Here is a 55,736-nt window from a genome sequence, read left to right as displayed (position 1 = left end):
AGCGGCCAGTCGTCGGGGATGTCCTTCCAGGCGTGCCAGCGGCGCGAGTCGCGGGCGAACAGCTCGTTGTTGGAGGTGACTTGGTGCACCTCGCGGTAGCCCAGGACGAACCAGGCCGGGATGTCGCCGTCCAGCAGGACCGGTGCGACCGGCCCGTGGGTGCGCCGCATCTCCCGGTAGAGCCGCGCCGGGTCGCCGCTGAGCCCGGCGCCGTACAGCGGTACGGCGCCGGAAGCGGCGTGGGCGGGGCAGCCGACGGGCGGCGGGTACTGCTCGGTCACGGTGCGGTCTCCTGGACGGACAGGGCGTAGAGGTGGTCGACGAGGGTGATCAGCACGGTCTTGGCCGACTCGCGGTCGCGTGCGTCGCAGTCGATCAGCGGGATGTCGGGCGACAGGTCCAGCGCCTCGCGGACCTGTTCCGGGCTGTGCTGCGGGCCGCCGAAGTCGTTGCGCGCGACGATGAAGGGCATGCCGTGCGCCTCAAGGCGGTCGATGGCGTACCAGGAGTCGTCGAGCCGACGGGTGTCCACCAGGACCACGGCGCCCAGCGTCCCGGAGAACAGCCGGTCCCACAGGAACCAGAACCGCTCCTGGCCTGGCGCGCCGAACAGGTAGAGCACGGCACTGTCGTTGACGCTGATCCGGCCGAAGTCGAAGGCGACGGTCGTGGTCGACTTCGCCTCCACGCCGGTGGGGTCGTCGACGCCCACCCCGGCGCGGGTCATCGTCTCCTCGGTGCTCAGCGGCCGGATCTCGCTGACCGATCTGACCATCGTGGTCTTGCCGACGCCGAAGCCGCCGACGATCACGATCTTCAGGCCGTTGTCCGCGGTGGCGCGCAGCGGCGTGCGGGACGCGGCGGCGTCCTGCGCGGGCGCGCCTGCGGCGGCCCCGGCTCGCTCGGTCTCAGAGGCGGTGGAGTGCATCGAGCACCTCCTTCAGCAGGTCGGTGTCGGGAAGGTGGGCCTGCGTCACGGGCCGCGGGTGGCGGGCGGTGACCTTGCCGGTGTCCAGCAGGTCGGACAGCAGGATCCGGACGACGCTCACCGGCATCCGCAGCTCCGCCGAGACCTCCACGACGGCCACCGGGCGGCGGCACATGGCGAGGATCCGGACGTGCTCGGACTGCATGCCGGGCGCCGGTTCGCACTCGCTGACGATCAGGGTGACCAGGTCGAGCGTGCGGTCGTCGGCGGCCCGGCTGCGGCCGCCGGTGACGGTGTAGAGCCGGTCCGGATCGTCGTCGGGACCGAGCCTTCTCATGCCGGCTGCTCCGGGCTGAGCGTGCGGCCCTCGTCGCGCGGCGCGGCCTGGAGGTAGTCGCCGATCTGCTCGACGAGTTCGTTCATGTTGAACCCGATCAGGCCGACGTCGGCGTCCTCGACGGCCAGCAGGGCCAGATGGGCACCGTGCCCGGCCTCCACGATGAACAGGATCCCGCCGTGGAACTCGGTCATGGCCTGCCGGACGCCGCCGGTGCCGTCGCCGAACTCGACCGACGCGCCGTGCGACAGGCTCTGGATGCCCGAGGCTATGGCGGCGAGCTGGTCGGCCTGGTCGACGGTCAGGCCCGGCGAGTGGCAGAGCTTGAGGCCGTCGCGGGAGAGCACCAGCGCGTGCCGGGCACCGGGCGTCTTCTGGAGGAGGTTCTCCAGCATCCAGTCGAGGCTGCGGTCGGTCGTGTTCGTCATCGGATGTCGTCCTCCGGACGTGCGGGAGCGGGAGCGGGGGATGGTGCGGGCGGGTCGCCGGGGGTGCCCTGGACGGCCCGGCGGAAGGTGCGGAAGCGTTCCGCGGCCTCTTCGCGGGAGCGGGCCGGGCGGGGCGGGGCGGGGCGGGCCGCCGGTGCCCGGTCCGTGCCGGAGGGCGCGGTGGTGGCCAGGGTCTGGCCGCGGCGCCGCTTGGGCAGGCCGCTCTCGCCGTACTCGGGCGCGGCGGCGGCGCGCGCGGCCTGGGGCGGCACGGTGGGCGGCGCCGGCGCGGGCGGCGCCACGGGGACGGGCGGGGTAGCCGGTACGGCCGGTTCGGACGGGGCGACGGGGGCGACGGGCTCGGAGGGGGCCCGCACCGCCTGCGGCCCGGGTGCCGGGACCGGCTCGTGCACGGTGTCCTGCGCCGCGTCCCGGGCCGCAGGACGTCCGGCCGGCCGCGCCTCGGTGATCAGCTGCTGCGGGATCAGCACCACGACGCCGGTGCCGCCGCGCGCCGAAGGCCGGAACGAGACGTTCAGCCCGTGCTTGCGGGCCAGGCAGCCGACGACGGCGAGGCCGAGGCGGGTGCCGGACAGCGACATCAGGTCGAGGGTGTCGGCGGAGACCGCGCTCTCGGCACGGCGCAGCGCCGTCTCACTCATCACCAGGCCGCTGTCCTCGACGGAGACCACCACACCGGCCTGCGCCTCCTCGACGTACACATGGACCGGCGAGGTGGGCGGCGAGAAGGAGGCGGCGTTGTCCATCACCTCGGCGAGCGCGTGCATGATGCCTTCGGCGGCGTGGCCCGCGACCGCTGCGGTGCTGCTGTTGTGCAGCTGGACCCGGCGGTAGGCGCTGATCAGGCCCATCGCGCCGCGCAGGATGCTCTCCATCGCGATCGGCTTGTTCCAGCGGCGTCCCGAGCGGGCGCCGGTCAGTACGGCGATGGAGTCCGCGAGCCGGCCGGCCTGTGCGGTGGAGTGGTCAAGACGCAGCAGGTCGCCCAGGACTTCCTCGCCGTGCCGGTGCTCCATCTCGCGCAGGTCGGCCAGCATGCCGGTGGCCAGCGCCTGGACCCGGCCCGCGGCGTTGGCGCAGGCGGACATCGCGGCCGCCCGCATCCGCTCACCGCGTCCGACCTCCACCGCCAGCGTCTGCATGATCCGCCGGTGCGCGGCGGTGGCGGGCTGCGCGGTGCGGCCCAGTGCGGTGTCGGCCGATGCGCCGCCGCGGAGCTGGGCGACCAGCGCGGGCAGCGTCTCGTCGGCGAGCAGTTCGGCCTCGGCGCGTACGGCATCGGCCTCGGCCCGTACCGCGTCGGCATCGGCGAGGTGGCGCCGGGACAGCCGCAGTCCGTAGACCGAGGTGCTGACGGCGGCGCTCAGCAGAACGGCCGCCGCACCGCCGCACCAGGCCAGCGCGGTGCTGACGGTGTCGGGCGCGGTGAGCGAGGCCCACAGGCACAGCCCGCCGGAGACCAGGAGCGCGGCCGGCAGGGTGAGCAGCGCGTCGCCGAGCGGCGAGCGCGCTGCCTGAGGGCGGGAAGGTGGTGGCATCGGACAGGTCCTCGGAGCGATGGCGGCGGCGGTACGGAAGATGGCAAGCTGCGGCGGTGCGGGCAGGATGTGGCGGGCCGTCCGACGGGCTGTGGCCGGCCGGGTCGCGGCACGCGCTCACGGCGTAAGCGGAAGATCGACTGCACCTTATCCGCTCGGCGGCGTCCGGCAACCCTGTGCTCAACAGGCAGATTCCGTACCGGAATCGGGCCGTGCGGGGGTGGTGCACGGGGCAGTCCGGGAGCTGTCCGCATATACGCGCTGATGGCGCATCAGCTCAAGCGTCGCATACCGGGTGATGCCGTATCAGGCGTTTCCCGGATCCGCTCTCGGTCCGGCCGCCGTTACGCGGTCCGACCAGCCGTCACGTGATCCGCCCGGCCCTCACGCGATCCGCCCGGCCCTCACGCGATCCGCGCCCCGGCTCCCGCGACCGGATGCAGCGAGGCGTACTCCAGCGGCGCCGACGGGTCGATCGAGACGTCCAGCGGCGCCGGTGCGGTGCCCGCCCGCACCAGGAGGTCGCCGACCGCGGCGATCATCGCGCCGTTGTCCGTGCACAGCCGCAGCGGCGGCACCCGCAGCGTGAGCCCGGCCGCCGCGCAGCGCTCCTCGGCCAGCGACCGCACCCGGGAGTTGGCGGCCACCCCGCCCACCACGACCAGCGTCCGCACGCCGTGCTCGGCGCAGGCCGCCACCGCCTTGCGGGTCAGCACGTCGGCGACCGCCTCCTGGAGCGAGGCCGCGCCGTCCGCGAGCGGCAGCGGGACGCCCGCCGCGCGATGGCTCTCCGCCCAGCGGGCCGCCGCCGTCTTCAGCCCGGAGAAGGAGAAGGCGAAGCGGGTGTCGTGGGCCCCGGAAGCCAGGGGCCGGGGAAAGGTGACAGCGCGCGGATCCCCCGCGCGCGCTGCCCGGTCGATGGCGGGCCCGCCCGGATAGGGCAGCCCGAAGACCCGCGCGACCTTGTCGAAGCACTCGCCCGCCGCGTCGTCGATGGTGTCGCCGAGGTGCACGATCGGGTCGCGGGCCAGGTCGCGGACGAGCAGCAGCGAGGTGTGGCCGCCGGAGACGATCAGCACCATGCAGGGGTCGGGCAGCGGGCCGTGTTCGAGGGTGTCGGCCGCGACGTGCCCGGCGAGGTGGTGCACGCCGTACAGCGGGACGCCGAGCGCGTAGGCGAGTCCCTTGGCGCCGGCCAGGCCCACCTGGAGCGCGCCGGAGAGTCCGGGGCCCGTGGTGACGGCGACCGCGCCGATGTCGGCGGCGCGCAGCCCGGCATCGTCCAGGGCGCGGCGGACGACGGGGTTCAGGGCGTGCACATGGGCGCGGGCGGCGATCTCCGGGACCACGCCGCCGAACCGCGCGTGCTCGTCCATGCTCGACGCCAGGGCGTGCCCGAGCAGCCGGCCGTCACGGACCAGGCCCGCGCCCGTCTCGTCGCAGGACGATTCGATCCCCAGCACCACAGGCGAGCCCATCGGCGGGCCTCCTTCCACGTCTCCACGGGTCTTCTTGCGCATGTTCCGCTCTTGCGAACTATAGGCAATAAGCCCTGCCCCGACTCCCCGGCGACGGACCGGAGCACACCGCTGCGTAAAGTGCGGCAGCGTCCCCCAGCCGCCCATTCCGCCCATTCCATCCCGCCCCTCAGCCCGGCGGATCCCGAGGTACGAGGTACTCGGCAGTGACCCCCCAGGTTCCTTCCCCACCCCCCGCGATCACCGTCGTCGGCATCGGCGCCGACGGCTGGGACGGGCTGCCCGCCGCCTCCCGTGACGCCCTGCGCGACGCGGAAACCCTGATCGGCGGAACGCGCCAGCTCGCCCTGCTCCCCGCCGCCTGCGCAGGCACCCGCGTCCCCTGGCCCACGCCGCTGCGCCCCGCGGTCCGCGGCCTGCTCGCCGCCCACGCGGGCCGCCGCATCTGCGTGCTGGCCAGCGGCGACCCGATGTTCTACGGCATCGGCAGGACGCTGACCGAGGTACTGGCAGACGACCCCGGGCGCCCCCGGCTGCGCGTGCTCCCGCACCCCTCGTCCGTCTCGTACGCCGCCGCCCGGCTCGGCTGGCCGGTGGAGGAGACCGAGGTGGTCACGCTGGTCGGGCGCCCGGTGGCGCGGCTGGCCGCTGCGCTGCACGACGGGCGCCGGATCCTGGTCCTGTCCGCGGGCGCAGGTACGCCCGCCGAGGTCGCCGCGCTGCTGCGGGCGCGCGGCTTCGGACCGACCCGGATGCGGGTCCTGGAACAGCTCGGCGGCGCGGGCGAGGCCCTGGCCGAAGGAACCGCCGCCACCTGGTCGCGCCCGCCGGGCGACCCGCTCAACGTCGTCGCCCTGGACTGCCTGCGCGCCCCGGACGCGCCGCGCCTGCCGGCCGTCCCCGGGCTGCCGGACACGGCGTACGAGCACGACGGCCAGCTCACCAAACGGCACGTCCGCGCCGCCACCCTCGCCGCACTGGCCCCGGCCCCCGGCGAACTCCTCTGGGACATCGGCGGCGGCTCAGGATCCATCGCCATCGAGTGGCTGCGCACCCACCCCGCCTGCCGGGCCGTCAGTGTGGAACGCGACGCCGTACGCGCCGAGCGGATCGGCCGCAACGCCGACACGCTGGGCGTTCCCGCGCTGCGCGTCGTCCAGGGCGCCGCCCCCGCCGCACTGGCACAACTGCCCACCCCCGACGCGGTGTTCATCGGCGGCGGCCTCACCGCCCCCGGCCTGCTCGACGCCTGCTGGGCCGCGCTGCCGCCCGGCGGCCGGCTCGTCGCCAACACCGTGACGCTGGAGTCGGAGGCACTGCTCGCCGACCACTACCGGCGCCACGGCGGGGAACTGGTCCGCCTCGCGGTCGCGCACGCGGTGCCGGTCGGCGGCTTCACCGGCTGGCGGCAGGCGATGCCGGTCACCCAGTGGGCGGCGGTCAAACCGGCGCCCGGCCGCCCGGCGGACGTCGCGCCGCCCGCATCCCCCGCACATCCCGCCCGTCCCCAGGAGACCGAAGAACCATGACCGTCCACTTCATCGGCGCAGGCCCGGGCGCCGCCGACCTGATCACCGTGCGCGGCGCCCGGACCCTGGCCGCGTGCGGCGTCTGCCTCTACGCGGGCAGCCTGGTGCCGCGCGAACTCCTCGACTCCTGCCCGCCAGGCGCCCGGCTGATCGACACCGCGCAGCTCGACCTGGACGCGATCACGGCGGAACTGGTGCGCGCCCACGAGGAGGGCCACGACGTCGCCCGGCTGCACTCCGGCGACCCGTCCGTCTTCAGCGCCGTCGCCGAACAGATGCGCCGCCTGGACGCGGCCGGGGTGCCCTACGACGTGGTGCCCGGCGTGCCCGCCTTCGCCGCCGCGGCCGCCGCGCTGGGCCGCGAACTGACCGTCCCCACCGTCGGCCAGACCGTCATCCTCACCCGCGTCGCCCAGCGCGCCACCGCCATGCCCGAGGGCGAGGACCTGGCCACCCTCGGCGCGAGCGGCGCCCTGCTGGTGCTGCACCTCGCCGCGATGTACGTCGACCGGGTCGTCGAAGAACTGCTGCCGCACTACGGCGCCGACTGCCCCGCCGCCGTCGTCGCGATGGCCTCACGCCCCGACGAACTCGTCCTGCGCGGCACCCTGTCCGACATCGCGGACCAGGTGAAGTCCGCCGGAGTGGTCCGCACCGCCGTCATCATGGTCGGCCGCACCCTGGGCGCGCAGCAGTTCCCCGACAGCCACCTGTACTCGACGGAACGGGAGCGGCCGCACGGGGCTTGCGGGGCGCAGGGGACGGCCTAGGCCGGAAGGGAGAAGCCCTCGGGCGGCGACCCCTCGACGAACATCATGCTCACCCGCACCTTCCCCTCCCGTATCTCCCGGGCCCGCCGGTACTCGGGGGAGTCGTACCACTCCCGGATCCGGTCCAGGTCGGGAAACTCGATGACCACGAACCGGGCGGAGTCCCAGGTGCCCTCGACGGGCTCGGGCGTGGCGCCCGCGACCAGGTATCGGCCGCCGTGGCCGAGGATGGACTTCTGGGCCACGGCTGCGTAGGCAAGCCCGGCCTCCTCGTCGAGCACATCGACGTTGACGATCGCGTAAGCGGGCATGGGATTCCCCGTTTCTTCGGATACGGCGTGTTCTGTTGTCACGGTGGGGACTACGGGGACACCTGGCGCGGACGGCTGACGGCCGCGGGGCCGTCGGCGCGCCCCCACACAGGCCCTGGACGCCGTCCGTTCAGCCGTCCGTTCCACCGTCCGCGCTGGTGAGCGGTCCGTCAGCCGAGCAGGGCCCGGGACAGGCGAGCCTGGGCGCGGAGGATGTGGGGGCCGAAGCCGAAGGCGAGGATGATCTCGGCGACGCCCAGGCCGGCCGCGAGCTGGGCCGAGGTGTAGCTGGTCAGGTGGACGAAGAGGAACCAGTTTCCGTCGCCCCAGGTGGAGACCAGCGGCTCCCAGAGGAACGGGAGCGCGATCCCGAAGACGCCGTGCGCGATCAGCGCGAAGGGGAGCAGGGCGAGCAGGCCGACGGGAAGCGTGAGGGCGAGCTGGGCCCAGCCGAGCCGGCGCCAGGTGGAGGAGTGGGAGAGGACGGCCGCCGCGGGCTTCAGGAACGCCGGGGTGCCGGGCGCGGTAACGGGTGCGCCGGGCGCGGATATCGCGGCGGGGTCCTGCGGGACGGTGGTGGGCGCGACGCCGGACCAGCGTTGCCCCAGGGTCAGTTGGCGGTGGGCGAGGGAGCGCAGGGCGCGTGCGGCCGGAGGGACGAGGATGAAGCCCACCCAGACGATCAGCAGCAGCATCGCGAGGATCAGCAGCCACGCCGTCACCGCCGCGAGCAGTCCGAGGCCGAACAGCGCCAGCCCGCGCCACGGCGCCAGCAGCCGGCCGCCCAGCGCCGGACCCCGCCCCACGGCCGCCCCGGTCTCCGCCTGTACTCCGCCCGCCATGTCCCCGTCTCCTGCCAGCCTCGATCTCGGCGGATCCGGTCAGTGATCCGCTCGGCCACCATCCTCGCCCACCGGCCACACAAGATCACTGGGGTTACCCCCCCCGCCGGCCCGTCCCGTCCGCAGTGACCAACGGCGGCCCGAACCCCTCCGGCACCCCGCCCCGCCGGGGACACGCCGCACCCGCAGCTCCCGCCATCCGCAGGAACCGCACCGGCTGGGCCGACCACTCCACCCGCGCCGTCCCGCACCGGAGGGCGAGCCCGCAGGGCAGGCCCAGATGCAGCGCGATGACGGCATCGACCCGCTCCCGCACCGTCACCTTGCCGAGCAGCCGCCGCCGGTCGAGTCCGGGGAGCCCGGCGGCCATCTCGTGCGCGTCGGCCGCTGTGCAGGAGAGCGCGAACACGGGGTCGCTCGCGGCGGCCGCGGTCCACGAGGCGAGTCGCTCGGCCTCCACCGACCGGTACACCTACCGCTCACACCGGAACCCGCTGGTGACGAGCCCGCCCGGTACCGTCACGCCGCGCTCCACGCCACCGCCGCCTCCCTGGTGGACCGGCTCCGGAGCCGGTACCTCCGCACGGCGGTGGCCGCCTCGGGCCGCGCGATGACCGTGTACGTGCACCCGTCCCCGTCCACCGCCCGCACCGCGAACGGAATCCCGGCCGCCGGCGCCTGACGCGCCCACCGTTGCGCGGCCGGACTCTCCAGTCACGCCCGCACCGCCCGGTCGTACGGCGCACCTGGTGGTGCTTTGTCAGGTGGTGTCGTAGGGCTGCCGTGGGGTGGGTTGATGGCAGGTGGGGCAGATGCCGGTCCAGGTGGCGAGGGGGTGTTGGAGGAGGTCCAGGGCCTGGTGGAGGGTCAGGTCCCGGCAGGGGCTTTGGGGCTCTTCCGCTGTTCGGTCAGGAAGAGGTGGGCGGCGGTGACGAGGGTGACGTGGCGGTGCCGGCCGGTGAATGAGCGGCCTTCGAAGCGGTCGAGTCCGAGGGCGGTCTTCAGCTCGCGGTGGTCGTGCTCTGTGCGCCACCGCAGTTTCGCGAGGCGGACCAGATCGCGGGCGGGAAGGCCGGTGGGCAGGTGGGAGATCCAGTACTTGACCGGCTCGTCCCCGCCTTCCGGTCATGGGGCACGGCAGTGCAGGGCCGTCGCCGCCCGCTATGACAAGCGCGGACACGTCTGTCCGGGGACCGTCACCGCTGCCGCCCTGCTCAGCGGCTCAGAACGTGACCGTGGACGGCAGCTTTCGGCCGTTCGCCGTGCCGACTTACTTGTACTCGGCGATCTGGATGAGGTTGCCGCAGGTGTCGTCAAGGACCGCGGTGGTGACCGGGCCCATCTCCAGGGGTTCCTGGGTGAAGTACACCCCGAGTCCGCGCAGCCGGTCGAACTCGGCGTGCACGTCGTCCACAGCGAAGGAGGTGACCGGAATTCCGTCGTTGACCAGTGCCTCCGTGTACGGCTTGACCGCGGGGTGGCCGTTGGGTTCGAGGACCAGTTCGGTGCCGTTGGGCTCCTCGGGCGAGACCACGGTCAGCCACCGGTACTCTCCGAGCGGAACCTCGGTCTTCTTCACGAACCCCAGCACCTCGGTGTAGAAGCGCAGGGCCTTGTCCTGGTCGTCGACAAAGACGCTGGCGAGATTGATCTTCATTGGGCGCTCTCCGGCACGTCGGGCCTGAGCCACCGGTTCAGGATGCGCTCAAGCGGTTCGGTGTTCAGGTCGTGGAATTTGTAGCGGCCCTGGCGACGTGTGCGGACCAGGCCGGCGGCTTCCAGTACGGCGAGGTGCTGGCTGATCCCCTGGCGGGACAGACCCAGGCCGTGCTTGGTCGTCAGCCGTGCGCAGATCTCGAACAGGGACTGACTGTCCCGATCCGCCAGCTCATCGAGGATGCGCCGACGCGTGGGGTCGGCCAGCGCCTTGAAGACATCGTCCACCATGACCTCATCATAGGCAAGTCAGCGCTTTCCTATCGAGTCGTGCACCCTTGCGCCACCTGATCGAAGGGACACGCCTGACTGCTGCGCCATCTGTTCCGCCCGCGTCCGCGCCCAGGCCGGCATCCCGCCCGGCGCGTGCGGCACCCGGCCACCGCAGTCCACGCCCGCCCCACGGCCACCTGCTGCCGCGCATCCAGGAAGCCATCGGCCGCCGTGTCACCGCAGGGCGCGACGACCTCCATGGGCGCGATGCGGACGCACGCGAAGCGAACTTCCTGGGCGTCCGGGTCGGCAGCCCGATCCTGGCCGGTGCCCATCGCCTCTGGGACGACCAGGGCGTCGTCGAGTACGGGAATGGTGCCTGCCCACCGCCTCGTCGTCGGATACGAGTACCGCTTCGACGCGGCCCCCGGCGAACAGGAGTGATCCGGCGGTCAGCCCGGCGGACGGAATCCGGCCGCCCGGCCCGCTACACCCCCGGCCCCAGCGCCTCCGACCGTCCCACCACCAGTCCCGCCCGGTCGATGCAGACGACGTCGACGGTGACCGGGGCGCCGCGCAGTACGGACAGGGCCTCGTCGCGGGCGGTGACGGCCACCAGGTCGCCCAGGGGGATTCCGGCGGCGGCGCACAACTGGAGGGCGGCGAGGCCGGTGTTGGCTTCGGTGACGGCGGATGACAGTGCCTCCTCGGCGCCGCCGTGGCGGGCCAGTTCGGCGAGGAAAGCCTTGTCCACCTGGGAGCGGGCGGAGTGCAGGTCCAGGTGGCCGGCCGCCAGTTTGGACAGCTTGGCGAAGCCGCCGCAGATGGTGAGGCGGTCGACGGGGTGGCGCCGTACGTACTTGAGCACCGCGCCCGCGAAGTCGCCCATGTCCAGCAGGGCGTCATCGGGCAGGTGGTGCAGCGCGACGGCGACCTTCTCGGACGTGGATCCCGTACAGCCCGCCACGTGGCGCCGGCCCGCCGCGCGCGCCACGTCCACGCCGCGCCGGATGGAGTCGATCCACGCCGAGCAGGAGTACGGCACGACGATGCCGGTCGTGCCGAGGATGGACAGTCCGCCGAGGATGCCGAGCCGCGGATTCCAGGTGCTGCGGGCGATCTCCTCGCCGTGGTCGACGGAGATCTCCACCTCGACGTCGCCGCGCCCGCCGTGCCGGGCGGCCACCTCGGCCAGATGACCGGTGATCAGCTGCCGCGGCACCGGGTTGATCGCCGGCTCGCCGACGTCCAGGGGCAGCCCGGGGCGGGTGACGGTCCCGACGCCGGGACCGGCCCGGAAGACCACTCCCGAACCGGCCGGCAGTTCGCGCACGGTGGCCCGGATCAGCGCGCCGTGTGTGACGTCCGGGTCGTCGCCCGCGTCCTTCACCACCGCCGCCATCGCCCGTCGGCCGCCGTCGGCCAGCTCTTCCTTGGCCAGCGCGAAGGCGGGGGTCTGGCCCTTGGGCAGGGTGATGGTCACCGGGTCGGGGAAGTCGCCGGTCAGCAGCGCGGTGTAGGCGGCGGTGCCGGCCGCCGTCGCGCACGCGCCGGTCGTCCAGCCGTGCCGCAGCCCGGTGTGCGCGAGCTGGGCGCTGCGGCCTCCCGTACCCTGCGGTTGCGCTTCAGCCATGGAGGAACCCGGAAGTGATGAACGACGTGTCCGATGAGCGAGCGGTGCCCGCCGCCGGGCGGCCCGGCCGCCATGTACTGGTGCTCGGCGGCACCACGGAGGCGCGTGAGCTGGCCGCTGAGCTGGCCGCGGGCGGCCCGGAGGTGCGGGTCACGTCCTCGCTCGCCGGGCGGGTCGGCACTCCGCGGCTGCCCGTGGGGGAGGTCCGCATCGGAGGGTTCGGCGGCTCCGACGGCCTTGCCCGCTGGCTGCGCGAGCACGCGGTGGACGCGCTCATCGACGCCACCCATCCTTTCGCCAACACGATCAGTCTGCACGCGGCGCAGGCCGCCGCCACCGCCCATGTTCCCCTGCTGGTCCTGCGGCGGCCCGGCTGGGTGCCGGGGCCCGGCGACAGCTGGCATCCGGTGGACTCCCTTGACGAGGCCGCGGCCGTGCTGCCCGCCCTCGGCAGCCGCATCTTCCTCACCACAGGACGCATGGGACTCGCGCACTTCGCGCACCTCACCGACCTCTGGTTCCTCGTACGCTCCGTCGACGCGCCCGAGGCCCCGCACCCGCCGCGGATGCGCACCCTGCTCGACCGCGGACCCTTCACCCTCGACGGCGAACGCGCGCTCCTCGCCGGCCACCGCATCGACGTCCTCGTCACCAAGGACAGCGGCGCCGCGGCCACCGCACCCAAGCTCACCGCGGCCCGCGAGGCCGGGCTGCCGGTCGTCCTCGTCACCCGGCCACCGGCGCCGGACGGCGTGCCGACGGTGGCCGGGCCGGCCGAAGCGGCGGAGTGGGCGCGGCGGCTGCTGTCCTGACCGCCGCGCCCTGGGTGGCTCAGCGCTTACGGGGCGGGCGGCGGCGGCGCGGGCCGCGGCAGGCGCAGCCCAGGCCCTCGTCACGGACCTGACGGTAGGTGGGGGTGACCTCGCGGCCGCAGTGCGTACAGCGGCACGGCCACGGCTCGTACGCGCCGGGACAGGCGACGAGCGGCACCAGACCGGCCGCGTGCATGGTCCGCTCGGCGACCGTGGCGGGCTGCCCGGCCGGCGGCTGCGGGGCGGGCTGCGGCGCGGGGCCGGGCTGCGGCTGGGCGGCCGGTTGCTGCCGGGGCAACGGCCCGGCGTCCGGCGCGGGCGGGGGCAGCGGAACGGGCCCGGACGGCGGGACAGGGGCGGACAGCGGAGCGGGCGCCAGCGGAGGCATCGGGGCCGATGTGCTCCGGGCGGGAGGCGGCAGGGGGACGGCCGGCTCCGGGGGACGTGCCGCCGGAGGGCCGGCCACCGGGAGGTCCGGAGCCGGGGGACCGGCCATCGGGATCGGGAGACCCGGATCCGGGGGACTCGGCTCCGGTGCGTACGCATCCGAAGGGCCAGGCCCTGGAACGTATGGCTCCGGAAGTCGCCGTCCCAGCACGGGAGTTCCTGCCTCCGGCACCGCCTCGGGTACCGGAGCCGGAACCACCGCTTCCTGGCCCGGCCCCGGCAACACCGGCTCCCCGACCGGTCCTTGAGGCGGTGGCAGGAGCCGTTGGGACGGCACCGGTGGCCGGGGGTCGCCGGCGTGCCACTGGTGCAGGCAGTCGGCGCACCACCACAGCAGTTCGCCGCCGCCGTAGACGCCCTCGTCCTCCCACAGGAGGTCGGTGCCGCCACAGGACGGGCAGGGTGCGGCCGGGGTGCGGCGTCGCCTTGCGCGAAGGCTCATGAGTGAGACCTGGTCATGGTTCTCCGACTTCATCTGTTCTCTGCCGTGATGGCAAGGGCACACCCCGCCGATGCACGTGGTGTGAGCCTGCACAGCAACAATGTGCCACCCGTCCGTGCACAACAGCCGACAGTTCGGTCAATTTGGAGAACCGGCGCCCGGCCACCGGCGCACCGTGCTCAGCCCTCCGGGTACCGCCGCGGCGTCCACACGATCTCGGTGCCGTCGCCGCGCCGTACCGCGCGGGTCTGGGACGAGCCGATCAGCAGGATCGTGCGCATGTCGACCTGGCCGGGATCCAGATCGGCGAGCCGCACGATCCGTACGGACTCCTCGGGGCCCCCGACGTCCCGGCCGAGTACGACCGGGGTGTCCGGGGCGCGGTGCTCCAGCAGGAGTTCGCGGGTCTTGCCGACCTGCCAGGTGCGGCTGCGCGAACCGGGGTTGTAGAGGGCCAGCACCAGGTCGGCCGCGGCCGCCGCCCGGAGGCGTCCGGCGATGACCTCCCACGGCTTGAGGCGGTCGGAGAGCGAGACGACCGCGTAGTCGTGGCCGAGCGGGGCGCCGGCCTTGGCGGCCGCGGCGTTGGCGGCGGTGACGCCGGGCAGCACGCGGACCGGGACCGAGCGGTAGGGCTCCTGCGAGGCGACTTCGAGCACCGCCGTGGCCATCGCGAAGACGCCGGGGTCACCGCCCGATACGACCGCCACCCGGCGGCCGCGGCGGGCCAGATCCATGGCGAGTTCGGCGCGTTCGGACTCGACCTTGTTGTCCGACCCGTGCCGCAGCTGGCCGGGACGGGCCGGCACCCGGTCCAGGTAGGTGGTGTAGCCGACCAGGTCGTCGGCCCCGGCCAGCGCGCCCCGCGACTCGGGCGTCAGCCACAGCGGCCCGGCGGGCCCGGTGCCGACGACCACGACCTCACCCGTGCCCGTATCCGCAGCTGTATCCGTATCGGCTGCGGTGTCCGCGCCGGGTGCCGCCTCCGGTACGGCCCGGGCGGCGACCCGGCTCGGGACCACCGCCACCGCGAAGTACGGAACGGAGTCCGCCGCGACGTCCGCCAGCAGGCCGGTGCGTTCGCCCGCCATGGTGGCGCGCTCGACGTACCGGGCCTCCGGCATCCGCCCGGAGCGTTCCATCGCCCGCTGCACGGCGGGGAAGGTGCGGCCCAGCTTCATGACCACGGCCGCGTCGGTGGCGGCGAGCCGGGCCGTCAGCTCCTCCTCCGGGAGGGTGCCCGGCAGGATCGTCAGGACCTCGTCGGCCTCGGCGAGCGGCGTTCCGAGCCGGGCCGCCGCCGCGCTGACGGACGTCACGCCGGGGATGACCTCGGTCGGGTAGCGGTGGGCGAGCCGCTTGTGCATGTGCTGGTACGAGCCGTAGAAGAGCGGGTCGCCCTCGGAGATGACGGCGACCGTGCGGCCCGCGTCGAGGTGCACGGCGAGCCGGGCCGCGGCCTCCTCGTAGAACGCGTCCAGCGCGCCCCGGTAGCCGCCGGGATGATCGGTCGACCCCGTGGTGACCGGGTAGACCAGCGCCTCTTCGATGTGGTCGGCACGCAGGTGCCCGGCCGCTATGGACCGCGCGATGGACCGGCCGTGCCGGGCGCTGTGGTACGCCACCACGTCCGCTTCGGCGATGACCTGCACGGCCCGCACGGTCATCAGGGACGGGTCGCCGGGGCCGAGCCCCACGCCGTACAGGCGGCCCGCAGGCCGCTCCTCGTGCACGCCGTCGGACTGCCCGTCGGGCTGCTGCTCGCTCACTTATTCTTCCTCGCTCGCCATGGCGTTGACCGCGGCCGCGGTCATGGCGCTGCCGCCGCGCCGCCCGCGCACCACGATGTGGTCCAGCTTCGACGGATGGGCGGCAAGCGCGTCCTTGGACTCGGCCGCGCCGATGAAGCCGACGGGAATGCCGACGACCGCTGCCGGGCGCGGTGCGCCCTCCTCGATCATTTCCAGCAGGCGGAACAGCGCGGTGGGCGCGTTCCCGATGGCGACCACCGCGCCGTCCAGCTTCTCCCGCCACAGCTCCATCGCCGCGGCGCTGCGGGTGGTGCCCAGCTCGGCGGCGAGCGCGGGCACCGCCGGGTCGGCGAGGGTGCACAGCACCTCGTTGTCCGCCGGGAGGCGCTTGCGGGTGATGCCGCTGGCGACCATGTTGGCGTCGCACAGGATCGGCGCACCGGCGCGCAGCGCCGCGCGCGCGCTCGCCACCACGCCTGGCGTGTAGGCGAGGTCGGGTACGAGGTCGACCATGCCGCAGGCGTGGATCATCCGGACCGCGACCCGGCTGACGTCGGCGGGCAGGCCCGCGAGGTCCGCCTCGGCGCGGATGGTGGCAAAGGACTGGCGGTAGATCGCCGCCCCGTCCTTCTCGTAGTCGAACACGGTGCCCTCGGTGTGGTGGGTCGGTGGTGGGTTGGTGGCAAACGGTGGGTGGGCCAGGTCAGGTGCCGGACGGCGCCTGGGGTGCGGCGGCCCTGGCGGCGGCGACGGCGTCGGCCGCCTGCCGCGCGGTGGCGCCGGACGCGACCGGCTCCGGTGGTGCCCCGGGCCGTACGACGGAGACCTGGTAGCCGTCGTCGGTGGCCAGGACGTCGATCCAGGAGCCGTGCGGGTGGCCGCAACGGCGCGCGCAGCCGGACCACTGCACGGGCAGCCGCCCGGCGGATCCGGCGGTATCGGCCGCGACGGCTCCGGCCGCGTCCGCCCGTACGTCCGTCAGGGACTTGGCGCAGCCGGGGCGGCCGGTGCAGGCGCCGGTCCGGTGCCAGGGGGACGCGGGGTCGGTGACCAGTCCGGCGGCGGCCAGCCCTGGCAGCCGACGCGCGGCGGTGGCGGGCGCCGCCCCGGGCACGACCACGCCGCGCCACGGGGTCAGGCGCAGCGTGCCGTCGCCGTCCGCGGCCGCCGCCTCGGTCAGCAGCCGCCACTGGGCGCAGGTCAGCCGGCCCAGCGGCGCCAGCACGCTGAGCGCCGCGCCGCCGGAGCCCTCGACGATGCCGGGCGCGGTGGCCTCCCCGTACGACGGTGCCTCCCGGTACGCGGGCACGTCACCGGGCGGCACGTACGCGGCGGCGATGCCGGCCGCCCGCAGCCGCTCGCCGGTGTCGCGGACCCCGGGCATCCGGTCCGCCGGAAGGTCGCGGACCCGCCAGGCGCCGGTGCCGTCCGCCGCCGCCAGGAAGTGCCCGGCCGCGGCGAGCGCGGCCCGCGGCACGTCGGGGCCCGCGATCCGCAGCGCAGCCGGACCGCCGTCCGCGGCGTCCCGGAAGCCGTCAGGTGCGCCCAGGAAGAGCAGCGCGCCACCGCCGGTCGCCCCGGTAGGTTCCGCGGCTTCTGCGACCAAGGTCACATCGCCGCCGAGCGCCGCCACATCGCCCCTGCCGTCGTCCAGAACGAAGAGGAAACGGCCTGACAGCTGTGGCGCGACGTCGCTCGCGCACAGCAGCTCGTCCAGCTCCCCGGCCCAGCGCCGCACGTCAGCGGGGGTGCGGCGGTCGAGGCCCGCGAGCGGTGAGGCGAGGATGTTGCGGACGCGTTCGTGCCGGGCGGAGGGCAGCAGTCCGGCGCCGGACAGCAGCGCGGCCAGCTCCTGGCCGCAGCCGTCGGACAGGCCGCGCAGTTCGACGTTGCCGCGCGAGGTGAGGGAGATCCGGCCGTCCCCGAGCCGCTCGGCCGCGTCCGCGAGAGCCACCGCCTGACGCACCGTCAAGTCCCCGGCCGGTACCCGGACTCGGGCCAGCGCCCCGTCCGCCGCCGGATGCAGCCGCAGCGCTCCCGGGCAGGCGTCACCGCGCTCGCGCAGCGGCGTCTTGGCCCCGGGAGGCCGGGCGGAGGGGGAGGGCGGCATGGCGGCGAGCATACCGACGTCGGGTGAGCGCCAGGTCGTGAGCCGGGCCGCCAGGGGAGGGGGCGGACGGCCGGTTCGGATGCGGCCTCCCGCGTCCGGGACGGAGCCCTTACTATGCAGGTCGGTGAGTCAGCCGACCCACCGAACGCCGGCGACGGCGCCAGGGAGGAAGCCCGGTGAGAATCCGGCGCGGTCCCGCCACTGTGAACCCGGACATCCTCCGGGCGAGCCAGGAACTCCTGCCGTCTCTACGACCCACCCGGGGCGCGGACACCCCGAGGAAGGCCCTGCGCTCGCATGCTTCTGCTGCTGTCGACATCCGACACCGACCTGCTCAGCGCCCGCGCTGCCACCGGTCCCGTGCCGTTCCGGCTCGCCAACCCCGCCCGTCTCGACGTCGGTGAGCTGCCCGCGCTCCTGGAAGGCGTCGACCTCGTCGTCGTGCGTCTCCTCGGTGGCATCCGCGCCTGGGAAGAGGGCCTGGAGGTGCTGCTCGCCGCAGGCCAGCACCGCCCGGTCGTCGTCCTCACCGGCGAACAGGCCCCCGACGCGCAGCTCATGGAGGCGTCCACGGTCCCGGTCGGCATCGCGGCCGAGGCGCACGCCTACCTCGCGCACGGCGGCCCCGCCAACCTCGGCCGCCTCGCCCGCTTCCTCTCCGACACGGTCCTGCTGACCGGCCACGGCTTCGAGCCTCCGGAGCCCGCCCCGTCCTGGGGAGCGCTGGAGCGGCCCGCCGCCCGTACGGACATCGAGGGCCCGCTGGTCGCGGTGCTCTACTACCGCGCCCACCACATGAGCGGCAACACCGGCTTCGTCGACGCCCTGTGCGCGCAGATCGAGCAGGCCGGCGGCCGCCCGCTGCCGCTCTTCGTCGCCTCGCTGCGGGCGCCCGAGCCCGAGCTGATCGACGCGCTGCGCCCGGCCGACGCCATCGTCACCACCGTCCTGGCCGCCGGCGGCACCAAGCCCGCCGAGGCATCCGCGGGCGGCGACGACGAGTCCTGGGACGCGGGCGCGCTGGCCGGTCTGGACGTTCCGATCCTCCAGGCCCTGTGCCTGACCGGCACCCGCGCCGCCTGGGAGGAGAACGACGAGGGCCTGTCCCCGCTCGACGCCGCCACCCAGATCGCGGTCCCCGAGTTCGACGGCCGCCTGATCACCGTCCCGTTCTCCTTCAAGGAGATCGACGAGGACGGCCTGCCGACCTACGCGGCCGACCCCGAGCGTGCCGCCCGGGTCGCCGGCATCGCGGTCCGCCACGCCCGCCTGCGCCACATCCCGGCCGCCGACAAGCGCCTCGCGCTGGTCCTGTCCGCGTACCCCACCAAGCACTCCCGCATCGGCAACGCCGTCGGTCTGGACACCCCGGCATCCGCCGTCGCCCTGCTGCGCCGGCTGCGCGACGAGGGCTACGACTTCGGCACCGAAGAGGTCCCCGGCCTGGCATCGGGCGACGGCGACGAGCTGATCTACGCCCTGATCGAGGCCGGCGGCCACGACCAGGAATGGCTCACCGAAGAGCAGCTGGCCCGCAACCCCGTCCGCATCCCGGCCGCCGACTACAAGCGCTGGTACGCCACGCTCCCGCAGGAACTGCGCGAGTCCGTCGAGCAGCACTGGGGCCCGCCGCCCGGCGAGATGTTCCTGGACCGCAGCCATGCCGCCGAGCCGGGCCGCGACCCCGAGGGCGACATCGTCCTGGCCGCCCTGCGCCGCGGCAATCTCCTCGTCCTCATCCAGCCGCCGCGCGGCTTCGGCGAGAACCCGATCGCGATCTACCACGACCCCGATCTGCCGCCCTCGCACCACTACTTGGCGGCCTACCGCTGGATCGCCGCGTCCGCCGACGACGGCGGCTTCGGCGCCGACGCGATGGTCCACCTGGGCAAGCACGGCAACCTGGAGTGGCTGCCCGGCAAGAACGCCGGCCTGTCCGCCGCCTGCGGCCCCGACGCCGCACTCGGCGACCTCCCCCTCATCTACCCCTTCCTGGTCAACGACCCGGGCGAGGGCACCCAGGCCAAGCGCCGCGTCCACGCCACCCTCGTCGACCACCTCGTCCCGCCCATGGCGCGCGCGGAGTCGTACGGCGACATCGCCCGCCTGGAACAACTCCTCGACGAGTACGCCGCGATCTCCGCCATGGACCCGGCCAAGCTGCCCGCCATCCGCGCGCAGATCTGGACCCTCATCCAGGCCGCCAAGCTCGACCACGACCTCGGCCTCGAAGCCCGCCCGGACGACGACGGCTTCGACGACTTCCTGCTGCACGTCGACGGCTGGCTGTGCGAGGTCAAGGACGCCCAGATCCGCGACGGCCTGCACGTCCTGGGCGGCGCCCCCACCGGCCCGGCCCGCGTCAACCTCGTCCTCGCCATCCTCCGCGCCCGCCAGATCTGGGGCGGCACCTCGGCCCTGCCAGGACTGCGTGAGGCCCTCGGCCTCGACGAGTCCGCGGCCACCCGCACCGCCGCCGACGACACCGAGGAGCGCGCCCGCGCCCTCGTCCAGGCGATGGAGGACGCCGCCTGGGATCCGGCCGCGGCCGCGCGCGTCACCGCCGAACTGCCGCCCGCGCAGCGGGAAGCGGTCACCGCCATCCTCACCTTCGCGGCCCACGAGGTCGTCCCCCGCCTGGCGGGCACCACCGACGAGATCACCCACGCCGTCCACGCGCTCAACGGCGGCTTCGTCCCCGCGGGCCCCTCGGGATCCCCCCTGCGCGGCCTGGTCAACGTCCTGCCGACCGGCCGCAACTTCTACTCCGTCGACCCGAAGGCGGTCCCGTCCCGCCTCGCCTGGGAGACCGGCCAGGCCCTGGCCGACTCCCTCCTGGAGCGCTACCGCACCGACAACGGCGACTGGCCCACCTCCGTCGGCCTCTCGCTCTGGGGCACCAGCGCCATGCGCACCTCGGGCGACGACGTCGCCGAAGCCCTCGCGCTGCTGGGCGTCCGCCCGGTCTGGGACGACGCCTCACGCCGCGTCACCGGCCTGGAAGCCATCCCGTCCGCCGAGCTGGGCCGCCCCCGCATCGACGTCACGCTCCGCATCTCCGGCTTCTTCCGCGACGCGTTCCCGCACGTCATCGGCCTCCTGGACGATGCCGTACGGCTCGCGGCAGGGCTGGACGAGCCGGCTTCCGAGAACTACATCCGCGCCCACGCCCAGGCCGACCTCGCCGCCCACGGCGACGAACGCCGCGCCACCACCCGCATCTTCGGCTCCCGCCCCGGCACGTACGGCGCGGGCCTGCTCCAGCTCATCGACTCCCGCGACTGGCGCACCGACGCCGACCTCGCCGAGGTCTACACCGTCTGGGGCGGTTACGCCTACGGCCGCGGCCTCGAAGGCCGCCCGGCCCGCGACGAGATGGAAACCGCCTACAAGCGCATCGCCGTCGCCGCCAAGAACACCGACACCCGCGAACACGACATCGCGGACTCCGACGACTACTTCCAGTACCACGGCGGCATGGTCGCCACGGTGAAGGCGCTCAAGGGCAAGGCCCCCGAGGCGTACATCGGCGACTCCACCCGCCCCGAGACGGTCCGCACCCGCTCCCTCGTCGAGGAGACCTCCCGGGTCTTCCGCGCCCGCGTCGTCAACCCCCGTTGGATCGAGGCGATGCGCCGCCACGGCTACAAGGGCGCCTTCGAACTCGCCGCCACCGTCGACTACCTCTTCGGCTACGACGCCACCACCGGCGTCGTCGCCGACTGGATGTACGACAAGCTCGCCCAGACCTACGTCCTCGACCCGGAAAACCGCACCTTCCTCCAGGAAGCCAACCCCTGGGCCCTCCACGGCATCGCCGAACGCCTCCTCGAAGCCGAATCCCGCGGCATGTGGGAAAAGCCGGACGCGGACACCCTGGCCGCCCTCCGCGAGGCTTTCCTGGAGACGGAGGGGGACTTGGAGGGGGAGGGCTGAGAGCGGGCCTCCCTCCGGCGTGGCCGGGGCTGCGGCCCTGGCTCCGCCCGGCGATACCTGTCCTCTTGACGGAGCCTGGCTCGTGGACAAGGGTCGTGCCGCAGGCCATTACTGATGGTCATCGAGGGAAAGGCAGCCCTCCATGTCCCTGCGGTTCTTCGGCAAGGATCCCGACACGGACGAGGACCACTGCCCGACGGTCTGGGTGGATGACGAGAACGCCGATCTCGTCATCCAAGGGTGGAAGGCGGACCACGGGACACAGGAGAAGTGCCTGAAATCCGGTCCGATCCCTGACACCGAGGCCGTCATTCGCGTGCCGGCCCGCATGGTGCCGCAGATCAGGAAGGCATGCGATGCCGCAGAACGCTCAGCCGAGCTTCGCTGAGGTCATCAGGGATACGGGCCGCTCGGCGGTCCACCTGGAGATGCGCGACGACTACGGCGACAACGAGCGGTTCGCCGCGTGGCGGCGTGGCGAGCGGATCGACTGGGACGATCGGGCGGCATGGTGGCGTCCGTTCCATGACCGGATCGCCGAAGCCGTGGCGCGCGGGGTGTCGATCCGTCGGGCCCGCATCGTGAGCGAGCCTGCCTCGGAGTACATCCGATGGGAGCACCACATCACGCCGGCCAACATCAGCGCCGGCGAACAGGTCCGGTGGCTGCCCCGGCGTCTGACGTCGGATCTGGCGCTCCCCGGCAATGACTACTGGCTCTTCGACGGCCGGTTGGCGCGGATCCACCATTTCGCGGGGGACGGCTCGCTCGTGGCCGACGAGTTCACCACGGATCCGACGCTCCTCACATCCTTCGCGTCCTCGTTCGAGGCCGTGTGGGAGCGGGCCGTTCCGCACGAGACGTACGCCGTCTGACGCCTCCTTCTTCGCCATCCCGCCGATGCCACCGTCTCCGTTCCCCGGCGCCCAGGCAGCTCGTGAGTCCGTATCTGCCCGGCTGAAGGAAATCCGTTGCGACGCCGGCCTGACGATGCAGGCCCTGGCCGATCTCTGCGGCTGGCACAAGACGAAGACTTCGCGCATCGAGGCCGTGAAGACCACCCCATCCGATGCCGATCTCCAAGCTTGGTGCGCGGCCTGTGGCGCTGAGGACCAAGCGGCCGACCTCATCGCCGCGTCCCGCTCGGCCGACTCGATGTATGTCGAGTGGCAGCGCAGGGAGCGCACGGGGCTGCGCAGGCTTCAGCAGGCCAGCATCCCTCTGTACGCAAAGACCACATTGTTCCGTGCGTACTGCTCCAGGGTCGTGCCCGGCCTTCTCCAGACGGAGGACTGTGCGCGGGCTCTTCTTTCCCTCATCGCGACCTTCCGCAAGCTGCCCGATGACGTCGGCGAGGCCGCGGCAGCTCGCGCAGACCGGTCGCACATCATTCGCGACGGACGTCACCGCTTCGCCATGCTGGTCGAGGAAGACGTGCTCTTCCAACGTGTGGGCGACGACTCCGTCATGGCCGGCCAGCTCGGCCATCTGCTCACCGTCATGTCCTACCCCGCCGTCTCCCTGGGGATCATTCCGCGGTCCGCTCCCCGTGTTCTGTGGGGGCCGGAGACCTTCACGATGTTCGATGACGAGCGGGTCCACGTCGAGCTGCTGGCCGCCAAGGTCACCGTGACGACACCGAGCGAGGTGGAGCTGTACCGACGGGCCTTCCACCAACTCGGCAAGATGGCCGTGCACGGCACTGCCGCCCGTGCCCTGATCAGCAGGGCCAGGGACGCTCTCGGGTGATTGCCCCGCAACAATGTGCAACATCGTGGACTGCCAACTCCCCGCCTGCATAGCGTCGTTCGCAGCAAGGTGGTCGGTGGAGTCCCCGAAGGCCGCGGGAGCAGTTGCCCGTGCCGCGGCTTCGATCCGCCACTCCATACCCGTGATCGACAGGAAGCGAGGCACCCATGGGCAAGAAGGGCGGAGGCCACTCCGGCAGGCCCGATACATCCGACAGCGACGGTCACCGCGACAGGCCGCCGGGGCCGACCAAGCCTTACGAGCCTCCGAAGAAGTGAGGCCGATGGCGACGCACCAGTGGCTCGTCGAAACGCTGCAGAGCAAGGGGGTATTGCTGCCTGACTGGCAGGAGGCGGTGGCCTCGGTGGACCGCGCACTGTTCATCCCGGAGGTGTGCGAGGGGCAGGTTTTTTCCACCGATACCGAGGGCTGGCTGCAGGCGGTCTACGCGGACTCCCCTCTTGTCACGCAGGTCAACGACGGGAGAGCGACGCCCGAAGGGGAGTTCAGGCTTTCCACCTCGTCCTCCTCCATGCCGTCGATCATGCTGGAAATGCTCGGTCTGCTCGACGTACGGGAAGGGCACCGGGTGCTGGAGATCGGCACCGGCACGGGATACAACGCCGCCTGGCTGTGCCATCGGCTGGGTGAAGAGCAGGTGGCCAGCGTGGAACTCGACGCGGCGGTCCTGTCCACCGCTGTGGCGAACCTGAAGCGCGCCGGTTTCCGCCCGACGGCCGTCCTCGGCGCCGCGCACGACGGGTACCCGGGGGGAGCGCCGTACGACCGCATCATCTGTACCTGCACCATGCGATACGTGCCGCAGTCCTGGCTGGAGCAATGTCCCGAGGGGCGGATCGTCACCCCATGGGGCAGCAGCTTCTTCAGCGGCTCCTACGCCACGCTGGATGTGGAGGGCGGCGAGGCTCAGGGCAAGTTCTCCGGCTATCCGGCCTTCATGTGGGACCGCACCCGGCGGGCCGGGGCCGGGCGCATCGCGGATCTCTACCGGGGGGAGCGGGGCGAGACGACCACGGCGGATATCCCGCCGCAGAACGTCATCCAGGATGCCCCGGCCTTCTTCACCAGCCTGCGGGTCTCCGACGCCTGGTACCGCTGGTACGAGGCGGACGACAGCAGCGGCGAAGCGACGCTGTGGTTCTTCGCCGACGACGGGCGGTCATGGGCGACCGTGGAATACGTCCCCGGCAGGGAGCCGTACGAGGTGGAGCAGTACGGGCCCCGCACTCTCTGGGACGAGGTGCGAGAGCAGTTTCTGCGGTGGCACGAACTCGGGAAGCCGGAGCGGTCCCGGTTCGGCCTGTCGGCGGACGGGGACGGACAGCGGGTGTGGCTGGACGACCCGCGCGACGTGATCGGGCGACCGTAGCCAGAGACGGGCGGAGGGAACGGCTGCCGAAGTGACGGGAGCCCCCGGCCCATCGGACCGGGGGCTCCCTCTGCCGTCGGCAGCTCAGATGACCGTGGCGTCGTCGCGTTTCAGCGTCCGGACGAACGAGGTCCAGGCAGCGCCGGTGAAAGCGAGTTGGGGGCCTTCCGGGTTCTTGCTGTCGCGCACGGCCGTAGTTCCGGGAACGTTCCGGGCGACCTCTACGCACTCCCCTTGGGAACCGCTGTAGCTGGACTTGTGAAACTCGAATGCAGTCACCGGTACTCCTTGATGAAGCTGGCCAGTCGGGCGCGGGTGTCGTCGGGGGACAAGGCTTGCCTGCGCACGCTATCGAACAGCCCTCGGTGCCTGTTCGCATCATCCTCACGCTCCAGCCACAGCCTGGAGCCGGCAGTCTCCACATGGATAACGTCCAATGCGGCCGGTTCCTCGAAGCCCACGATCACGAACGGGCCGCTCATCGACGCGTGCGCCGCAGCCTCGAACGGCCATACCTGAAGCTTGACGTTGGGCATGGTGGATGCCTCAACGAGACGTTCCAGTTGCCCGCGCATTACCGTTGGCCCGCCGACCTGCTGTCGTAGGACGGCTTCGGAGAGGACCGCCCACAGTTCCAGGGGCTTGTCCTCCGTGAGCCGCGCCTGCCTGTCGATCCGCGCCGACACGAACCGGTCGACCTCGTCCGGGTCCTCCCAAACGTCATCGGCGACAACTACGGCACGGGCGTACTCGGGTGTCTGCAGGAGACCCGGGACCAGTTGGTTCTGGAAGGTGCGAATCCGGGATGCCCCGGCCTCAAGCTGGATGTACTCCAGCAGGTCACCGAGATCTGTGTACTCCTCCCACCAGCCTTTTGCGCGGCGGCGTTCGCGGTCCGCCTTCGCGAGGGCCAGCAGTCGGTCCCTTGCCGGACCGACACGTTCCAGGCCGTACAGATCACAGAGCGCGTGAAGGTCCGGGTCACGTACGGGCACGGCACCGCGCTCTATTTTGGCGACCTTGGTTTGCGTGGCCGTCAGGTGCTTTGCCGCCTGGGGCTGAGTCAGACCTTGTGCAACGCGGAGCTTCAGCAGCTCTCCGCCCAGCTTCCTGCCCAGGACGGTGGATTTCCGCACGGCGCTTGCCTGTTGAGTCGTCACTTCTGCCCTTCCATGAGCGCTGCGCACAGTCTGCGGTGCCGCAACTTCGCCCTGCAACCTGGAAGGGGATGTCACTCTGGGGAATTAATTCTCCAGATCTTGTTGCGCCGAGACTGTGGCCGGTGCCACGTTAGGTGTCGCCTCGCTCACTCACCGGCCTTCGGTGGTGTGGCGGGGGCCCTCAGTCGCGCTCCCAAGGTGGTGGCCATGTCCACACGCGCCCGACCCGCACCTTCACCCCAACTCCCCTCCCTCTCCTGCCGCTTACCGGTCGATGCCCGAAGCGTCGCTCGGGCCCGTAAGACGCTGCGGCGTCGGCTTCGGGAATGGCGTGTCGGGGCGGAAGTGGCAGATACGGCGGAGCTGTTGGTGTCCGAGTTGGTGACCAATGCAGTGAAGGCGCGGGACGCCGTCATACCGCTGGTCGGCGTCCGGTTCGCGCTGGCGGACGGCCGGTTGCGGCTGGAGGTGCAGGACGCGAGTGCGGAGCAGCCCGTGGTCAACAGGCAGGTCGAGGAGGACGAGGAATGTGGGCGTGGCTTGATGCTGGTGGACGTCTTGGCGGATGGCTGGGGCGTCGAACGGCACGTCATCGGAAAGACCGTGTGGGTCGAAATTGCCGTCGAGGAAGGGGAGTTGGGGCGTCGTTGATCGCGTCGGCGGCTCCCGTGAAGAGGCCGGAACTGGTCACCTATCGGGTGCGTGCCATGGCCCGGTGCCCGGAAGGTGGCGAGATCGGGCTCGGTGGATCGGTGGCGTACTCGCCGGGAGGGGCCCTGAGCTGGGTGCGTCGGCGGGCGGAACAGGTGGCGCAGCAGTTGGGCGCCCCGTACGACGGGACGGTGCAGGCGTGGCTGGCGGATCCGGCCGAGCAGCGGTGGGCGACGGAGGCGCTGGTGGCCGGGGTTCCGGTCCTGGTGCGGGCGGTGGACGAGGGCGGGTGGACGTATACGTGCCTGGCCAGGCCGGAGCGGGCGGCCCTGCGGGTGGGGGCGCCTCATCCCCGGAAGGGGCGGGCGGAGGTGGCGGTGTGGAGCGCGGCGTGACGACGGCATCGGACGGCCTCGTCGTCCACGGCTTCTGGTGCGAGCGGTACGTGTACCGGTCCCACGAGGCCGACTCGGTCGCCTCGTGGGCGTCTGTGGTCACGGACAGTCCGGTGTTCGCCGTGCTCCACATCGTGGCCGACGCGGAGGAGATGGCCGCCGGACTGCCCGAGGCCGAACAGCAGCGGGTGATCGGCACGTTGGATGCGACGGAGCGGGCGGACGCCATGGTTGCCCTGCATCTGGGGGTGCCCTGCGGGCTGGCCCTCAGCTGCGGAGCGACGTGGGTGGAGTGGACGGCGCAGCCCGTCCGGTTCCTGCGCCTGGCCGTGCGGTCGGGTCCGACGTGCGCGGGCCGGAGCGGGCGGCGGGACGGGTTCGGTGCGCCCATGGTCGCTGCGGACGGCGACGGCTAGGCCGCCGCACGGACGGCTGGGACGGCCGCCGGGCGAGGCGGCCAGGAGCTTTGCCGAACTCGTCAACTCGCCGTCGGGAAAGGTGAGTTGTCCCGCACTGCCTACTCGACCCCCCGCACCGTCCGCCGGTACGTCGCGCTCCGGTCCTCGATGTCGGCCCAGCGGTCGCCGTAGACGTTCTCCGTGACGCGGGGCTCGCGCAGGAAGGCGTGCGGGAAGCCGAGGGAGATCTCGCTCGCGGCGTCGAGGCGGGCGAGGGTGTCCGCGTCGAGGGTCACGTCGACGCTGCCGAGGTTGTCGGCGAGCTGGGATTCCTTGGTGGCGCCGATCAGGGGGATGACGGTGCCGGGGCGGGAGCGCAGCCAGGCCAGGGCCACCTGCGCGGGGCTCCAGCCGCCCTGTTCGGCGATGTCCAGGACGGCGGTGAGGACCACGTCATCGGTGCCGTCCGGCCGGTTGTCCTGGATGTCGCCGGTCAGCCGGCCGCGCTCGCCGCGTCGGTACTTGCCCGTCAGCTTGCCGGCCGCCAGTGGTGCCCAGGCGAGGACGGCCTGGTCGAACGCGCGGGCCTGCGGGAGCAGTTCGCGCTCCGGCGTGCGCTCCAGGAGGCTGTAGCGCAGCTGTGAGCCGGCGAACGACGTCCAGCCGCGGAGGCCGGCGAGGGTGTTCGCCTGGGCGATCTCCCAGGCCGGCCAGTCGGACACCCCGATGTAGAGCACCTTGCCCGCGCGGACGACGTCGTCCAGCGCCCGCATCACCTCATCGACCGGGGTGAAGTGGTCCCGTGCGTGCACCCAGAGGATGTCGACGTGGTCGGTGCGCAGCCGCCGCAGGCTGGCCTCCAGGGACTGGACGAGGTTCTTGCGGTGGCTGCCCGCCGCGTTGGGATCGCCCTTGCGGGTCGCGCAGGTGTACTTCGTGGCGAGCACGAAGCTGTCCCGCCGGCCGTCGAGCAGCTCCCCGACGAGGGTCTCGGCGTTGCCGCCGGTGTAGTTGTTGGCCGTGTCGATGAAGTTGCCGCCCGCGTCCGCGTACGCGTCGACGAGGCGGGCGCTGGTCTCCTTGTCGGCGCCACGGCCCTCGGGGTCGCCGAACGTCATGGTGCCCAGGCTGAGTTCACTCACCCGCAGGCCGGTCCTGCCGAACAGCGTGTACCGCATGGTGGTCCCTTCGATCGCTCGTGGGAGCCGACGCTAGAGCTTCGAGTGCCCTTCAACGCAAGTACGGCACGGTGGGTTGACGTCACGGGCGGCCCGGTGGGCGCCCCGGGGCGTCAGCTGTCCGTGGCGGAGAAGTCAGGACCGACCGTCAGGGTCACTTCGCCCGGTGTCGCGTCCGCGGACTGCGTGGCCTTGGTGCCGGACAGGCGGGCGGCCAGGATTTCGCCCTGGGTCTTGAGGCCCGCGGGGTAGGTGATGGCGGTGGTGTCCGTCGTCGGGCCGTTGCCGGTGGTGGTGACCGTGAAGCCGAGGGCGCGGAGCCGGGCGGCGGCGGTGGCCGCGTGGCCCGGGGTGCCGGTGCCGTTGAGGACGCGGACCCGTACGGAGTGCGCCGTGATGGGGGACTTGGCGGCCTCGGCCAGCTTCTTCTTGCCGGCCTCGCCGACCTCCCGGTCGTGCGCGAGATCGCTGAACAGGTCGCCGGCCTGCGGGTATTGCCAGATCACGTTGGCCTTGTCGGTGGGGATGTCGGCCTCGCGCGGGTAGTTGGGGACGGTCAGGAACGTGAGCCGGTCGGTGGGGATGTCCTTGACGGTCGCCGCGAGGTCGTAGAGCGGCTTGAGTCCTTCCAGGTCGCGGTCGGTGGTGATCGACTTGGTGGCCGAGTCCAGGAAGCCGTAGAGGTCGCCGGGGCTGGTCAGCTTGGACTGGGCCTTGGTGGCGATGGCCTTCATGAACTCCTGCTGGCGGCCGATGCGGCCGAGGTCGGAGCCGTCGCCGACGCTGTAGCGGGTGCGGACGTAGCCGAGTGCCTTCTCGTCCTTGACGGTCTGGCAGCCGGCGTCGAGGTCGAGGTGCGCCTTCTTGTCGTGGATGGCCTGCTTCGGGCAGACCTCTATGCCGCCCAGCGCGTTGACCATGCCCTTGAAGCCCTGGAAGTCGACCGAGGTGAAGTGGTCGATGCGCAGCCCGGTGCTCTTCTCGACGGTCTTGATCGTGCAGGCCGCGGCCTTGCCGATGTCGCCGCTGTCGCCGCCGATCGAGAACGCTTCGTTGATCTTGAAGTGGTGCGGGGTGGACCGGCTGCCGCTGCCGCGCTCGCAGGCGGGGATCTGCACCCAGGAGTCGCGCGGGAAGGACAGCGCGGTGGCCCACTTACGGTCGGCCGAGATGTGCACCACCATCAGGGTGTCCGACTGCATGGTGGTCAGGCCCTTGCCGTACTTGGCGTTGTCGCCCGCGCGGCTGTCGGAGCCGACCACCAGGATGTTCTTGGAGCCGGGGCTGAGGTTGGCGGGCCGGTCGCCGTCGAGCCCGACGTCCACGCCGTGGATGTTGCCGTCGAGGTGCTGGTACACCCAGGCGCCGACGCCGGCCGTGCCGAGGATGACGAGGCCCAGGACCGCGCCGGTCCAGGCGAGGATGCGGCCGCGGCGGGTCATCCGGGCCTTGCCCGATGCGCCGTCGGCACTCCTGCGCCTGCCGCGGCCCGCGGACTTGCGGCGGGTGGCGGGGGCGGCCGAGCGGGTGCCGCGTCCGGCCGCGTCGTCGCGGGGGGACGGGACGGTGCCGCGCGGCGTGGCGCGTCGGGTCGTCTGCCTGTCATGCACGCCGGTGGCCCTTCTCGTCCTGCGGATGCGTCGGGGGAGGAACGGCGCCGGCGGCCGTGCGGTCGGGAGGCGACGGCAGCGGGCGGGTCAGATGCCGGTGGTGGGGAGGGTGCGGATCGCTTCGGGGTCGTAGCGGAACCAGCGCGGGCCACAGTCGCCCGGGGTCGTGCGCAGTCGGCACCACAGTTCGCCGGTCTCGTCCGTCCACCAGGCGCTGATCCGGCCCAACCGCCAGTGTCCGTCCGGGTACCGGACCTCCACGGGCTGGTAGACCCACTGCACCTCCGCCTCCGGAGGCAGGCAGTCGCAGCCGGGGAGTTCGCACCGTGTCGCCATCTCCCCCTCCGCCCACGCCTGTTGTGCCTGTGTGGGTGACCACCTTACCGGCAATATCTACAGCTTTGTAGAAGTTGGCTGATGTGCGACAGGTCACAGGGTGCGCGCCTTTCGGGCAGGGCATCACATACGGCGCTCAACGAGCGCGTCCGGGGCCGGGTTCCCGCTGTCGTGCCGATCTCCGTTCCCTGCAAGGGAGTTACGCCCAGAGGATGGCACGGCCGGGGACGGGCGGGGCGGCCAGTACGCGCGTTACGCACCACCCCGCCCGGAGCGGCCCGCCTCACAGAGGCGTGGCGGCCTTCAGGATGAGGAACAGCGCCACCACCGAGTTGAGCGAGGCGAGCGCCGACGCGGCGGTGCCCGCGGCGGCGAACAGCGCGGCGATCCCGGCCGGGGTCAGCGCCGGCGGCCAGCTGCGGGCCGGCGGCACGGGCGCCAGCAGCGCCGCCACCCGGCGCGGCACCGGGCCCGCCTCCGTCGCGGCGAAGTGCGCCAGCTCCGGATACGGCGCCGCCCGCCCGATCAGCGCCGCCCGGCCGACGGCCCGCGCGGTCAGCAGCCGGTCCCCGACGACGTGCGCGGCCTCCTCGTCCGCCCAGCGTTCGGTGCTGAAGGTGACCGCCGAGCGGAGCGGCAGCAGCAGGGGGTTGAGGCAGCCGGCCAGCCGCACGGCGAGCAGGTAACGGTGGTGGCGGCAGGTCAGATGCGCGCGCTCGTGGGCGAACAGCGCCCGCTGCTCGTTGTCGTCCAGGCTGCGCAGCATCCCGCGCGAGACCACGACCCGGCCGGGCCGGCCGGGCGCCGCGGGGACGGCGTAGGCGTACGGGTCCTCGTCCGGGAGGATCGCGGGGTCGCTGCGCGGCGGCAGCGCGGCCAGTGCGTGATGGGCGCGGGCGCGGATCCTGCGGTGCCTGCGGAGTGCGCCGGAGCACGCCGCGAACGCGGCGGCCAGCGCGGCGACGGCGGTGCTGCCGGCGATCTCCGCGTACGGCACGGCGGCCCGCACCTCCGGGTCCGACCAGGCGTCCGGCAGCGGATTGCCCGGCAGCTGGGCGGTGCCGACGACCATCAGCAGCCCGAGGCAGAGCGTGCTGCACAGCCCGAGTACGACGGCGAGCAGGGTCAGCAGGCGGGTGGTGGCGCGCGGGTGGAGGTGCTGTTCGGTGAGCCGGGCGATCGGCAGCGCGGTGAGCGGCAGCACCAGGGGGAGGAAGACGAAGAGGCCCACCGGTCAGTGCCCGCCGACGTTCCCCGGGCGCCGGGGGCCGGCTCCCGGCCTGCCCTCCCGGGAGCCGCCCGCTCGCGTGCCGTCCTCGGGCGGCCCGTCGGCCGCGCCGCCCAGCAGGTCCCGCAGCACCTGCTCGTCGTGGGCCGAGAGCGCCGAGACGAAGCTGGTCAGGACGGCGTCCCGGTCCGGTTCGCCGTCCAGGACCCGGCGCATCCGCAGCGCCGCGAGACCGGCCTCGTCGGCGGCCGGCGTCCACAGGTAGGCGCGGCCCGACCGCTCGCGGGTGACGGCCTTCTTGGCGTGCAGCCGGGAGAGGATCGTCATCACCGTCGTGTACGCCAGGTCGCCGCCGAGCCGTTCCTGCACCCAGGCGGCCGACACGGGGCCGGCGGCGCGGTGCAGCGCGGCCAGTACCTGCGCCTCCAGCTCGCCCTGGCCGCGCCGGCGGGCGCGCTCCTGGCCGGGACCGAACCCGTCGTGGTGCCCGCCGGAGTGTTCTGCGGAGGGATCGCCGAGCGCCCTCCCGAAGGGCTTCCCGCCCATGCCGCCGCCTCCCGTTCGTGCCGGCGCCCCCGCGTGGGCGGGGCGCCGGGGCATCCTACGGCGCGACCGGATGCCCGCGGTCAGGTGTGCGGTTTCCGGTCCGCTTCCCGTCACCAACTTCTACAGTCCTGTAGATTTTGAGCTGCCGCACGCCGGCGGGCCGCCCGACGGCGAACCGGCGTGCACGGCAGCAAGACGCGGGGCCCAGCGGCGGACGGCCGGCCCCGGCAGGCACCGGCGGCCGCCGGCGTGCGGCACCGCGTCATCCACAGACCGGCACACCTGGAGGAAAGCCATGGGAGTCTCGCTGGCCAAGGGCGGCAACGTCTCGCTGTCGAAGGAAGCGCCCGGACTGACCGCGGTCACGGTCGGCCTCGGCTGGGACGTACGGACGACGACGGGCGCGGACTACGACCTGGACGCGAGCGCCCTGCTCTGCTCCGCTGCGGGCAAGGTCGTATCGGACGCGCACTTCGTCTTCTACAACAACCTCACCAGCCCCGACGGCTCGGTGCAGCACACCGGGGACAACCTGACCGGTGAGGGCGAGGGCGACGACGAGTCCCTGAACGTCGCGCTGACCGACGTGCCCGCCGAGATCGCGAAGATCGTCTTCCCGGTCTCCATCCACGACGCCGAGAGCAGGGGACAGAGTTTCGGCCAGGTCCGCAACGCCTTCATCCGCGTCGTCAACCGTGCCGACGGCACCGAGCTGGCCCGCTACGACCTGAGCGAGGACGCCTCGACCGAGACCGCCATGGTCTTCGGCGAGCTGTACCGGCACGGCGCGGAGTGGAAGTTCCGCGCCGTCGGCCAGGGATACGCCTCCGGCCTCGCGGGCATCGCGGCCGACTTCGGCGTCAACGTCTGACGACGGCACGGCGGCGGGGGAGGGGCGGCGGCCGTCCCCTCCCCCGCCGCTTTCGCCTTTCCGGATGCCGGACCCGGAGGCCGAACTCAGAAATCGGCCTCCGGATTCGGCCCAGGGTTCGACTTCAGAGGTCGAACTCGGTGGGCGCGATGTCGAGTGCGAAGCACACCTCGCGCACCACGGCCTGCTCCGTCTTGTCGAAGTCGCCGTCCGCGCCGCCGATGACGATGCCGATCTGGATCACCGCACGCGCCTCGACCGGCTTCTTCTTCACCTTGCCGATCTCCTGCATCACGGCGACCTTGCCGAAGTCGAAGTCGGCGGTCAGCTTGTCCAGGTAGCCGTCGAAGCGGCGCTGGAGGTCGTCGGCGGCGAAGTTCTGGAGCACCTCGTTGCTCGCGATGAGCTGGGCGACCCGGCGGCGCTCGGACGGGTCGATCGAGCCGTCGGCCGCGGCGACCAGGGCGCACATCGCCATGCTCGCGTCCCGGAAGGCGCCGCTCTTGAGGTCGTTCTTCTTGGCGACGAGCTGGGTCTGCATCGTCTGTGCGGAATCCTTGATCCGGTCCCACAGGGCCATGGAAATCTCCTTGTCGTCCGGCCGGCTCGGGTCGCTGGCGCAGGTCATCTATCAGTAAAATCTACAGTGTTGTAGAGGGCGACGGGCGGGACGGGGGTCCGTCACCCGCACTCGCGGCCGCGCTCCCCGGAAGCCTCCCGGAGGCCTCCCGGAGGCCGGCGGAAGCCCCGGGCGGAGAAGCCCTGGCCAGGAACATCCGGACAATTGGGCAATAGCCGATAAGTCCGGAGTACGGTGGAGAAACCGGAAGTCCTTCGCGTGCCGGCACGGATGTCGGCCGGGCCCCGGAGCGGCGCACACCGGGCGCGCGAGCACCTGCGGTCCCGCCCGAGTGAGGTGAGCTGTATGCAGACCGTGTTGACCGTGGTCGTTCTGCTGGCCCTGGTCGCGCTGGGAGCGCTCTTCATCGTCCGGGTCAACGCCCAGCAGGCAGGCCGGCTCGCGACGCACAAGTACGCCTCCCTGATGCCCTCCTTCCGGCTCCGGATGCGCAAGGGGACGCGCGGCGGCGCCGCCCACCCCGGAGCGCACGAGGCAGGCCCGCCGCCGCCCTCCTCCTCCCGCAGGCCGGGAAGTCAACGATGAACCCCGACCTGTGGAGTTGCCGTGGCTGACCTTCCCCCGACCACCGCTTCCCGGACCCCCGCACCGGGATCCGGCCGCCGGCCCCCGCAGGAGTACGACGGGACGCAGCCGTTCCCCGACGGCCCCGCGAAGTCGCCCGACGGAGGCCGGCGGCTGTACGTCACGGTGACCGGCATCATCGTCGTCGTCCCCTTCATCGGCCTGGCCCTCGCCATCTGGCTGCTGTGGGGACGCGCGGTGAGCACCACCGACCTCGTCATCGCCGCGGTCTTCTACATCGTCTCGGGCCTCGGCGTCACCGTCGGCTTCCACCGCGGCCTCACCCACGGCAGCTACACCGCGACCCCCGCGCTGCGCGTCGCGCTCGCCGTCGCCGGATCGCTGAGCTTCCAGGGCGACGTCATCGACTGGGTCGCCACCCACCGCAGGCACCACGCCTTCACCGACCGCCCCGGCGACCCGCACTCGCCCTACCGCTACGGCACCGGCCTGCGCGGGCAGCTGCGCGGCCTGGCCCACGCGCACATCGGCTGGCTCTTCGGCAACGACCCGACCTCGCACGAGCGCTACGCCCCCGACCTGCTCGCCGACCGCGGCATCCGCGCGGTGGACAGGGCGTTCCCACTGCTCTGCCTGGTCACCCTCGGACTGCCGTTCCTCCTGGGCTGGGCCATCGGCGGCAGCTGGGTCACCGGCCTGACCGCCCTGCTGTGGGCGGGCTTCCTGCGGATCGCGCTGCTGCACCACGTCACCTGGAGCGTCAACTCGCTCTGCCACGTGATCGGCGAGCGCCCGTTCCGCACCCGCAGGCACGACCGGGCGACGAACCTCTGGCCGCTGGCCCTGCTGTCGTTCGGCGAGAGCTGGCACAACCTGCACCACGCGGACCCGACCTGCGCCCGGCACGGCGTCGACCGCGGCCAGCTCGACCCGTCCGCCGCCGTCATTCGCTTCTTCGAACGCTGCGGATGGGTACGGGACGTGCGGTGGCCGGACCCGGCCCGTCTGGAGGCGCGCAGAGCCGGGGCCGACCGCGCCTAGGCTCTCTCTGGAGCACACCATGACCACCCTCATAGGAACCGCCCCCGGGCACCGGCAGCCCCCTGCGCACCACCCGGCCCCGCCGCCCGTGGCCCGGCTCGCCATCGCCCCACCGAGCGGCGTGCCCCGGCGCATCGACGGGGTCTGGTGGCCGCACCGCACCGACCTCGCCGCCGAACTCCCCGAGCTGCTGCCCGCGTTGCCCTTCGACTGGCCGCGGATCACCCACGCCACCGCGAACGGCGCCCTGTGGGCCCCGTTGCCCACCCTCACCCCCGTCGCGGGTCACGTCGTCCGCCTCCGCCGCATCCCCGACCGGCCCGGCCCGCCCACCCTCTGCCTGGTCTCCGCCGGAATCGGCCGCTGGGACCTGCTGGTGATCCCGCCCGAAACGCCGGAAGCGGACGCCGTACGCATCCTGGCGGGGGTGGCGGCGGGAGACGTCCCGGCGGACTGAACCGCCCGAGCGCCGGTTCCTGACGGCTGGTCAAAACCCGTGCCGCGCCCCGGAACCCCGCCCCGAAATCTTGCCTCCACGGCGCCCGCCCCGGTGCCCCGCAGGCCACCACTACTGCGTACGGGTGGTGTTCATCCGAAGAACGGCTCTTCGGGGGCGTCGCTCCGCGGATCCTCGCATTGCGTACTCATCATGAGAAAGCACAACAGACCCGACACGGATTCCGGCGGCCCGGCCGCCGGAACCACTCACGGAAAGCGAGGGGCCATGGCTGCGACCAAGGTCATGAAGTTCTGGGCGGTGTGCCTTGCAGTGCTCGGCAAGCTGCTGGCGACGTTCCGCTACGCCGCACCGGGAGCGGCTGCCTGCCGCCGGGCCGCGCTCTACGGCGACATGCTGCACGGCTCGGCCCCGTACATCCCGGCGACCGTTCCGGCGTCCGCCGCACCGGCCGCCGCACCCGACCCGGGACCGGGTGCCCCGGAGTCCGCACCCGCACGGCGCGGCGGCATCCCGGAACCCGCCGCACCGGCCGGGCCCCGCAAGACCCCCGTGTCCTTCCCTCCGGCGGCATCCGCCTTCACCGGCAGCCTCTTCGTACCGGCGATGCGCGCATACGGCAGACCACAGCTGCCGCCCACGATCAAGCAGCGGATCCGCGCCGAGGCCCACGGCTCGTCACCCACCTCGCGCAGCCGCCTGGCCACCGGCGTCGAGCCACTGCCGACCGTCTCCGCCGACGGCGCGCGGCAGGGCGCAGCCGACGAGGACGACAGTCCGGCGACCATCCCCGCGGCCCGCAGTCGCGAACACCACGCCTGTACGACCTGACCGCCGGCCGGCCCCGCCACGGGGAACCGGGCCGCATCGCCCCCCCGCATGCACGCCGAGTGCGCGGCGCCATCGAGCGCCGCGCGGCAGCACAACTCTCCACAGCCGCACCGGAGTTGACGGAAGAACCGGCCGCGATGGTCCCCCCCGGACCACCCGCGGCCCGTCCGTGTCACACGGCAGCCATGCCCGGAGCCGCGCTCCGAGGCGCAGAACAAGCAGACGCAACAGACCCGGCAGACGCAGCAGTGAACGAGGCGGCGGCAGAAGCCGCGGCAGAACCGGCCGACGCACCAGGCGGCGCGTGACAACCCCGCGCCGATGGAGCCGTTGCGGCCCACGGACGTGATCCATCGGCCCCGCCCCGGCCCCCTCGCCCGGCGCGCGGCCTACCGCCCCACGCCCCGACCGCCCCGCCCCGCCACGTGGGCAGGGGGCGGAGCCCGGTGGCGGTGTCGAAGGCGGCCCGGGCGAGCAGACGGGTGGAGTCGAGGGTGGGGAGCGGGGAGACGTCGGGGGTGAGCAGCAGGGGGATTTCCGTGCAGGCGAGGGCCACCGCGTCGCAGCCGCGGGCGGCCAGGTCCTCGACGACGCGGCGGTACCGGCGGCGGGATGCCGCGGTGAACTCGCCGTTGACCAGCTCGTCGAAGATGATGCGGTGGACCGTCCCGCGGTTTTCCGGGGGCGGCAGCACGGCGGCTATCCCGCGTGCGCCGAGGGCGCGCGCGTAGAGCGGGCTGTCCATGACGTACGTCGTGCCGAGTACGCCGACGCGGCGGCGGCCCTCGCGGGCGGCGCCGTCGGCGACGATCTCGGCGATGTGCAGGCCGGGGAGCGCGAGGTCGGTGCCGGGGACCTCCAGGGCGAGGTGCGCGGTGCTGTCGGGGCAGATGAAGAAGTCCGCTTCGGCGTCGGCCGGCCGCCGGGCGCTGATGGCCAGGGTGTCCCGTGCCGCGGCGTGATCGCCGGCGTCCCAGGCGGCCGTGCTGGCGCCGAAGGCGATGTGGTCGAGCGTCACGTCGGGGTGCGTGTGACGGGGCCCGTGCGGCGGAATCCCTCCTGTCAGAAGCCGAGGAAGCAGAGCGCTGCGCCCTCCGTGCTGTGGGCGACGATGCCGAGGTGCATGCGGTGGGTGCCCTCCGAAGCGCTGGACGGGTGGGTGGCGGGAGCCGGAGCGGTGCGTGGGGCCCATGGTGCCGGTCGTCGGCGCCGCGGGACAGGAGATGCCCATCCTCCGGGCCGCAACCGGAGCCCCGCGCGGAAGACCGAACACGCCCTCACGGACGGCCGAACACACCCCCGCGTAAGGCTGAACCTGCTCTGGAGGGACGGGGGATCGCGCGGCGGATGCGGGGGTGCGGAAGGTTTTGGGAGGGGGGAGAGGGTGAGCGTCAACTTCCGTTCATTGCAAGGGAGTTGGCGGGGGTGGCGACGCTCGCGGTGTGGCGTGGGGCACCCGGCTGTGCGGGGATTCCGGGTGCCGGGGCGGGCGCCCGTGCCGTGGTGGGCGGCGTACGGGATGCGGCGGGCCGTCGCAGCGGCCAGCCGGGTGAAACACGCGCATTTCGGGCTCACCGGACGTCCTGAAAAGCATATTGCCCGTTTCTATGTGTCTGCCCACCGGCCGTGGCGAGCACCGCGTCACGGCATTGCCGGAGCACGGAGGAGAACCTTCATGTCGTCGCCTCTCGCCAAACGGTCAGTCGAAACGATCCTGTCCGTGTTGCTGGTCCTGCTGAGCGCCCTCGGCATCGGCGGCCGGAGCGCGGCGGCCGCAGCGCCGCACACCGCGCCGGCCGCCCAGCCGTCCACCGCACCGGCCGGAACCGACTGGGACCGCATCGCCCACTGCGAGAGCGGCGGCCGATGGAACACCAACACCGGCAACGGCTTCCACGGCGGCCTCCAGATCGCCCCCTCCACCTGGCGGGCCTACGGCGGCAAGCGGTACGCGCCGCGCGCCGACCTCGCGTCGAAGTCCCAGCAGATCGCGGTCGGCGAGCGCATCGCCCGGGACCGCGGCCTCGCACCGTGGCCCAACTGCGGGCGCCTCGGCGCGACGGGCGCCGAGGAGAACGGCGTCAGCAGCGCCACGCACGAACCCCCGGCCGCCCAGCACACGCCGGCACCGCACGTACACAAGCACCACGTACACAAGCACCACGTGCACAAGCACCACCAGAGCACCGCACCCCGCACGTCGGGCGGCACCGTGCACCGGCAGACCGGCGGCCGGATCACCGGCAAGAGCTACGTCGTGCAGCCGGGCGACTGCCTCTCCGTCATCGCGCAGCGCGCCGACATCTCCGGCGGCACCCAGGCCCTCTACGAGCTGAACAAGAAGTCGCTCCACGAAGGCCCTGACCACATCTACCCCGGTCAGCACCTGGTCCTGCGGGCCTGAGCGAAGCCCACGAGCCGTCGCCCGCAACGTGGAGAGGCAGCAGTCCGTGAGAAGCAGGCCGTACGCGGAGAACAGCCCGGCGCGGTGCCGCACCGGAGTCCTTCGCCCCACATCTCGCACCTGCGCAAACGCTGCCGCCGTGGTCCTTACCGCGGCAGGCCGCAGAGCTCAACGACCGCGCCCGGACCGGCCTTCCGGTGGGCGGAAGGCAGCGGTCCGGGCGGCGGGAGCGCTCCGGGGGAGAGCGGGTGACCGAGCCGGTCAGGGCAGCCGGCTCGACCGGGTGGGCGGCTCAGCTGCCGTTGACGGGGTTGACGAAGGTGCCGGGGTGGGTCGCGGCGGACTGGTCGAGGATGGCGCCGCCGTAGGGCCACTTCAGCTGGAAGTGCTGCTTCTCGTTGGGCGGCGTGATCGTGACGATGCCGGGCTCGACCTTCCTGTCGCTGCTGCTGGTGGTGGCCAGCAGGCGGATGGTGAAGGAGGTGTGCTCGCCGGGCTTGAGGGTGCGGGCGGTCGCCGCCTGGTTGGAGCGGCTCAGGTCCCAGGTGCTGCCGTCGTTGCCCTTGATCTGGAAGCCGGGGAAGCCCTGGATGGTGCAGCTGGTGCTGCCGGTGTTCTTGAGCCACACGGCCGCGGTCTGCTGCTGGTCGCTCTTCATGTCGGGCACGCCGCCGCCGTCGGAGCCCCAGCCGGCCGTCATGTGGGCGGTGGTGCAGCGGCCGCCGGAACCAGCGGCTGAGGGCGCCGCGTTGGGCCGGCCGGCCTGCTTGCCGGAAGCCTTGCTGTCGCTCGAACCGGCGTTGTCCGCCTTGCCGTCGACCGCGGGGGTGTCGGCCTTGGCGTCCGCCGCGGACGGCTGGGAGGTGTCGGCCTTGGCGTCCGCCGCGGACGGCTGGGAGGTGTCGGACGCGGCGGCGGCCGGTGCGGCCTTCGAAGCGTCGGCCTTGCCGTCGTTGCAGGCTGTCAGGGACAGGGCGGCGGCGAGCAGCGTGGCGGCGACTGCGGCCTTGCGGCCGTGGCGGAGAGCGGTGTGGCGCGACATGGTGGTCCCCCTTGGTGGGTGGTGGGTTCTGCTGGGGCCCGTCGTGCGGCCCGCTGAGAACCACAGTGCCGGGCGATGCTGGTGATCGGCTAACGGGCCGCTAACGTCCCGGAGGCGCGGTGCGCACGGGCGCGTGAACCGGCCGGTGAGCCGGAGACGGTGCAGGTGGGGCGGGGGAAGGCACGGGCGGGCAACGTGTCGGCGCGGCCCGGGAGTTGCTCCCGGGCCGGGCCGCTCCCGTCCGCTATCGCTCCGCTACCGCCTCGGCGAGTGCCAGGATCCGGCGGGCGTCCTCGACGTGCAGGTTCTCGATCATCCGGCCGTCGACGGTGACGACGCCGCGGCCCTCGCGGGCGGCCTCGTCGAAGGCGTCGATGATCCGGCGTGAGCGTTCGATCTGTGCGGGGGAGGGGGCGAACGCCTCGTTGCACGGGCCGATCTGCGCGGGATGGATGAGCGTCTTGCCGTCGAAGCCGAACTGCCGGCCCTGGACGCACTCGGCCTCGAAACCGGCGAGGTCGCGCACGTCGTTGTAGACGCCGTCGAGGATCGCCCTGCCGCTTTCGCGGGCGGCGAGCAGCGCCAGCGAGAGGCCGGTCAGCAGCGGCGCCCGGCCGGGCACGTGCTCGGCGTGCAGCTCCTTGGCCAGGTCGTTGGTGCCCATCACCAGCACGGTGAGCCGTTCACTCGCGGCGGCCACCGCGCGGGCGTCCAGCATGGCCCGCGGCGTCTCGACCATCGCCCAGATCGCCGTGCGGTCCGGGGCACCCGCCGCCTCCAGTGCCCGTTCGACGTCCCGTACGGTCGCGGCGGAGTCCACCTTGGGCACGACGACGGCGTCCGGGCCCGCCTCGGCGGCGGCCCGCAGGTCGTCGGCGTGCCAGGGGGTGCCGGGCCCGTTGACCCGGATCGTCACCTCGCGGTGGCCGTAGTCGCCGGACGCAGCGGCGGCGGCCACCCGCTGCCTGGCCTCGGCCTTGGCGTCGGGTGCGACGGCGTCCTCCAGGTCGAGGATGAGCGCGTCGGCGGGCAGGGACCTGGCCTTTTCCAGGGCGCGGGCGTTGGCGCCGGGCATGTAGAGCACGGAGCGGCGCGGCCGCAGGATCGCGTCGGGCACGGTGATCACTCCTTCCCGGCCGCGGCGTAGGCGTCGCGCAGCTCGGGGTCGCGGGCGGCGAGGGTATCGGCGAGGCGGGCGACGACCTGGCACTGCTTGTACGTGGCGTCGTCCTGCATCTTGCCGTCGATCATCACCGCTCCGGTGCCGTCGCCCATCGCCGCGATGACCCGGCGGGCCCAGGCAACGTCGGCGGGCGCGGGCGAGAAGACCTTCTTGGCGATGCCGATCTGCACCGGGTGCAGGCTCCAGGCGCCGACGCAGCCGAGCAGGAAGGCGTTGCGGAACTGGTCCTCGCAGGCGGTGGTGTCCTTGATGTCGCCGAACGGCCCGTAATACGGCAGGATCCCGTGCGCCGCGCAGGCGTCGACCATCCGCGCGAGGGTGTAGTGCCACAGGTCCTGCTGGAAGACGGCCCGCGGCGCGTCCGGGTGCTCCGGCTGCGGGTCCTGGCGTACGAGGTAGCCGGGGTGTCCGCCGCCGACCCGGGTGGTCTTCATCCGGCGGCTGGCGGCGAGGTCGGCGGGGCCGAGCGAGATGCCCTGCATCCGGGGGCTGGCCCCGGCGATCTCCTCGACATGGGCGACTCCGGTGGCGGTCTCCAGGATCGCGTGCACCAGGATCGGCCGCCGCACGCCGGCCTTCGCCTCCAGCTGGGCGAGCAGCCGGTCGACGTAGTGGATGTCGGCTGCGCCCTCCACCTTCGGCACCATGATGACGTCCAGCTTGTCGCCGATCTCGGTGACCAGGGTGAGCAGATCGTCCAACGCCCAGGGCGAGTCGAGGCTGTTGATGCGCGTCCACAGCTGGGTGTCGCCGAAGTCGGTGGACCGGGCGATGCTGACCAGGCCGGTGCGCGCGGCTTCCTTGCGGTCGGCGGCGACCGCGTCCTCCAGGTTGCCCAGCAGGACGTCGACGGTGGGGGCGATGGACGGCACCTTCGCCGCCATCTTCGCGTTGCCCGGGTCGAAGAAGTGGATCATCCGGGACGGCAGGAACGGCACGTCACGTACCGGCGTCGGCGCCCCGACAGCCAGCGGGCGGAAGAAGTCCTTCGGAGAGCGCATGCAGACTCCCTGGTCGGATCGAGGGTGGCCGGCGGCCCCGCGCCGGGTCCGCCGCGGCCTCACTCTAGGGGCGCGGAACCGCGAGGCTACTGATCAGTATGTGTGCCGTTGGTCACCGACGGCGAGGGTGGCGACGGGAGTTCGGGCCGCTGCGGGCGGGCCGGACGGGGGCGGGAGTGCGGCCGCATGTGGTCCGTGATTGGTCCAGGCCACTCGGCGCGGCCCGGCCAGGAGTGCGGCATTCCGGCGTCCGAATTGGTCTAGTCCTATTGTGGTCCGATCCATTGACATGCCCCCGACGACAGGGCTATCCCGGTACCCAATGCCGCTGCGTACGGGGGGAATTGGCGGTCCACCTCCTCACACCTTGGACGGACATGAGACAGCTGCGCACGCTCCGAACGGCCCTTGTCGCCACCGTCGCCGCCGTGACCGCGGCGGGCCTGACCGTGCTGGGCGGCGGCCCCGCCCAGGCGGCGACGCCCCTCCCGCACCGCGTCTTCGCCCCCTACTTCGAGTCGTGGACCGGCGAGAGCCCGGCCAAGCTGGCCGCCGACTCCGGCGCGAAGCACCTGACGATGGCGTTCCTCCAGACCACCGGGCAGGGCTCCTGCACGCCGTACTGGAACGGCGACGACGGCCTGCCGATCGACCCGGCCTCGTTCGGCGCGGACATCACGACCATCCAGAAGAACGGCGGCGACGTCATCCCCTCCTTCGGCGGCTACACCGCCGACACCACCGGCACCGAGATCGCCGACAGCTGTACCGACGTCGGCAAGATCGCCGCCGCGTACGAGAAGGTCATCACGACGTACGACGTCTCGCGGCTCGACATGGACATCGAGGCCGACTCGCTGGACAACTCGGCCGGCATCGACCGGCGCAACAAGGCCGTCAAGCAGGTCCAGGACTGGGCGGCGGCCAACGGGCGCACGGTCGAGATCTCCTACACGCTGCCGTCGACCACCCAGGGCCCGGCCGACAACGGCGTCGAGCTGCTGCAGAACGCGGTGAGCAACGGCGCCCGGGTGGACGTCGTGAACCTCATGACGTTCGACTACTACGACAACGCAAGCCACGACATGGCCGCCGACACCAAGACCGCGGCCCAGGGCCTGCACGACCAACTCGCCTCGCTCTACCCGGACAAGACCCCCGCTCAGCTGTGGGGCATGGTCGGCGTCACGGAGATGCCCGGTGTCGACGACTTCGGGCCCGCCGAGACCTTCACCCCGGCCAACGCCACGACGGTCTACGACTGGGCGGTGTCCAAGGGCATCAACACCCTCTCGTTCTGGGCACTCCAGCGGGACAACGGCAGCTGCCCCGGAGGCGCCGCGGCGGACAACTGCTCCGGCATCCAGCAGAACACCTGGGACTTCACCCACCTCTTCGCGCCCTTCACCGGCGGCGGCGCGGCCACGGGCCGCACCTCCTGAAACCGCACCTGCGCACCCGTCACGGCCTCCCCGTCACCCCCCCCCCCCCCCCCCCCCCGCGTCCGGCGCCGGACGCGTTCCGCGCACCCGTGGGGCCGTCAGGATCCTGTCAACAACCCGTAGGGGTCGTGTAAGTTCGCCGGTGGAGTGCCGGGAAGCCTGGTCGGCGAATGAGGGAGAACTCTCTTCACCGACCGAGGGGCGAAACTGCCATGACCCGCACACACCGCGGTGCCCCGCTCCCCCCTTGTACGCCGCGAAGCCCTGCTCCGGTGGCCCGTATGTTCCGCGTCAATGACCCCGTCGGCGCCCCTGTGGCGGATGACGATGAGGCGCAGGACATTCCGGAATCCGAAGGAGCCACCATGCGCGCACGTGACCTCGCGGTCGACTACCCGTCCGTCGGCATCGACAGCGACGCACTCGACGCCGCCCGGCTGATGGCCGGACAGCAGCTGCCCGCCCTGCTGGTGGTCGACGCCGGCGGCGTGCCGGCCGCGATCCTGCCCGCCTCGCAGATGGTCAAGACGCTGGTGCCCGACTACGTCATCGAGGACCCGGCGCTGGCCGCCCTCATCGACGAGAAGCACGCGGACCGCCTGGGCTGGGCGCTGGCCGGCCGCCGCGTCGGCGACTGCCTGCCCGCCAAGGCACTCCCGCTGCCGGTCGCGGACCCCGACGACACGGCACTCGAAGTGGCCGCGCTCATGGCACAGGTCCGCAGCCCCCTGGTGGCGGTGGTGGAGACGGACGAGCGCGGACGGCGCACCCGCCTGATCGGGGTGATCACCGCCTCGCACCTTGTGAACCGACTTCTCGGAGAGACATGAACGACTGGCAGAGCTGGGCGGCGATAGCCGTCTTCACCGGCACCTACGCCCTGATCATCAGCGAGAAGGTGCACCGGGTCGCCGCCGCGCTCGGCGGCGCGGGCCTGATGCTCGCGATCGGGGCGACCGACGATGTCTCCGCGTTCTACTCCGAGGACAGCGGTATCGACTGGAACGTCATCTTCCTGCTGACGGGCATGATGGTGATCGTCGGCGTACTGAAGAAGACCGGCATCTTCGAATACCTCGCGATCTGGGCCGTCAAGAGGGCCAGAGCCCGGCCGTTCCGGGTGCTGGTCATGCTGATAGTGATCACGGCGGTGGCCTCGGCGCTGCTGGACAACGTCACCACCGTGCTGCTCGTCGCCCCCGTCACCCTGCTCGTGTGCGAGCGGCTCGCGCTGCCCGTCGCGCCGTTCCTGATCGCCGAGGTGCTGGCGTCGAACATCGGCGGCACCGCCACCCTCGTCGGCGACCCGCCCAACATCATCATCGCCAGCCGCGGCGGCCTGACCTTCAACGACTTCCTCGTCCACCTGGCCCCTCTGAGCGCGGTCCTGACAGCCGTCCTGATCGGCCTGTGCCGCTTCCTCTTCCGCAAGACGTTCGTCTACGACGGGGAACGCGCCGCCGAGATCATGGAGCTGGACGAGCGCGAGGTCCTCAAAGACCGCCGGCTGCTCGTCCAGGGCCTGGTCGTGCTCCTGCTGGTCGTGGCCGGTTTCGTCCTGCATCCCGTGCTGCACATGGAGCCGAGCATCGTCGCGCTCCTCGGCGCCGGTCTGCTCGTCGCCGTCTCGTCCGTGGAGACCGGCGACGTGCTGAAAGAGGTCGAGTGGCCCACGCTCGCCTTCTTCGCCGGGCTGTTCATCATGATCGGCGGCCTCATCGACACCGGCGTCATCAGCCAGGTCTCCACGGCACTCGCCGGCGCCATCGGCAGCAATGAAGCCGGCGGCTCGATGGTCCTGCTCGGCGCGTCCGCCGTGCTGTCCGGCGTCGTCGACAACATTCCCTACGTCGCGACCATGGCCCCCATCACCCAGGACCTGGTCCACCACATGGGCGGCGGCGCCGGTCACGTCCTGTGGTGGGCGCTGGCCCTGGGCGCGGACCTCGGCGGCAACGCCACCGCGATCGGCGCATCCGCCAACGTCGTCGTCCTCGGCATAGCCGAACGCAACCGCCACCCCATCGGCTTCTGGCAGTTCACCAAGTACGGCCTCGTCGTCACCGCGGTCACCGTCGTGCTGTCCGCCGGCTACCTCTGGCTGCGGTACTTCGCCATCGGATGACGGGCGCCGGGCCGCACCGCGATATCCGCAGGGGCGGGCGGCGTGACGCAGGGTGGAAATGCGGACGGTAAAGGGCGGGCCGGCCGCGCCGGAGCCGATTCGGGCGGTGCCGTGGCTTTACGCTCGCCGGCGTGGCCAAAATCGTGGATGCAGTAAAGCGGTTACTCATCGGACGGGCGCTGCCGAGCGAAGGGCTCCAGGAGACGCTGCTGCCCAAACGTCTCGCACTGCCGATTTTCGCCTCCGACCCGCTGTCGTCGGTCGCCTACGCCACGCAGGAGATCCTGCTGGTGCTGACCCTGGCAGGACTTGCCGTCCTGCACCTGGCCACCTGGGCGGCGCTCGCCGTCGTCGCGCTGCTGGCCGTGGTGGTGCTGTCCTACCGCCAGGTCGTGTACGCGTATCCGTCGGGCGGCGGCTCCTACGAGGTGGTGTCGACCAACCTCGGCCCGTCGGCGGGACTCGTCGTGGCGGCGTCCCTGCTCGTCGACTACGTGATGACGGTCGCGGTCTCCGTCGCGTCGGGCGTGGACAACGTCATCTCGGCAATTCCGGCCCTCCACGAATACCGGACCGTGATGGCGGTCGTATTCGTCGCGCTGCTCGCGACGGTGAATCTGCGCGGGGTACGGGAATCCGGCCGCGCTTTCGCCGCGCCCACGTACCTCTTCATCGCCGGGGTGCTCATCATGTGTGCCACGGGCCTCTTCCGCTGGATCATCGGCGACGCACCGGTGGCGGAATCCGCCCGGTACGGCGTCGAGCCCGCCCCGGGTGACGCCCACCTCGCCGGGTTCGCACTGCTGATGCTGGGCCTGCGGGCGTTCTCCAGCGGCTGCACCGCGCTGACCGGAGTCGAGGCCATCTCCAACGGCGTCCCGGCGTTCCGCAAGCCCAAGTCGAAGAACGCCGCCGCCACGATGAGCGTGATGGGCCTGACCGCGATCGTGATGTTCTCCGGCATCACCGCGCTGGCCCTGATCGCGAACGTCCACATCACCGACGACACCTGCCGCCTGACGGGCTTCAGCGGCGACTGCGCGAGCACCCCGCAGCGCACCGTCATCGCCCAGCTCGCGGCGGCGGTCTTCGGCGGCGACCAGAGCGTCGGCTTCTTCTACCTCCAGGCCGCCACCGCCCTGGTCCTGGTCCTGGCCGCCAACACCGCGTTCAACGGCTTCCCCCTGCTGGCGTCCATCCTCGCCCAGCACCGCTACCTGCCGCGCCAGCTCCACACCCGCGGCGACCGGCTGGCCTTCTCCAACGGCATCGTCGCCCTGTCGGTGGTCGCCGGCGCCCTCCTCTGGGCCTTCCACGCCTCCGTCACCCAGCTCATCCACCTCTACATCCTGGGCGTCTTCACCTCTTTCACGCTCTCCCAGACCGGCATGGTCAGGCACTGGAACCGCGCCCTGCACACCGAGCAGGACCCGGCCGTGCGCCGCCGCCACCAACTCGCCCGGGTCATCAACGCGCTGGGCGCCGTGGTCACCGGCCTGGTGCTGGTCATCGTGCTGCTCACGAAGTTCCTCCAGGGCGCCTATCTGGCGGTGATGGCGGCCGTGGTCCTGTGGCTGATGATGCGCGGCATCCGCCGGCACTACGACAACACCGCGGACGAACTCGCCGTCGCCGACCCGCGGAAGGAGATCGTGCTGCCCTCGCGCGTGCACGCCGTCGTCCTCGTCTCCAAGATCCACAAGCCGACGCTGCGGGCGCTGGCCTATGCCCGCGCCACCCGGCCCGACACGATCGAAGCCCTCACCGTCGCCGTCGACCGCGGTGAACTCGACGCCCTCACCGCGCAATGGGAGGCGGCCGGCTTCGACACGCCCCTGAAGACCCTGGCGTCCCCGTACCGCGAAATCACCCGCCCCGTCGTCGAATACGTCCGCTCCATCGGCCGCTCCAGCCCCCGCGACGTGATCAGCGTCTTCATCCCCGAATACGTCGTCGGGCACTGGTGGGAGAACCTGCTGCACAACCAGTCGGCCCTCTGGCTCAAGAGCAGGCTGCTGTTCGCGCCCGGCGTCATGGTCACCAGCGTTCCCTGGCAGCTCCGTTCCTCCACCCGCAGGCCCCCGCGCCCCAGCGTCCGTGCCCCGGGCTCGGTCCGCCGCGGCGAGCCCGCCCTTGCCGCCTGGGCGCGGCGGGGCGGCGCCGGCCGGGGGCGCCCCACGCCCCCGGAGCCCGGCGCCCGGTGACGCGCGGACCGGCCGCGGTCAGCGAGGCAGGCTCGGGGCCAGCGCGCTGCCGAGGGCGGCGGCGAGGCGGCACATGTCCCGTGCCCGGTTCGCCTGGTAGGCGCCGAGCGTGATCTGCCCGAACGACGTGGGCCACTTGATCAGGCAGCCGTTGCCGCTCGGGATGGGCACGGCCTGGGCGGACGGCACGCCGGTGACCGGGATCGGGGTCGGCGACCCGCCGATGCTGACGGTTCCCGACGAGTACATGAGAGTGAAGCTGCCGTACGACGACTGCCAGTGGCAGGCTTTCAGGTTCCGGCCGGTTTCGGGGGTGCCGGTGCCCAGTTGCCACTGGGTGGAGAGCGTGGTGTTGGTCGCGCTGCACGGGTCGCCCAGGCCGCCGGAGGTGTCACCGGGCGTGGCCGTTTCCTCCTGCGACGGTACGGCGCCGGGGTCGAAGGTGAAGGAGCCGCCGGACGGCAGGGCGCCGGAGGGCCCGCCCGGATTGTCGTCGTGGTGCAGCAGCGACCAGCCGCCGAAGCCCAGCACGGCCACCGCCAGGACCGCCGCGACCACGGTCGTCAGCAGCGTGGCGTGCGACCACTTGGCGCCCTCGGACGCCGGCTCGTCCGGCCCGGCCGGGTCCGCTTCCTTCGGACCATCGGGCCGTTCGGGTGCCGCTCCGGGCGGGGTGCCCCGCACCCACCGCTGCCGGTCCGTGTCCCAATAGCTCATCTCGGCCCCCTCAGCCCAGCAACGCGGAGATCGCCTGGACGACGGCGACCGCCGACGCCAGCCCGCCGGCAATCGCGCTGCCGCTGGTCAACAGCGCCAGCAGCCGCTGAAGACGGCCCCGCTCGGCCTGCTGCGTCTGCGCCATCCCGCTTTCCACCAGGGCGAGTTGATCCGCGATCTCGCCGATGCCGTCGTCGGCGGAACCGTCGACCGCCTGCGGCAGCTCGGCGCGCAGTGCCGCGAGCGCCCGCACCAGTTCGGGGGAGACGGTGACCAGCCGGCGGGACGCGTCCAGCGCGTGCGCCTCCGCGCCCGCGGCCACCGCGCCGCCCGTCATCGCCCCGATGGCGACGCCGGCCCGTGGCGGCGTCGCGGGCACCGGGACCGGGCCCGCGGGTCCTGCTGCTCCCGTGTGCTCGGAACGGTCCTCGGCCCGCGCCCGTGCGCCGCGGGCGACGGCTCCGCCCGTCATCAGGCCGATGGAGATGCCGCCTTCGTCCGCCGGTGCGGGCACCGGGGCCGTCGTCCGCTCGCCGTCGTCCCTGCTGTCCGGCTCGTTCCGTTCGATCGTCACGCGTTCTCGCCTCCCGCGCCGTGCCGGGCCTTCGCGCCGGCGCCTGCGGCCACCGCGCCGCCGCTCATCGTGCCGATGAAGACGCTGCCTTCGCTGACCTGGACCACCTGCTGGTTGAAGCGTTCGGTCTCGTAGCCCTTGCTGCTGAGCGCGTCGCCCACGCCGCTGGCGATCCGGTCCTGGATCGTCTTCACGTACCGGCTGATGTCCATCTCCTGGAAGAGCGAGATGTCCTGCGTGCTGCCCAGCTCCCGCACCGACGACACCGGCCCGTCGGGCAGCGCGTGCTCCGGCTCGACCAGCCAGATCATGAATGCCGATACCAGGGTCCGCCCGGCGGAGACCGCGGCGGCGAAGCTGGCGGTCGGGGCGCTCAGCAGGGCCCGCACACCGTCGCGGACCACGTTCTCCGTGCTGTGCTCGCTGATCACGTCGACCGCCCGGTACTCGGGCCGCACCGGGTTGAGTACGTGCGGCACGACCTCCAGGACGAGCATCCCGCCCTGGGTGTGGACGCGCACCAGCACCGACACCACGACCTGTTCGTCCGCGCCGACCCTGATCCGCAGGAAGTGCCGCCGCGCCTCGCCGCCCTCGTCGACCGCCTCGTCCAGGTGCTGCTGCACGGTCTCCACGTCGTAGGGCACATCGGCCCGCGCCACCCCCGCGGGCAGGTACACGAACTCCTTGATCTCCATGTCCTTGAGCCGGTCGAGGCTGGTGGCCGCCGCGGCATCCCGCAGCGCCTCAAGCCGCGGCCTGATCAGCTCGATGACCTGGGCGCTGGTGAGCGGCGCCAGGCCCGGATCCGCGGACTTCCTGCGCTTCAACTCCAGGGCGAACGACCAGGGTTCGTACGGTGAGCCCACGCCGATGAACGGCCGGAAGGGGTCGTAGATGGTGAGCCCGGCGTGCTGCTCGCGTTCCACGGCCGCGCCGATCCGCAGGTAGCGCTCGTGCACGGGCAGCTCGGCGCGCGGCAGCGCGGCGAACTCCTCGCGGCCCAGCTCGCTGCGCAGCACCCCCGAGATGCGGGTGCGGTGCAGCCAGACCGTCAGCGCGATCAGCAGCGGGAAGAGGACGGCGGGCCAGTTGGCCGCCGACCCGAAGACGAAGCCCGAGACGGCGAACGCCCAGTACGCCACCACCAGCAACCGGGAGCCGATCGGCGCCAGTGCCAGGATCCGGCCCCGCTGCCCCGGTACCGCCGCGCGCAGCGTGGTCCGGTCGACGGTGTAGACGGCGGTGCCGTGGCCGGTGCCCGCCCGCACGCTCCACATCACGAGGCACAGCGCGCCGTACCCGAGCGGCCACGCCATGGGCATGCCCGACACCGGGACGCCGAACGCGTAGTCGGCGACGAAGAAGCCCGCCCAGACGCACAGCAGCAGGAGGGCGGTGGGCAGTTCGAGCTTCCGGGCGCGCAGCGCGTGCGCGAGGACCGGTACCGCGTCCACGCCCACCGATGGCGCGATCGGCCGCTCCTCGTGCTGCACGAGCTGTTCGATCACGGAGCTGCGGAAGGTGTGGTCGAGATAGACGCCCGCGCAGAGCAGCCGGGTGGCTTCACTGCGGGCGTACGGCATGGCTGATTCGGACACCAGTTGTCCCCCGATCGTCGAACTCTGGCCCAGATGCCAAGAGTTGACGCTGATTCAGGCCCATATCTTAGCGACTGGCCAGATGGACAGATAGGGGTTTCGCCGGGCCCACGACCGTACCGGCGGGTGCCGGTACGGCGGCCCGCTCGGGCGGCACGGCGGACGGCCTGCCCGCCCGGACGGCCGACGCTCGCGCCGTGGCCGATTCCCGCGACCGGCGCTTGCCAGGAATCCACGCACCGGCCCGGTATCGGGACGTCCGCCCTCCCGCGGCTTCCCGCCGTCCCCTCGTCGGCCTCATTACGGGGACATCCAGCGTCAGGTTTATGGGACATCCACCGCCGGAAATCCGCGAGGCAATCAGCCCCTTTAGTGATGGGTCGGAATTCGCGAGTGCGGCGCCTGAAGAGCTTCCCGGGACGGTCCGCCGGGATCGAAAACCCCGTCCCTCCGTGGCGGGTCAGGCCGCCGTTCCGGTGGCGTGGAGCGCCCGGCGTCCGGCCTCCCGTACGGGCGCCGAGCCGCCGTCCCACACACCCCCGACGTGCCCTGATGCGCAACGATGCGCCCCTGCGATCATCAAGATCTACGTCACTTCTTTTGTGCAATGTGTGTGGGTCCGGCGTTTACCCACTCATCGCCACGAGCGGATGCAGGCATATGGGCGGGCGGCATTCAATTTGCGCGAAGTAAGCACTCCGTTAATCCTCCGGTGACTGTTGACAGCCGGAATCCGCCAGATCTACGGTGGCGAACGCCTGTTCAAAGGGCATGCAGCACAGGGGAGTTCGCCGGAATGTGCCGGGTTTTCCGGCCTGCGGTGTGTCATTTCCCCGCTGTGCACCACCCCTCCCATTTCCCACGACAGGAGAGCTGAAATGCCTACCGCCATGCTGGAAGACTTCGACCTCGACATCCGCGAGCTCATCGCCGAGCCCGAGGCCGGCAACGAGGACACCGACGCCAAGGCCGAGACGACCTCGGTGATCACCTTCATCTGCCACTGATCCGGCAGTTCCGGGGCCCGTCGGTGTGCGGCCGGCGGGCCCCGGCCCTTGACCACGTCGCCGGTAGCAGGGCGCGGCGCGTCGGCCCCGCGCCGGAGGTGAGGAGCGCCCGAAGGTGTCCCAGCAGTCCTACTTCCAGGCCGCCGGCATCGGTATGCTGCGCGCCCCGGTCCACCCGGTGCACGCCGCCCGTCTCGCCCTGCCCGCCCCGGACCCCGGGGCGGACGAGGCCGCCGGGCTGACCGCCGCGCTGCGCACGCTGGCGGCCGACCCGCTGGTCCGCGAGGCCGTGGAGGTCTCCAGCCCCTCCCTGGCCGGCCTGCTGCGCCGGGTGCTCGACGCCGGGCAGGACGCGAGCCTCGTGCAACTGCGCCGCGCGGTACGGGCGTTGGCCTCCTACCGGCTGCGGATGAGCACCCGCGCCACCCCGTTCGGGCTGATGGCGGGCGTCGCCCCGGTGCGCTTCGCCGGACCGGGCGAGCCGCCGAAGGTGCGCTTCGGCGCTGCGCACCGCCGGGTGGTGCGCCCCGACCGCGAGTGGCTGACCGGCCTCGTGGCCGCCTGGGAGCGGCGCCCCGGTGTGCTGCACGCACTGCACGTGGTGGCCAACGCGCTGTGCCGGGTGCGCGGCGGACGGCTGGTGCTGCCGTACGTGCCGCAGTCCGCCCAGGAAGAGGGCGCGGACGGCGGCGCGCGCACCGTCCAGGAGGTGAGCCTGCGGCATTCGGCCGTGGTCGCGGCCGTCCTGGAGCTGGCCCGCCGCCCGGTGTCCGGCGCGGAGCTGGCCCAAAAGCTGCTGGCGCGGTTCCCCGGCGCGACCGCGGAGGCGGTGGACGGCGTACTGGTGCAGCTGGTCGGCAAGGAGATCCTGCTGACCGATGCGCGGCCGCCGCTGGAGGAGACCGACCCGCTCGGACACGTGCTGCGCGTCTGTGCCGGGGTCTCCCCCCAGGCGCTCCCGGAACGTGCGGAACTCATCGCCATACAGGAAGAGCTGGCGCAGTACGCGGCCTCCCCGCTCGGTGGCGGTGCGGCCCTGGAGAAGGTCACCGCGCGGATGCGGGGCCTGTACGAGCGGCCCGACCTGCTCCAGGTCGATCTCGCGCTGGACGCCGAGGCGCGGCTGCCCGCCGGCGTCGCCGAAGAGGCCGCCCGCGCCGCCGACCTGCTGTGGCGCCTGGCCCCCGACACGGCGGGCCCCGAGCACCTGCGCGAGTACCACCTGGCGTTCCTGAAGCGCTACGGCACCGACCGCCTCGTGCCGCTGACCGAACTGCTCGACCCGGACACCGGCCTGGGCGCACCGGCCGGCTACCGGCGGCCGCCCAGTCCGCGCACCGCCCCGCCCGCCACACCGGACGCGGCACGCGACCGCGTCCTGGCCGAACTGGCCCAACAGGCCCTCTTGACAGGCGAGTCCGAGGTCGTACTGCACGACGACCACCCCGCCGTACGCCTCCTCGCCAAGGACGGCGGCAGGCCCCCGGAGTCGCGGGAGGTGGGAGCCCACCTGCTGGCCGCGGACACCGACGCGCTGGCCCGCGGCGACTTCCGGCTCGTGCCGGCCAACGGCTCCCGGCAGGCCGGGGCGCTGCTGGGCCGGTTCGGCTACCTGCTCGGCGAGGGCGCCGACGCCGAACTCGCCGCACTGGTACGCGCCGAGGACGGGGATGGCCACGGTGATTCCCTGCGCGCCCAGGTCGCCTTCCGCCCCGGCAGGTCGCGGGTCGGCAACGTCGCGCAGGTGCCGCAGTGGCTGGACCGCCTCCTGCCGGTGGGCTGCTTCGCCGACCCCGACGACCCCACGGTGCTCGACCCGCGCCACCTGTCCGTACGCGCCGACCGGGACGGGCTCCAGCTGGCCGACGCCGCCACCGGCCGCCGGGTGGACCCCGCCGTCTTCCACATGCTCAACCCGAAGTGGGACCTGCCCAACGCGGCACGCTTCGTCTGCGAGATCACCGCGAGCGGGCGGCGCCGCTGGCAGATGTGGCACTGGGGCGGCGCCGAGATCCTGCCCCACCTGCCACGGGTCCGCTACGGCCGCACCGTGCTGAGCCCGGCACGCTGGCGCCCCGACACCCCACTCCGCGCCGCAGAGCCCTCGTTCGCCCAGTGGTGGGAGACCTTCCGCGACTGGCAGCAGCGCTGGCGCGTCCCCGACCGGGTGCAGGTCGGCTGGGCGGACCGCTTCGTCTCCCTCGATCTGACCCTGCCGGGCCACCCGCAGCTCCTGCGGCACGAGCTGCTGCGCACCGACCAGGCCGAGCTGCGCGAGACCCCCGCCGACGCCGCCGGGCTCCCCGACGGCTGGCTGCACGGGCCCGATGGCCCGCACCACGCCGAGGTGGTCATCCCCCTGCGCAGCGCCCGAACGAAAGACCCCGGTCCCCGCCAGGCCCCGCCCGCCGCCGTACCGGCCCCGCGCCGTCCCGCCCCCGCGCGCCCGCCCGGCACCGTGCACCTGCCGGGCGGCGAGTGGCTCCAGGTCTGCCTCTACACCCCCGCCGAGCGGCACGAGGAACTCCTCGCCGCCCATCTGCCGCCGTTGCTCGGCCAGTTGCCGGACCAGGTCGACCGCTGGTTCTTCCTGCGCTACGAAGACGCCGCGGGCCCGCACCTGCGGCTGCGCTTCCACGCCCCGCAGGACGTGCTGGCGCGGGACCTGCTGCCCCTCCTGCACGAGAGGGCCACGGCACTGCACACGGGCGGCCTGACCGGCCGCGTGGTGTGGGACAGCTACGACCCGGAGCTGGAGCGCTACGGCGGCCCCGAGGCCATGGCCGCCGCCGAGCGGGTCTTCCACGCCGACAGCGTCGCCGTCCTGGAACACCTGCGGCGCCGCTACGCCCGCCAGGACGGCACCGAACCCCTGCTGCTCGCGGCCGCCGGCTTCGCGGACCTGGCCCGCGCCTTCCACCTGCCGGCCGAGGGCGGCGAGGCCGACACCCACGCGCCGGGACGTGACCGGGCACAGGACCTGGCCCAACTCCCCGGCGGCGCGGCCTGGTTGCTGCGGACGATCCCCAAGGACGAGGAGCTGCAGCGGACCTTCCGCCGGCACCGCCGCCAGGCCCTGCCCCTGGTCGACCCGTACCGCGCCGGCCCTGGCCCCGCCGCCGACGCGCCGCTGCGCGCCCTGTGGGACCACCGCGCGGAGGAGACCGCCCGCTACGGGCACCTCCTGCGCGGCCTCGGCAGCCGCTCCTGGTCCGACCCCGACCACGTACTCAGCTCCCTGCTGCACATGCACCACAACCGCCTGACCGGCGCCGACCGGGACGCCGAACGCCTCGCCCACGCCGTCGCCCGCGGCGCCACCCAGGCACACACCGATCGCATCCGGCACACCCGGTGACGCCCACGGGTCCGCTGCGCGCCCGCGCCGCCGAGGCCGCGGCCGAGATCGCCGGACGGCTGGCCGACCCCGAACGCACCGCCGCGACCGCCCCGGCCTGGTCCCCGCTGAGCCTGGACGCCGGGCACCCCGGCCTCACGCTGCTCTTCGCCGAACTCGCCCACCACGAGCCGGCGTTGCGGCCCGCGGCCCACGCCCACCTGGCCGCCGCGGCCGCCCACCTGCCCGGCCCGGCCCGCCCCGGCCTCTACCACGGCGTCCCGGCACTGGCCTTCGCCGCCCACACCGCCAGGCAGGCCCCGCAGCACTACGCCGGTCTGCTCGGACGCCTCGACCCCGTACTCGACGCCGCCCTGCACCGCGCCCTCAAGGAAGAACGCACCCGCCTCGCCCAGAACCGCGCCGGAGTGCCCTGCTCCCGGTACGACCTGATCAACGGCGTCACCGGACTGACCAGGCTGCTGCTGGCACGGCAGGCCACACACCAGGGGGCCCTGTCCGAAGCGCTGGCCTACCTGGTCCGCCTCACCCGCCCGCTGACCCTGCACGGCAGGCCGGTACCGGGCTGGTGGTCGCCCGCAGGACCCGACGGCAGCCCCGACCCGGCATTCCCCCGCGGCCACGTCAACTTCGGCCTGGCACACGGCATCAGCGGCCCCCTCGCGGTCCTGTCGGCCGCCCTCCTCGCCGGCGCCTCCACCCCCGGACTACGCCGAGCCGTCTCCGGCCTCGCCCAGGAACTGCTCACCCGACGCACCACGGGGGGCGGCTGGCCCGCACTGATCCCCCTGGAGCGGTACGGCACCCCGCCGCCCCCGCCCGGCCGCAGC

Annotated in this window: 54 protein-coding genes, 2 pseudogenes and 1 riboswitch (2 of these 57 cut by a window edge); of the genes and pseudogenes, 24 read left to right on the top strand and 32 right to left on the bottom strand. The window is 72.9% G+C overall.

Features of this window, described 5'->3' with window-relative positions; translation table 11 throughout:
- The 6 genes from LIU39_RS14890 to tsaD all read right to left on the bottom strand — a co-directional run.
- Positions 1-281 carry the 5' end (the start) of a cytochrome P450 gene (locus LIU39_RS14890; RefSeq protein WP_227047175.1) on the bottom strand. Its footprint begins 982 nt before the window's first position, so only the first 281 of its 1,263 coding nucleotides appear in the window; it begins with the start codon at positions 279-281; its stop codon lies off the left edge, out of view.
- Complete coding sequence (locus LIU39_RS14885; RefSeq protein WP_227047174.1) at positions 278-928, bottom strand: GTP-binding protein; 651 nt, start codon at positions 926-928, stop codon at positions 278-280. The genes LIU39_RS14890 and LIU39_RS14885 overlap by 4 nt, the downstream gene beginning before the upstream one ends.
- The gene (locus tag LIU39_RS14880; RefSeq protein WP_227047173.1) at positions 909-1,265 is read right to left on the bottom strand and encodes a DUF742 domain-containing protein; all 357 of its coding nucleotides are present in this window, start codon (positions 1,263-1,265) and stop codon (positions 909-911) included. Before LIU39_RS14880 ends, LIU39_RS14885 begins: the two co-directional genes overlap by 20 nt.
- On the bottom strand, positions 1,262-1,693 hold the full coding sequence (locus LIU39_RS14875; protein WP_227047172.1) for a roadblock/LC7 domain-containing protein: 432 nt from the start codon (positions 1,691-1,693) through the stop codon (positions 1,262-1,264). The genes LIU39_RS14880 and LIU39_RS14875 overlap by 4 nt, the downstream gene beginning before the upstream one ends.
- Positions 1,690-3,252 carry a sensor histidine kinase gene (locus LIU39_RS14870; RefSeq protein WP_227047171.1) on the bottom strand — a complete coding sequence of 521 codons (1,563 nt, stop codon included), beginning with the start codon at positions 3,250-3,252 and terminating at the stop codon, positions 1,690-1,692. The genes LIU39_RS14875 and LIU39_RS14870 overlap by 4 nt, the downstream gene beginning before the upstream one ends.
- Positions 3,253-3,656: 404 nt before the next feature.
- Positions 3,657-4,730, bottom strand: coding sequence for a tRNA (adenosine(37)-N6)-threonylcarbamoyltransferase complex transferase subunit TsaD (gene tsaD, locus LIU39_RS14865; protein WP_227047170.1), 1,074 nt, complete (start codon positions 4,728-4,730; stop codon positions 3,657-3,659).
- A 206-nt stretch (positions 4,731-4,936) separates the two neighbouring features.
- Between tsaD and cbiE the strand changes: the two genes are divergently transcribed.
- Together cbiE and cobM are read left to right on the top strand one after the other, a co-directional pair.
- Complete coding sequence (gene cbiE / locus LIU39_RS14860; RefSeq protein WP_227047169.1) at positions 4,937-6,259, top strand: precorrin-6y C5,15-methyltransferase (decarboxylating) subunit CbiE; 1,323 nt, start codon at positions 4,937-4,939, stop codon at positions 6,257-6,259.
- Positions 6,256-7,029: a precorrin-4 C(11)-methyltransferase gene (gene cobM, locus LIU39_RS14855; RefSeq protein ID WP_227047168.1), complete on the top strand. Its 774-nt coding sequence runs from the start codon at positions 6,256-6,258 to the stop codon at positions 7,027-7,029. The genes cbiE and cobM overlap by 4 nt, the downstream gene beginning before the upstream one ends.
- Here the strand turns inward: cobM and LIU39_RS14850 are convergent.
- The 7 genes and pseudogenes from LIU39_RS14850 to LIU39_RS14820 all read right to left on the bottom strand — a co-directional run bounded on the left by LIU39_RS14850 (position 7,026) and on the right by LIU39_RS14820 (position 11,744).
- Complete coding sequence (locus LIU39_RS14850) at positions 7,026-7,340, bottom strand: DUF1330 domain-containing protein (RefSeq protein ID WP_227047167.1); 315 nt, start codon at positions 7,338-7,340, stop codon at positions 7,026-7,028. The two genes, cobM and LIU39_RS14850, sit on opposite strands and share 4 nt — an antisense overlap.
- A gap of 170 nt (positions 7,341-7,510) precedes the next feature.
- A complete protein-coding gene (locus tag LIU39_RS14845) occupies positions 7,511-8,182 on the bottom strand; it encodes a sensor domain-containing protein (RefSeq protein WP_227047166.1) in 672 nt (223 codons plus the stop codon).
- Positions 8,183-8,276: 94 nt separating this feature from the next.
- Positions 8,277-8,642 (bottom strand): hypothetical protein, encoded by a 366-nt coding sequence (locus LIU39_RS14840; protein WP_227047165.1) that lies wholly within the window; start codon positions 8,640-8,642, stop codon positions 8,277-8,279.
- A gap of 407 nt (positions 8,643-9,049) precedes the next feature.
- Positions 9,050-9,307: pseudogene (locus LIU39_RS14835) on the bottom strand (transposase); the annotation flags it as partial.
- Positions 9,308-9,452: 145 nt separating this feature from the next.
- A complete protein-coding gene (locus LIU39_RS14830; protein ID WP_227047164.1) occupies positions 9,453-9,839 on the bottom strand; it encodes a VOC family protein in 387 nt (128 codons plus the stop codon).
- Positions 9,836-10,129, bottom strand: a complete 294-nt coding sequence (locus LIU39_RS14825; protein WP_227047163.1) for an ArsR/SmtB family transcription factor — start codon at positions 10,127-10,129, stop codon at positions 9,836-9,838. The genes LIU39_RS14830 and LIU39_RS14825 overlap by 4 nt, the downstream gene beginning before the upstream one ends.
- 469 nt (positions 10,130-10,598) lie before the next feature.
- Complete coding sequence (locus tag LIU39_RS14820) at positions 10,599-11,744, bottom strand: cobalt-precorrin-5B (C(1))-methyltransferase (protein WP_227047162.1); 1,146 nt, start codon at positions 11,742-11,744, stop codon at positions 10,599-10,601.
- A gap of 17 nt (positions 11,745-11,761) precedes the next feature.
- On the opposite strand from LIU39_RS14820, the gene LIU39_RS14815 reads away from it, so the two are divergent.
- Positions 11,762-12,556, top strand: a complete 795-nt coding sequence (locus LIU39_RS14815; protein WP_227047161.1) for a cobalt-precorrin-6A reductase — start codon at positions 11,762-11,764, stop codon at positions 12,554-12,556.
- Between the two features lie 19 nt (positions 12,557-12,575).
- On the opposite strand, the gene LIU39_RS14810 is transcribed toward LIU39_RS14815, so the two are convergent.
- The 4 genes from LIU39_RS14810 to cobG form a co-directional block, all read right to left on the bottom strand.
- Positions 12,576-12,944 carry a hypothetical protein gene (locus LIU39_RS14810; RefSeq protein WP_227047160.1) on the bottom strand — a complete coding sequence of 123 codons (369 nt, stop codon included), beginning with the start codon at positions 12,942-12,944 and terminating at the stop codon, positions 12,576-12,578.
- 680 nt (positions 12,945-13,624) lie between these two features.
- A complete protein-coding gene (cobJ, locus tag LIU39_RS14805) occupies positions 13,625-15,112 on the bottom strand; it encodes a precorrin-3B C(17)-methyltransferase (RefSeq protein WP_372463879.1) in 1,488 nt (495 codons plus the stop codon).
- Positions 15,113-15,214: 102 nt separating this feature from the next.
- A complete protein-coding gene (locus LIU39_RS14800; protein ID WP_227047159.1) occupies positions 15,215-15,841 on the bottom strand; it encodes a precorrin-8X methylmutase in 627 nt (208 codons plus the stop codon).
- Positions 15,842-15,899: 58 nt separating this feature from the next.
- Positions 15,900-17,306: a precorrin-3B synthase gene (gene cobG / locus LIU39_RS14795; protein ID WP_372463872.1), complete on the bottom strand. Its 1,407-nt coding sequence runs from the start codon at positions 17,304-17,306 to the stop codon at positions 15,900-15,902.
- A gap of 113 nt (positions 17,307-17,419) precedes the next feature.
- A riboswitch (cobalamin riboswitch) is annotated at positions 17,420-17,567 on the top strand.
- A gap of 36 nt (positions 17,568-17,603) precedes the next feature.
- On the opposite strand from cobG, the gene cobN reads away from it, so the two are divergent.
- From cobN to LIU39_RS14770, 5 genes are all read left to right on the top strand, one after another.
- On the top strand, positions 17,604-21,242 hold the full coding sequence (gene cobN, locus LIU39_RS14790; RefSeq protein WP_227047157.1) for a cobaltochelatase subunit CobN: 3,639 nt from the start codon (positions 17,604-17,606) through the stop codon (positions 21,240-21,242).
- Between the two features lie 142 nt (positions 21,243-21,384).
- The gene (locus LIU39_RS14785; RefSeq protein ID WP_227047156.1) at positions 21,385-21,630 is read left to right on the top strand and encodes a hypothetical protein; all 246 of its coding nucleotides are present in this window, start codon (positions 21,385-21,387) and stop codon (positions 21,628-21,630) included.
- Positions 21,599-22,117: a DUF6879 family protein gene (locus LIU39_RS14780; protein WP_227047155.1), complete on the top strand. Its 519-nt coding sequence runs from the start codon at positions 21,599-21,601 to the stop codon at positions 22,115-22,117. Before LIU39_RS14785 ends, LIU39_RS14780 begins: the two co-directional genes overlap by 32 nt.
- A 25-nt stretch (positions 22,118-22,142) precedes the next feature.
- Positions 22,143-22,991, top strand: a complete 849-nt coding sequence (locus tag LIU39_RS14775; RefSeq protein WP_227047154.1) for a helix-turn-helix domain-containing protein — start codon at positions 22,143-22,145, stop codon at positions 22,989-22,991.
- A 283-nt stretch (positions 22,992-23,274) separates the two neighbouring features.
- Complete coding sequence (locus LIU39_RS14770) at positions 23,275-24,381, top strand: methyltransferase domain-containing protein (protein WP_227047153.1); 1,107 nt, start codon at positions 23,275-23,277, stop codon at positions 24,379-24,381.
- Between the two features lie 84 nt (positions 24,382-24,465).
- On the opposite strand, the gene LIU39_RS14765 is transcribed toward LIU39_RS14770, so the two are convergent.
- Together LIU39_RS14765 and LIU39_RS14760 are read right to left on the bottom strand one after the other, a co-directional pair.
- A complete protein-coding gene (locus LIU39_RS14765; RefSeq protein WP_227047152.1) occupies positions 24,466-24,660 on the bottom strand; it encodes a DUF397 domain-containing protein in 195 nt (64 codons plus the stop codon).
- Positions 24,657-25,541 carry a helix-turn-helix domain-containing protein gene (locus LIU39_RS14760; RefSeq protein ID WP_227047151.1) on the bottom strand — a complete coding sequence of 295 codons (885 nt, stop codon included), beginning with the start codon at positions 25,539-25,541 and terminating at the stop codon, positions 24,657-24,659. Before LIU39_RS14760 ends, LIU39_RS14765 begins: the two co-directional genes overlap by 4 nt.
- Positions 25,542-25,553: 12 nt before the next feature.
- Between LIU39_RS14760 and LIU39_RS14755 the strand changes: the two genes are divergently transcribed.
- Genes LIU39_RS14755 through LIU39_RS14745 form a run of 3 tightly spaced genes read left to right on the top strand, consistent with a single transcriptional unit; the run spans position 25,554 to position 27,003 of the window.
- A complete protein-coding gene (locus tag LIU39_RS14755; RefSeq protein WP_308409383.1) occupies positions 25,554-26,192 on the top strand; it encodes an ATP-binding protein in 639 nt (212 codons plus the stop codon).
- Between the two features lie 56 nt (positions 26,193-26,248).
- A complete protein-coding gene (locus tag LIU39_RS14750) occupies positions 26,249-26,587 on the top strand; it encodes a hypothetical protein (RefSeq protein ID WP_227047199.1) in 339 nt (112 codons plus the stop codon).
- Positions 26,584-27,003, top strand: coding sequence for a hypothetical protein (locus LIU39_RS14745; RefSeq protein ID WP_227047196.1), 420 nt, complete (start codon positions 26,584-26,586; stop codon positions 27,001-27,003). Before LIU39_RS14750 ends, LIU39_RS14745 begins: the two co-directional genes overlap by 4 nt.
- 101 nt (positions 27,004-27,104) lie before the next feature.
- Here the strand turns inward: LIU39_RS14745 and LIU39_RS14740 are convergent, their stop codons facing one another.
- The 5 genes from LIU39_RS14740 to LIU39_RS14720 form a co-directional block, all read right to left on the bottom strand.
- Entirely contained in the window at positions 27,105-28,163 is a 1,059-nt protein-coding gene (locus LIU39_RS14740; protein WP_227047149.1) for an aldo/keto reductase, read from the bottom strand.
- Positions 28,164-28,276: 113 nt separating this feature from the next.
- On the bottom strand, positions 28,277-29,605 hold the full coding sequence (locus tag LIU39_RS14735; protein WP_227047195.1) for an LCP family protein: 1,329 nt from the start codon (positions 29,603-29,605) through the stop codon (positions 28,277-28,279).
- A 255-nt stretch (positions 29,606-29,860) separates the two neighbouring features.
- Positions 29,861-30,109 carry a hypothetical protein gene (locus LIU39_RS14730; RefSeq protein WP_227047148.1) on the bottom strand — a complete coding sequence of 83 codons (249 nt, stop codon included), beginning with the start codon at positions 30,107-30,109 and terminating at the stop codon, positions 29,861-29,863.
- A 283-nt stretch (positions 30,110-30,392) separates the two neighbouring features.
- Entirely contained in the window at positions 30,393-31,340 is a 948-nt protein-coding gene (locus LIU39_RS14725) for a M56 family metallopeptidase (protein WP_227047147.1), read from the bottom strand.
- A gap of 3 nt (positions 31,341-31,343) precedes the next feature.
- Entirely contained in the window at positions 31,344-31,883 is a 540-nt protein-coding gene (locus LIU39_RS14720; protein ID WP_227047146.1) for a BlaI/MecI/CopY family transcriptional regulator, read from the bottom strand.
- A 295-nt stretch (positions 31,884-32,178) separates the two neighbouring features.
- Here LIU39_RS14720 and LIU39_RS14715 point away from each other — a divergent pair, with 295 nt between their 5' ends.
- Positions 32,179-32,754, top strand: coding sequence for a TerD family protein (locus LIU39_RS14715; RefSeq protein WP_227047145.1), 576 nt, complete (start codon positions 32,179-32,181; stop codon positions 32,752-32,754).
- A 124-nt stretch (positions 32,755-32,878) separates the two neighbouring features.
- Here the strand turns inward: LIU39_RS14715 and LIU39_RS14710 are convergent, their stop codons facing one another.
- Positions 32,879-33,334: a tellurite resistance TerB family protein gene (locus tag LIU39_RS14710; protein WP_227047194.1), complete on the bottom strand. Its 456-nt coding sequence runs from the start codon at positions 33,332-33,334 to the stop codon at positions 32,879-32,881.
- A gap of 345 nt (positions 33,335-33,679) precedes the next feature.
- Here LIU39_RS14710 and LIU39_RS14705 point away from each other — a divergent pair, with 345 nt between their 5' ends.
- From LIU39_RS14705 to LIU39_RS14690, 4 genes are all read left to right on the top strand, one after another.
- A complete protein-coding gene (locus LIU39_RS14705) occupies positions 33,680-33,919 on the top strand; it encodes a hypothetical protein (RefSeq protein WP_227047144.1) in 240 nt (79 codons plus the stop codon).
- A gap of 21 nt (positions 33,920-33,940) precedes the next feature.
- Entirely contained in the window at positions 33,941-34,960 is a 1,020-nt protein-coding gene (locus LIU39_RS14700; protein WP_227047143.1) for an acyl-CoA desaturase, read from the top strand.
- Positions 34,961-34,979: 19 nt separating this feature from the next.
- Positions 34,980-35,417 (top strand): DUF5994 family protein, encoded by a 438-nt coding sequence (locus LIU39_RS14695; protein WP_227047142.1) that lies wholly within the window; start codon positions 34,980-34,982, stop codon positions 35,415-35,417.
- Between the two features lie 267 nt (positions 35,418-35,684).
- Positions 35,685-36,248 (top strand): DUF6344 domain-containing protein, encoded by a 564-nt coding sequence (locus LIU39_RS14690; RefSeq protein WP_227047141.1) that lies wholly within the window; start codon positions 35,685-35,687, stop codon positions 36,246-36,248.
- Between the two features lie 172 nt (positions 36,249-36,420).
- On the opposite strand, the gene LIU39_RS14685 is transcribed toward LIU39_RS14690, so the two are convergent.
- Positions 36,421-37,266, bottom strand: coding sequence for an aspartate/glutamate racemase family protein (locus LIU39_RS14685; protein ID WP_308409382.1), 846 nt, complete (start codon positions 37,264-37,266; stop codon positions 36,421-36,423).
- Positions 37,267-37,923: 657 nt separating this feature from the next.
- Here LIU39_RS14685 and LIU39_RS14680 point away from each other — a divergent pair.
- Positions 37,924-38,652: a LysM peptidoglycan-binding domain-containing protein gene (locus LIU39_RS14680; protein WP_227047139.1), complete on the top strand. Its 729-nt coding sequence runs from the start codon at positions 37,924-37,926 to the stop codon at positions 38,650-38,652.
- A 292-nt stretch (positions 38,653-38,944) separates the two neighbouring features.
- On the opposite strand, the gene LIU39_RS14675 is transcribed toward LIU39_RS14680, so the two are convergent.
- The 3 genes from LIU39_RS14675 to LIU39_RS14665 form a co-directional block, all read right to left on the bottom strand.
- The gene (locus LIU39_RS14675; protein ID WP_227047138.1) at positions 38,945-39,694 is read right to left on the bottom strand and encodes a DUF4232 domain-containing protein; all 750 of its coding nucleotides are present in this window, start codon (positions 39,692-39,694) and stop codon (positions 38,945-38,947) included.
- 244 nt (positions 39,695-39,938) lie between these two features.
- Positions 39,939-40,811: an HpcH/HpaI aldolase/citrate lyase family protein gene (locus LIU39_RS14670; RefSeq protein WP_308409381.1), complete on the bottom strand. Its 873-nt coding sequence runs from the start codon at positions 40,809-40,811 to the stop codon at positions 39,939-39,941.
- Between the two features lie 5 nt (positions 40,812-40,816).
- Positions 40,817-41,878 (bottom strand): HpcH/HpaI aldolase/citrate lyase family protein, encoded by a 1,062-nt coding sequence (locus LIU39_RS14665; RefSeq protein WP_227047137.1) that lies wholly within the window; start codon positions 41,876-41,878, stop codon positions 40,817-40,819.
- 377 nt (positions 41,879-42,255) lie between these two features.
- On the opposite strand from LIU39_RS14665, the pseudogene LIU39_RS14660 reads away from it, so the two are divergent.
- The 4 genes and pseudogenes from LIU39_RS14660 to LIU39_RS14645 form a co-directional block, all read left to right on the top strand.
- A pseudogene (locus LIU39_RS14660) lies at positions 42,256-43,302 on the top strand (chitinase); the annotation flags it as partial.
- Positions 43,303-43,685: 383 nt separating this feature from the next.
- Positions 43,686-44,150 (top strand): CBS domain-containing protein, encoded by a 465-nt coding sequence (locus tag LIU39_RS14655; RefSeq protein WP_227047136.1) that lies wholly within the window; start codon positions 43,686-43,688, stop codon positions 44,148-44,150.
- Complete coding sequence (locus LIU39_RS14650; RefSeq protein WP_227047135.1) at positions 44,147-45,445, top strand: ArsB/NhaD family transporter; 1,299 nt, start codon at positions 44,147-44,149, stop codon at positions 45,443-45,445. Before LIU39_RS14655 ends, LIU39_RS14650 begins: the two co-directional genes overlap by 4 nt.
- Before the next feature lie 131 nt (positions 45,446-45,576).
- Positions 45,577-47,649 (top strand): APC family permease, encoded by a 2,073-nt coding sequence (locus tag LIU39_RS14645; RefSeq protein ID WP_227047134.1) that lies wholly within the window; start codon positions 45,577-45,579, stop codon positions 47,647-47,649.
- An 18-nt stretch (positions 47,650-47,667) separates the two neighbouring features.
- On the opposite strand, the gene LIU39_RS14640 is transcribed toward LIU39_RS14645, so the two are convergent.
- Genes LIU39_RS14640 through LIU39_RS14630 form a run of 3 tightly spaced genes read right to left on the bottom strand, consistent with a single transcriptional unit; the run spans position 47,668 to position 50,541 of the window.
- Entirely contained in the window at positions 47,668-48,366 is a 699-nt protein-coding gene (locus LIU39_RS14640; RefSeq protein WP_227047133.1) for a hypothetical protein, read from the bottom strand.
- A gap of 10 nt (positions 48,367-48,376) precedes the next feature.
- Positions 48,377-48,940, bottom strand: a complete 564-nt coding sequence (locus LIU39_RS14635) for a hypothetical protein (RefSeq protein ID WP_227047132.1) — start codon at positions 48,938-48,940, stop codon at positions 48,377-48,379.
- Complete coding sequence (locus tag LIU39_RS14630) at positions 48,937-50,541, bottom strand: AbeC-like domain-containing protein (protein ID WP_227047131.1); 1,605 nt, start codon at positions 50,539-50,541, stop codon at positions 48,937-48,939. The genes LIU39_RS14635 and LIU39_RS14630 overlap by 4 nt, the downstream gene beginning before the upstream one ends.
- Before the next feature lie 878 nt (positions 50,542-51,419).
- On the opposite strand from LIU39_RS14630, the gene LIU39_RS34925 reads away from it, so the two are divergent.
- The 3 genes from LIU39_RS34925 to LIU39_RS14620 form a co-directional block, all read left to right on the top strand.
- The gene (locus LIU39_RS34925) at positions 51,420-51,548 is read left to right on the top strand and encodes a hypothetical protein (protein WP_264482777.1); all 129 of its coding nucleotides are present in this window, start codon (positions 51,420-51,422) and stop codon (positions 51,546-51,548) included.
- A 115-nt stretch (positions 51,549-51,663) separates the two neighbouring features.
- The gene (locus LIU39_RS14625; RefSeq protein WP_227047130.1) at positions 51,664-54,906 is read left to right on the top strand and encodes a lantibiotic dehydratase; all 3,243 of its coding nucleotides are present in this window, start codon (positions 51,664-51,666) and stop codon (positions 54,904-54,906) included.
- Positions 54,903-55,736 carry the 5' portion of a lanthionine synthetase C family protein gene (locus LIU39_RS14620; RefSeq protein WP_227047129.1) on the top strand. The gene runs 384 nt beyond the window's last position, so the window shows 834 of its 1,218 coding nt (coding positions 1-834); it begins with the start codon at positions 54,903-54,905; the stop codon falls past the right edge of the window. The genes LIU39_RS14625 and LIU39_RS14620 overlap by 4 nt, the downstream gene beginning before the upstream one ends.

The organism is Streptomyces pinistramenti (assembly GCF_020564935.1).
In the GTDB taxonomy this organism is placed as follows: domain Bacteria; phylum Actinomycetota; class Actinomycetes; order Streptomycetales; family Streptomycetaceae; genus Streptomyces; species Streptomyces pinistramenti.
Note: the sequence above shows the minus strand (reverse complement) of the source record. Positions and strands in the feature narration are given on the sequence as shown.

Bases quoted from the DNA above. Each gene is read 5' to 3' on its own strand.
- LIU39_RS14885 (WP_227047174.1), bottom strand. From the start codon at position 928: ATGCACTCCACCGCCTCTGAGACCGAGCGAGCCGGGGCCGCCGCAGGC.
- LIU39_RS14880 (WP_227047173.1), bottom strand. From the start codon at position 1,265: ATGAGAAGGCTCGGTCCCGACGACGATCCGGACCGGCTCTACACCGTC.
- LIU39_RS14875 (WP_227047172.1), bottom strand. From the start codon at position 1,693: ATGACGAACACGACCGACCGCAGCCTCGACTGGATGCTGGAGAACCTC.
- LIU39_RS14870 (WP_227047171.1), bottom strand. From the start codon at position 3,252: ATGCCACCACCTTCCCGCCCTCAGGCAGCGCGCTCGCCGCTCGGCGAC.
- tsaD (WP_227047170.1), bottom strand. From the start codon at position 4,730: ATGGGCTCGCCTGTGGTGCTGGGGATCGAATCGTCCTGCGACGAGACG.
- cobM (WP_227047168.1), top strand. From the start codon at position 6,256: ATGACCGTCCACTTCATCGGCGCAGGCCCGGGCGCCGCCGACCTGATC.
- LIU39_RS14850 (WP_227047167.1), bottom strand. From the start codon at position 7,340: ATGCCCGCTTACGCGATCGTCAACGTCGATGTGCTCGACGAGGAGGCC.
- LIU39_RS14845 (WP_227047166.1), bottom strand. From the start codon at position 8,182: ATGGCGGGCGGAGTACAGGCGGAGACCGGGGCGGCCGTGGGGCGGGGT.
- LIU39_RS14830 (WP_227047164.1), bottom strand. From the start codon at position 9,839: ATGAAGATCAATCTCGCCAGCGTCTTTGTCGACGACCAGGACAAGGCC.
- LIU39_RS14825 (WP_227047163.1), bottom strand. From the start codon at position 10,129: ATGGTGGACGATGTCTTCAAGGCGCTGGCCGACCCCACGCGTCGGCGC.
- LIU39_RS14820 (WP_227047162.1), bottom strand. From the start codon at position 11,744: ATGGCTGAAGCGCAACCGCAGGGTACGGGAGGCCGCAGCGCCCAGCTC.
- LIU39_RS14815 (WP_227047161.1), top strand. From the start codon at position 11,762: ATGAACGACGTGTCCGATGAGCGAGCGGTGCCCGCCGCCGGGCGGCCC.
- LIU39_RS14810 (WP_227047160.1), bottom strand. From the start codon at position 12,944: ATGCCTCCGCTGGCGCCCGCTCCGCTGTCCGCCCCTGTCCCGCCGTCC.
- cobJ (WP_372463879.1), bottom strand. From the start codon at position 15,112: ATGACCGTGCGGGCCGTGCAGGTCATCGCCGAAGCGGACGTGGTGGCG.
- cobG (WP_372463872.1), bottom strand. From the start codon at position 17,306: ATGCCGCCCTCCCCCTCCGCCCGGCCTCCCGGGGCCAAGACGCCGCTG.
- cobN (WP_227047157.1), top strand. From the start codon at position 17,604: ATGCTTCTGCTGCTGTCGACATCCGACACCGACCTGCTCAGCGCCCGC.
- LIU39_RS14785 (WP_227047156.1), top strand. From the start codon at position 21,385: ATGTCCCTGCGGTTCTTCGGCAAGGATCCCGACACGGACGAGGACCAC.
- LIU39_RS14780 (WP_227047155.1), top strand. From the start codon at position 21,599: ATGCCGCAGAACGCTCAGCCGAGCTTCGCTGAGGTCATCAGGGATACG.
- LIU39_RS14775 (WP_227047154.1), top strand. From the start codon at position 22,143: ATGCCACCGTCTCCGTTCCCCGGCGCCCAGGCAGCTCGTGAGTCCGTA.
- LIU39_RS14770 (WP_227047153.1), top strand. From the start codon at position 23,275: ATGGCGACGCACCAGTGGCTCGTCGAAACGCTGCAGAGCAAGGGGGTA.
- LIU39_RS14755 (WP_308409383.1), top strand. From the start codon at position 25,554: ATGAGCGCTGCGCACAGTCTGCGGTGCCGCAACTTCGCCCTGCAACCT.
- LIU39_RS14750 (WP_227047199.1), top strand. From the start codon at position 26,249: ATGGCCCGGTGCCCGGAAGGTGGCGAGATCGGGCTCGGTGGATCGGTG.
- LIU39_RS14740 (WP_227047149.1), bottom strand. From the start codon at position 28,163: ATGCGGTACACGCTGTTCGGCAGGACCGGCCTGCGGGTGAGTGAACTC.
- LIU39_RS14735 (WP_227047195.1), bottom strand. From the start codon at position 29,605: ATGACCCGCCGCGGCCGCATCCTCGCCTGGACCGGCGCGGTCCTGGGC.
- LIU39_RS14730 (WP_227047148.1), bottom strand. From the start codon at position 30,109: ATGGCGACACGGTGCGAACTCCCCGGCTGCGACTGCCTGCCTCCGGAG.
- LIU39_RS14720 (WP_227047146.1), bottom strand. From the start codon at position 31,883: ATGGGCGGGAAGCCCTTCGGGAGGGCGCTCGGCGATCCCTCCGCAGAA.
- LIU39_RS14715 (WP_227047145.1), top strand. From the start codon at position 32,179: ATGGGAGTCTCGCTGGCCAAGGGCGGCAACGTCTCGCTGTCGAAGGAA.
- LIU39_RS14710 (WP_227047194.1), bottom strand. From the start codon at position 33,334: ATGGCCCTGTGGGACCGGATCAAGGATTCCGCACAGACGATGCAGACC.
- LIU39_RS14705 (WP_227047144.1), top strand. From the start codon at position 33,680: ATGCAGACCGTGTTGACCGTGGTCGTTCTGCTGGCCCTGGTCGCGCTG.
- LIU39_RS14695 (WP_227047142.1), top strand. From the start codon at position 34,980: ATGACCACCCTCATAGGAACCGCCCCCGGGCACCGGCAGCCCCCTGCG.
- LIU39_RS14690 (WP_227047141.1), top strand. From the start codon at position 35,685: ATGGCTGCGACCAAGGTCATGAAGTTCTGGGCGGTGTGCCTTGCAGTG.
- LIU39_RS14680 (WP_227047139.1), top strand. From the start codon at position 37,924: ATGTCGTCGCCTCTCGCCAAACGGTCAGTCGAAACGATCCTGTCCGTG.
- LIU39_RS14675 (WP_227047138.1), bottom strand. From the start codon at position 39,694: ATGTCGCGCCACACCGCTCTCCGCCACGGCCGCAAGGCCGCAGTCGCC.
- LIU39_RS14665 (WP_227047137.1), bottom strand. From the start codon at position 41,878: ATGCGCTCTCCGAAGGACTTCTTCCGCCCGCTGGCTGTCGGGGCGCCG.
- LIU39_RS14655 (WP_227047136.1), top strand. From the start codon at position 43,686: ATGCGCGCACGTGACCTCGCGGTCGACTACCCGTCCGTCGGCATCGAC.
- LIU39_RS14650 (WP_227047135.1), top strand. From the start codon at position 44,147: ATGAACGACTGGCAGAGCTGGGCGGCGATAGCCGTCTTCACCGGCACC.
- LIU39_RS14640 (WP_227047133.1), bottom strand. From the start codon at position 48,366: ATGAGCTATTGGGACACGGACCGGCAGCGGTGGGTGCGGGGCACCCCG.
- LIU39_RS34925 (WP_264482777.1), top strand. From the start codon at position 51,420: ATGCCTACCGCCATGCTGGAAGACTTCGACCTCGACATCCGCGAGCTC.